This window comes from Janthinobacterium psychrotolerans (genome assembly GCF_001677885.1).
Lineage (GTDB): Bacteria > Pseudomonadota > Gammaproteobacteria > Burkholderiales > Burkholderiaceae_D > Janthinobacterium > Janthinobacterium psychrotolerans.
In genome coordinates this window covers 1-55,456 of record NZ_LOCQ01000048.1, presented here as the reverse complement: position 1 = coordinate 55,456, position 55,456 = coordinate 1, and the positions used below count along the sequence as shown (strand labels likewise).

General features: G+C 63.8%; 52 protein-coding genes (1 of these 52 cut by a window edge). 31 read left to right on the top strand and 21 right to left on the bottom strand.

Annotated features, from left to right (window positions below; translation table 11 throughout):
• A protein-coding gene (purB, locus tag ASR47_RS07090; RefSeq protein WP_065307056.1) for an adenylosuccinate lyase crosses the window boundary here: on the bottom strand, positions 1 to 959 show its 5' portion. 421 nt of this gene lie to the left of the window's left edge; the window shows 959 of its 1,380 coding nt (coding positions 1-959); its start codon is at positions 957 to 959; its stop codon lies beyond the left edge, outside the window.
• A gap of 264 nt (positions 960 to 1,223) precedes the next feature.
• Here purB and ASR47_RS07085 point away from each other — a divergent pair, with 264 nt between their 5' ends.
• The 5 genes from ASR47_RS07085 to ASR47_RS07065 all read left to right on the top strand — a co-directional run bounded on the left by ASR47_RS07085 (position 1,224) and on the right by ASR47_RS07065 (position 8,647).
• Positions 1,224 to 1,838: a glutathione S-transferase N-terminal domain-containing protein gene (locus ASR47_RS07085; RefSeq protein WP_065307055.1), complete on the top strand. Its 615-nt coding sequence runs from the start codon at positions 1,224 to 1,226 to the stop codon at positions 1,836 to 1,838.
• On the top strand, positions 1,835 to 2,863 hold the full coding sequence (locus ASR47_RS07080; RefSeq protein ID WP_065307054.1) for a LacI family DNA-binding transcriptional regulator: 1,029 nt from the start codon (positions 1,835 to 1,837) through the stop codon (positions 2,861 to 2,863). The genes ASR47_RS07085 and ASR47_RS07080 overlap by 4 nt, the downstream gene beginning before the upstream one ends.
• A gap of 264 nt (positions 2,864 to 3,127) precedes the next feature.
• Positions 3,128 to 5,434 carry a TonB-dependent receptor gene (locus ASR47_RS07075; RefSeq protein WP_065307053.1) on the top strand — a complete coding sequence of 769 codons (2,307 nt, stop codon included), beginning with the start codon at positions 3,128 to 3,130 and terminating at the stop codon, positions 5,432 to 5,434.
• 19 nt (positions 5,435 to 5,453) lie between these two features.
• A complete protein-coding gene (locus ASR47_RS07070) occupies positions 5,454 to 7,322 on the top strand; it encodes an alpha-amylase family glycosyl hydrolase (protein WP_065307052.1) in 1,869 nt (622 codons plus the stop codon).
• Entirely contained in the window at positions 7,319 to 8,647 is a 1,329-nt protein-coding gene (locus ASR47_RS07065; RefSeq protein WP_065307051.1) for an MFS transporter, read from the top strand. Before ASR47_RS07070 ends, ASR47_RS07065 begins: the two co-directional genes overlap by 4 nt.
• A gap of 53 nt (positions 8,648 to 8,700) precedes the next feature.
• On the opposite strand, the gene bfr is transcribed toward ASR47_RS07065, so the two are convergent.
• Positions 8,701 to 9,177, bottom strand: coding sequence for a bacterioferritin (bfr, locus tag ASR47_RS07060; RefSeq protein WP_065307050.1), 477 nt, complete (start codon positions 9,175 to 9,177; stop codon positions 8,701 to 8,703).
• A gap of 387 nt (positions 9,178 to 9,564) precedes the next feature.
• Between bfr and ASR47_RS07055 the strand changes: the two genes are divergently transcribed.
• Positions 9,565 to 10,245 (top strand): Fe2+-dependent dioxygenase, encoded by a 681-nt coding sequence (locus ASR47_RS07055; protein WP_065307049.1) that lies wholly within the window; start codon positions 9,565 to 9,567, stop codon positions 10,243 to 10,245.
• Between the two features lie 325 nt (positions 10,246 to 10,570).
• Here ASR47_RS07055 and ASR47_RS07050 read toward each other — a convergent pair whose 3' ends face one another.
• Both ASR47_RS07050 and ASR47_RS07045 read right to left on the bottom strand, forming a co-directional pair.
• On the bottom strand, positions 10,571 to 11,272 hold the full coding sequence (locus ASR47_RS07050; RefSeq protein WP_065307142.1) for an energy transducer TonB: 702 nt from the start codon (positions 11,270 to 11,272) through the stop codon (positions 10,571 to 10,573).
• Between the two features lie 21 nt (positions 11,273 to 11,293).
• Positions 11,294 to 11,518: a (2Fe-2S)-binding protein gene (locus tag ASR47_RS07045; protein ID WP_065307048.1), complete on the bottom strand. Its 225-nt coding sequence runs from the start codon at positions 11,516 to 11,518 to the stop codon at positions 11,294 to 11,296.
• A 341-nt stretch (positions 11,519 to 11,859) separates the two neighbouring features.
• Between ASR47_RS07045 and ASR47_RS07040 the strand changes: the two genes are divergently transcribed.
• The 4 genes from ASR47_RS07040 to ASR47_RS27385 all read left to right on the top strand — a co-directional run bounded on the left by ASR47_RS07040 (position 11,860) and on the right by ASR47_RS27385 (position 14,564).
• Positions 11,860 to 12,135, top strand: a complete 276-nt coding sequence (locus ASR47_RS07040; protein ID WP_065307047.1) for a FeoA family protein — start codon at positions 11,860 to 11,862, stop codon at positions 12,133 to 12,135.
• Between the two features lie 11 nt (positions 12,136 to 12,146).
• Entirely contained in the window at positions 12,147 to 14,048 is a 1,902-nt protein-coding gene (gene feoB, locus ASR47_RS07035) for a ferrous iron transporter B (protein ID WP_065307046.1), read from the top strand.
• A 10-nt stretch (positions 14,049 to 14,058) separates the two neighbouring features.
• A complete protein-coding gene (locus ASR47_RS07030; protein WP_065307045.1) occupies positions 14,059 to 14,334 on the top strand; it encodes a DUF6587 family protein in 276 nt (91 codons plus the stop codon).
• Between the two features lie 65 nt (positions 14,335 to 14,399).
• Positions 14,400 to 14,564 carry a hypothetical protein gene (locus tag ASR47_RS27385; RefSeq protein ID WP_171898908.1) on the top strand — a complete coding sequence of 55 codons (165 nt, stop codon included), beginning with the start codon at positions 14,400 to 14,402 and terminating at the stop codon, positions 14,562 to 14,564.
• A gap of 164 nt (positions 14,565 to 14,728) precedes the next feature.
• Here ASR47_RS27385 and nagZ read toward each other — a convergent pair whose 3' ends face one another.
• From nagZ to ASR47_RS07010, 4 genes are all read right to left on the bottom strand, one after another.
• Positions 14,729 to 16,291 (bottom strand): beta-N-acetylhexosaminidase, encoded by a 1,563-nt coding sequence (gene nagZ, locus ASR47_RS07025; RefSeq protein ID WP_245714282.1) that lies wholly within the window; start codon positions 16,289 to 16,291, stop codon positions 14,729 to 14,731.
• A 70-nt stretch (positions 16,292 to 16,361) separates the two neighbouring features.
• Entirely contained in the window at positions 16,362 to 17,972 is a 1,611-nt protein-coding gene (locus ASR47_RS07020) for an FMN-binding glutamate synthase family protein (RefSeq protein WP_065307043.1), read from the bottom strand.
• 90 nt (positions 17,973 to 18,062) lie between these two features.
• Complete coding sequence (locus ASR47_RS07015) at positions 18,063 to 19,049, bottom strand: M48 family metallopeptidase (RefSeq protein WP_065307042.1); 987 nt, start codon at positions 19,047 to 19,049, stop codon at positions 18,063 to 18,065.
• Between the two features lie 4 nt (positions 19,050 to 19,053).
• On the bottom strand, positions 19,054 to 20,106 hold the full coding sequence (locus tag ASR47_RS07010; protein WP_245714281.1) for a YjgN family protein: 1,053 nt from the start codon (positions 20,104 to 20,106) through the stop codon (positions 19,054 to 19,056).
• Between the two features lie 165 nt (positions 20,107 to 20,271).
• Between ASR47_RS07010 and ASR47_RS07005 the strand changes: the two genes are divergently transcribed.
• The 3 genes from ASR47_RS07005 to ASR47_RS06995 are packed head-to-tail and all read left to right on the top strand — an operon-like array spanning position 20,272 to position 22,222.
• Positions 20,272 to 20,943, top strand: a complete 672-nt coding sequence (locus ASR47_RS07005) for a glutathione S-transferase (RefSeq protein WP_065307041.1) — start codon at positions 20,272 to 20,274, stop codon at positions 20,941 to 20,943.
• 60 nt (positions 20,944 to 21,003) lie between these two features.
• Positions 21,004 to 21,777 carry a 5'-3' exonuclease gene (locus ASR47_RS07000; protein ID WP_065307040.1) on the top strand — a complete coding sequence of 258 codons (774 nt, stop codon included), beginning with the start codon at positions 21,004 to 21,006 and terminating at the stop codon, positions 21,775 to 21,777.
• 40 nt (positions 21,778 to 21,817) lie between these two features.
• Complete coding sequence (locus tag ASR47_RS06995) at positions 21,818 to 22,222, top strand: response regulator (RefSeq protein WP_065307139.1); 405 nt, start codon at positions 21,818 to 21,820, stop codon at positions 22,220 to 22,222.
• 150 nt (positions 22,223 to 22,372) lie between these two features.
• Here the strand turns inward: ASR47_RS06995 and mnmA are convergent, their stop codons facing one another.
• Together mnmA and ASR47_RS06985 are read right to left on the bottom strand one after the other, a co-directional pair.
• The gene (gene mnmA / locus ASR47_RS06990; protein WP_065307039.1) at positions 22,373 to 23,488 is read right to left on the bottom strand and encodes a tRNA 2-thiouridine(34) synthase MnmA; all 1,116 of its coding nucleotides are present in this window, start codon (positions 23,486 to 23,488) and stop codon (positions 22,373 to 22,375) included.
• A gap of 27 nt (positions 23,489 to 23,515) precedes the next feature.
• Positions 23,516 to 23,995: an NUDIX hydrolase gene (locus ASR47_RS06985; RefSeq protein ID WP_065307038.1), complete on the bottom strand. Its 480-nt coding sequence runs from the start codon at positions 23,993 to 23,995 to the stop codon at positions 23,516 to 23,518.
• A gap of 398 nt (positions 23,996 to 24,393) precedes the next feature.
• On the opposite strand from ASR47_RS06985, the gene ASR47_RS06980 reads away from it, so the two are divergent.
• Genes ASR47_RS06980 through ASR47_RS06970 form a run of 3 tightly spaced genes read left to right on the top strand, consistent with a single transcriptional unit; the run spans position 24,394 to position 27,333 of the window.
• Positions 24,394 to 25,506 (top strand): Re/Si-specific NAD(P)(+) transhydrogenase subunit alpha, encoded by a 1,113-nt coding sequence (locus ASR47_RS06980; protein ID WP_065307037.1) that lies wholly within the window; start codon positions 24,394 to 24,396, stop codon positions 25,504 to 25,506.
• Between the two features lie 37 nt (positions 25,507 to 25,543).
• Complete coding sequence (locus ASR47_RS06975; RefSeq protein ID WP_065307036.1) at positions 25,544 to 25,870, top strand: NAD(P) transhydrogenase subunit alpha part 2; 327 nt, start codon at positions 25,544 to 25,546, stop codon at positions 25,868 to 25,870.
• An 8-nt stretch (positions 25,871 to 25,878) separates the two neighbouring features.
• Entirely contained in the window at positions 25,879 to 27,333 is a 1,455-nt protein-coding gene (locus tag ASR47_RS06970) for an NAD(P)(+) transhydrogenase (Re/Si-specific) subunit beta (RefSeq protein WP_065307035.1), read from the top strand.
• 266 nt (positions 27,334 to 27,599) lie between these two features.
• On the opposite strand, the gene ASR47_RS06965 is transcribed toward ASR47_RS06970, so the two are convergent.
• From ASR47_RS06965 to ASR47_RS06945, 5 genes are all read right to left on the bottom strand, one after another.
• The gene (locus tag ASR47_RS06965) at positions 27,600 to 28,538 is read right to left on the bottom strand and encodes a GGDEF domain-containing protein (protein ID WP_171898907.1); all 939 of its coding nucleotides are present in this window, start codon (positions 28,536 to 28,538) and stop codon (positions 27,600 to 27,602) included.
• Between the two features lie 98 nt (positions 28,539 to 28,636).
• The gene (locus ASR47_RS06960) at positions 28,637 to 29,779 is read right to left on the bottom strand and encodes an FAD-dependent monooxygenase (RefSeq protein ID WP_065307033.1); all 1,143 of its coding nucleotides are present in this window, start codon (positions 29,777 to 29,779) and stop codon (positions 28,637 to 28,639) included.
• Between the two features lie 9 nt (positions 29,780 to 29,788).
• On the bottom strand, positions 29,789 to 31,111 hold the full coding sequence (locus ASR47_RS06955; protein WP_065307137.1) for an aminopeptidase P N-terminal domain-containing protein: 1,323 nt from the start codon (positions 31,109 to 31,111) through the stop codon (positions 29,789 to 29,791).
• Positions 31,111 to 31,827 carry an N-acetylmuramate alpha-1-phosphate uridylyltransferase MurU gene (murU, locus tag ASR47_RS06950; RefSeq protein WP_065307032.1) on the bottom strand — a complete coding sequence of 239 codons (717 nt, stop codon included), beginning with the start codon at positions 31,825 to 31,827 and terminating at the stop codon, positions 31,111 to 31,113. Before murU ends, ASR47_RS06955 begins: the two co-directional genes overlap by 1 nt.
• A gap of 38 nt (positions 31,828 to 31,865) precedes the next feature.
• Complete coding sequence (locus ASR47_RS06945) at positions 31,866 to 32,933, bottom strand: aminoglycoside phosphotransferase family protein (RefSeq protein WP_065307031.1); 1,068 nt, start codon at positions 32,931 to 32,933, stop codon at positions 31,866 to 31,868.
• A 99-nt stretch (positions 32,934 to 33,032) separates the two neighbouring features.
• Between ASR47_RS06945 and ASR47_RS06940 the strand changes: the two genes are divergently transcribed.
• From ASR47_RS06940 to rsmA, 4 genes are all read left to right on the top strand, one after another.
• Positions 33,033 to 35,282, top strand: coding sequence for an LPS-assembly protein LptD (locus tag ASR47_RS06940; RefSeq protein WP_065307030.1), 2,250 nt, complete (start codon positions 33,033 to 33,035; stop codon positions 35,280 to 35,282).
• Positions 35,283 to 35,386: 104 nt separating this feature from the next.
• Positions 35,387 to 36,775 carry a peptidylprolyl isomerase gene (locus ASR47_RS06935; RefSeq protein WP_245714280.1) on the top strand — a complete coding sequence of 463 codons (1,389 nt, stop codon included), beginning with the start codon at positions 35,387 to 35,389 and terminating at the stop codon, positions 36,773 to 36,775.
• Positions 36,775 to 37,821 carry a 4-hydroxythreonine-4-phosphate dehydrogenase PdxA gene (gene pdxA, locus ASR47_RS06930; protein WP_065307028.1) on the top strand — a complete coding sequence of 349 codons (1,047 nt, stop codon included), beginning with the start codon at positions 36,775 to 36,777 and terminating at the stop codon, positions 37,819 to 37,821. Before ASR47_RS06935 ends, pdxA begins: the two co-directional genes overlap by 1 nt.
• Before the next feature lie 105 nt (positions 37,822 to 37,926).
• Positions 37,927 to 38,706, top strand: a complete 780-nt coding sequence (gene rsmA / locus ASR47_RS06925) for a 16S rRNA (adenine(1518)-N(6)/adenine(1519)-N(6))-dimethyltransferase RsmA (protein WP_065307027.1) — start codon at positions 37,927 to 37,929, stop codon at positions 38,704 to 38,706.
• Positions 38,707 to 38,719: 13 nt separating this feature from the next.
• Here rsmA and ASR47_RS06920 read toward each other — a convergent pair whose 3' ends face one another.
• A complete protein-coding gene (locus tag ASR47_RS06920; RefSeq protein WP_065307026.1) occupies positions 38,720 to 40,123 on the bottom strand; it encodes a short-chain fatty acyl-CoA regulator family protein in 1,404 nt (467 codons plus the stop codon).
• Between the two features lie 145 nt (positions 40,124 to 40,268).
• Between ASR47_RS06920 and ASR47_RS06915 the strand changes: the two genes are divergently transcribed.
• The 5 genes from ASR47_RS06915 to mmsB are packed head-to-tail and all read left to right on the top strand — an operon-like array spanning position 40,269 to position 45,797.
• Positions 40,269 to 41,777 (top strand): CoA-acylating methylmalonate-semialdehyde dehydrogenase, encoded by a 1,509-nt coding sequence (locus tag ASR47_RS06915; protein ID WP_065307025.1) that lies wholly within the window; start codon positions 40,269 to 40,271, stop codon positions 41,775 to 41,777.
• 10 nt (positions 41,778 to 41,787) lie between these two features.
• Positions 41,788 to 42,948, top strand: coding sequence for an acyl-CoA dehydrogenase family protein (locus tag ASR47_RS06910; protein WP_065307024.1), 1,161 nt, complete (start codon positions 41,788 to 41,790; stop codon positions 42,946 to 42,948).
• 5 nt (positions 42,949 to 42,953) lie between these two features.
• Positions 42,954 to 43,742: an enoyl-CoA hydratase gene (locus ASR47_RS06905; protein ID WP_065307136.1), complete on the top strand. Its 789-nt coding sequence runs from the start codon at positions 42,954 to 42,956 to the stop codon at positions 43,740 to 43,742.
• Positions 43,735 to 44,865 carry an enoyl-CoA hydratase/isomerase family protein gene (locus tag ASR47_RS06900; protein WP_082988782.1) on the top strand — a complete coding sequence of 377 codons (1,131 nt, stop codon included), beginning with the start codon at positions 43,735 to 43,737 and terminating at the stop codon, positions 44,863 to 44,865. The genes ASR47_RS06905 and ASR47_RS06900 overlap by 8 nt, the downstream gene beginning before the upstream one ends.
• 26 nt (positions 44,866 to 44,891) lie before the next feature.
• Positions 44,892 to 45,797 carry a 3-hydroxyisobutyrate dehydrogenase gene (gene mmsB / locus ASR47_RS06895; protein WP_065307023.1) on the top strand — a complete coding sequence of 302 codons (906 nt, stop codon included), beginning with the start codon at positions 44,892 to 44,894 and terminating at the stop codon, positions 45,795 to 45,797.
• Positions 45,798 to 45,950: 153 nt separating this feature from the next.
• On the opposite strand, the gene ASR47_RS06890 is transcribed toward mmsB, so the two are convergent.
• Positions 45,951 to 46,568, bottom strand: a complete 618-nt coding sequence (locus ASR47_RS06890) for a hypothetical protein (RefSeq protein ID WP_065307022.1) — start codon at positions 46,566 to 46,568, stop codon at positions 45,951 to 45,953.
• Between the two features lie 36 nt (positions 46,569 to 46,604).
• On the bottom strand, positions 46,605 to 47,207 hold the full coding sequence (locus ASR47_RS06885) for a hypothetical protein (RefSeq protein WP_065307021.1): 603 nt from the start codon (positions 47,205 to 47,207) through the stop codon (positions 46,605 to 46,607).
• 232 nt (positions 47,208 to 47,439) lie between these two features.
• On the opposite strand from ASR47_RS06885, the gene ASR47_RS06880 reads away from it, so the two are divergent.
• Positions 47,440 to 48,165 carry an HAD family hydrolase gene (locus ASR47_RS06880; RefSeq protein WP_065307133.1) on the top strand — a complete coding sequence of 242 codons (726 nt, stop codon included), beginning with the start codon at positions 47,440 to 47,442 and terminating at the stop codon, positions 48,163 to 48,165.
• A gap of 94 nt (positions 48,166 to 48,259) precedes the next feature.
• On the top strand, positions 48,260 to 49,276 hold the full coding sequence (hrcA, locus tag ASR47_RS06875) for a heat-inducible transcriptional repressor HrcA (RefSeq protein WP_065307020.1): 1,017 nt from the start codon (positions 48,260 to 48,262) through the stop codon (positions 49,274 to 49,276).
• Between the two features lie 19 nt (positions 49,277 to 49,295).
• Here the strand turns inward: hrcA and fur are convergent, their stop codons facing one another.
• Entirely contained in the window at positions 49,296 to 49,727 is a 432-nt protein-coding gene (fur, locus tag ASR47_RS06870) for a ferric iron uptake transcriptional regulator (RefSeq protein WP_065307019.1), read from the bottom strand.
• 165 nt (positions 49,728 to 49,892) lie between these two features.
• On the opposite strand from fur, the gene ASR47_RS06865 reads away from it, so the two are divergent.
• From ASR47_RS06865 to ASR47_RS06855, 3 genes are read left to right on the top strand one after another with little or no spacing between them, the layout of a single operon-like run.
• Positions 49,893 to 50,549 carry an outer membrane protein assembly factor BamE domain-containing protein gene (locus tag ASR47_RS06865; RefSeq protein WP_065307018.1) on the top strand — a complete coding sequence of 219 codons (657 nt, stop codon included), beginning with the start codon at positions 49,893 to 49,895 and terminating at the stop codon, positions 50,547 to 50,549.
• A gap of 17 nt (positions 50,550 to 50,566) precedes the next feature.
• Positions 50,567 to 51,376 carry a 4-hydroxy-tetrahydrodipicolinate reductase gene (gene dapB / locus ASR47_RS06860; protein WP_065307017.1) on the top strand — a complete coding sequence of 270 codons (810 nt, stop codon included), beginning with the start codon at positions 50,567 to 50,569 and terminating at the stop codon, positions 51,374 to 51,376.
• A gap of 8 nt (positions 51,377 to 51,384) precedes the next feature.
• Positions 51,385 to 51,711, top strand: a complete 327-nt coding sequence (locus tag ASR47_RS06855; protein WP_065307016.1) for a barstar family protein — start codon at positions 51,385 to 51,387, stop codon at positions 51,709 to 51,711.
• A 128-nt stretch (positions 51,712 to 51,839) separates the two neighbouring features.
• Here ASR47_RS06855 and ASR47_RS06850 read toward each other — a convergent pair whose 3' ends face one another.
• Positions 51,840 to 53,087, bottom strand: a complete 1,248-nt coding sequence (locus ASR47_RS06850) for a CaiB/BaiF CoA transferase family protein (protein ID WP_065307015.1) — start codon at positions 53,085 to 53,087, stop codon at positions 51,840 to 51,842.
• Positions 53,087 to 54,268, bottom strand: a complete 1,182-nt coding sequence (locus tag ASR47_RS06845) for an acyl-CoA dehydrogenase (protein ID WP_065307014.1) — start codon at positions 54,266 to 54,268, stop codon at positions 53,087 to 53,089. Before ASR47_RS06845 ends, ASR47_RS06850 begins: the two co-directional genes overlap by 1 nt.
• A gap of 157 nt (positions 54,269 to 54,425) precedes the next feature.
• Here ASR47_RS06845 and ASR47_RS06840 point away from each other — a divergent pair, with 157 nt between their 5' ends.
• Positions 54,426 to 55,328, top strand: coding sequence for a LysR substrate-binding domain-containing protein (locus ASR47_RS06840; RefSeq protein ID WP_065307013.1), 903 nt, complete (start codon positions 54,426 to 54,428; stop codon positions 55,326 to 55,328).
• Positions 55,329 to 55,456 lie beyond the last annotated feature (128 nt).

Genomic DNA, 55,456 nt, shown 5'->3' with positions numbered 1-55,456 from the left:
AGGCCCAGGTTGCCTTCCGAATTTTCAAAATCGATCGGGTTGACCTTGTGCGGCATGGTCGAGGAACCGATTTCGCCGGCCTTCAGTTTCTGCTTGAAGTAGCCCAGCGATACATAGGTCCAGATATCGCGGTTCAGGTCCAGCAGGATGGTGTTGACGCGCGCAAAGGCGTCGAACAGTTCGGCCATGTAGTCATGCGGTTCGATCTGGATGGTGTACGGGTTGAACACCAGGCCCAGGCGCTGTTCGATGACGGCTTGTGAAAACGCCGGCCAGTCGAACGACGGGTAGGCGGACAAATGGGCGTTGTAGTTGCCGACCGCGCCATTCATCTTGCCCAGGATCTCGACCTGGGCGATGCGTTTGACGGCGCGCTGCAGGCGCGCCACGACGTTGGCAAATTCCTTGCCCAGGGTGGTCGGGCTGGCCGTCTGGCCATGGGTGCGCGACAGCATCGGCACATCGGCATTGTCATGCGCGATCTGCGTCAGTTTTGCCACCAGGCCGTTCAGGGCCGGCAGCATCACGCCGTCGCGCGCGGCTTTGAGCATCATGCCGTGCGAGGTGTTGTTGATGTCTTCCGAGGTGCAGGCAAAGTGGATGAATTCCGAGGCGGCCACCAGTTCCGGCACCTCGGCCACTTGCTCCTTGAGCCAGTATTCGACCGCTTTCACGTCATGGTTGGTGACCGCTTCGATGGCCTTGATGCGGGCCGCGTCGGCTTCCGAAAAATCCGCCGCCATCTTGTCGAGCAGGGCGTTCGCTTCGGCCGAGAACGGTTTGATTTCGGCAAAGCCCGCTTGCGACAGCGCTTGCAGCCAGGAAATCTCCACTTTCACGCGGTGGTGCATGAAACCGGCTTCGGACAGGATCGGGCGCAGCAGATCGGTCTTGCTGGCGTAGCGGCCATCGAGCGGAGACAGGGCCGACAGCGTGGAATACGGAGTAGTAGAGGTCATGAGAGCGGACGCAAGTTAATGAAACGGTGGGCGCGTGGCGCGCAGGCAAGCGTATGCGGGCGCGCGGGACACGCGCTGGCAGAGGGGAGGCGCCACGGGAAAACAGCGATTTTACCACTGCTGGCCGCGCTTTTGCCGCCGGCGGCCGGCCGGCGCGCCGAATGCGGCATGGCCACCACACTGGTCAACAGGCATGCCGCTTGCTGCCAAATGCCGGTGGCGCCGATGCTATACTGATAGCACCTCGTTTACTTTGAAGTGTCCATGAAACTGATCGGTTCCCTTGCCAGCCCGTATGTCCGCAAAGTCCGCATCGTGCTGGCCGAGAAAAAGCTCGACTATGCTTTCGAGCTGGAAAACGTCTGGGTGCCCGAAACGCGCATCGCCGAAGCCAATCCGCTGGGCAAGGTACCTTGCCTGGTGATGGAAGATGGCAGCACGCTGGTCGATTCGCGCGTGATCGTCGAATATCTCGACACGCTCACGCCCGTGTGCAAGCTGCTGCCGGCCGGCGGCAATGGCCGCGAGCGGGCCGATATCAAGAACTGGGAAGCGCTGGCTGACGGCATCCTCGACGCCGGCGTGCTGATGCGCCTGGAGCGGACCCAGCGTCCGCCGGAACAGCAAAGCGAAGCGTGGATCGCGCGCCAGCACGACAAGGTCACGCGTGGCCTGGCCGCGCTCGACGCGCGCCTGGGCGAGAGCGTCTATTGCGCCGGCAAGAGCTACACGCTGGCCGACGTGGCGGTCGGCTGCGCGCTGGGCTGGCTCAGCTTCCGCTTCCCCGAGATCGACTGGCGCGGCGCTCACCCGGCGCTGGCGCGCCTGTTCGACAAATTGTCCGAACGCCCCTCGTTCAAGGATACCGTGCCGCAATGAGCGGCGGCGACACCAAGGCCCAGCAGCGGCTGCAAATGGCCGATATCGCGCGCCTGGCCGGTGTCTCGACCTCGACCGTATCACGCGCCCTGAGCGGCAGTCCGCTGGTCAATGAGGAAACCCGCACGCGCGTGATCGAACTGGCGCGCTCGCTCAAGTATTCCATCAATATCGGCGCGCAGAACCTGCGCCTGAAACAGAACCGCACGGTGGGCGTGGTGGTGCCGTATGACGCGGCCACGCGCCAGCACCTGTCCGACCCGTTTTTTCTCGGCATGCTGGGCAGCCTGGCCGATGCGCTGACGGAGCAGGGCTTCGATATGCTCATTTCGCGCGTCGACGCCGAAACCCTGGACGCCGCCGCGCAGTCCTTCGACAGCGGCCGCGTGATCGGCATTATCCTGATCGGCCAGTGGCGCCACCACGAGCAGCTGAACCAGCTGGCCGCGCGCCAGGTGCCGATCGTGGTGTGGGGCGCGCAATTGCCGCAGCAGCTGTATTGCACCGTCGGCGGCGACAATATCGCCGGCGGCCGCCTGGCCACCGAACACCTGCTGGCGGCGGGGCGCCGGCGCATCGCCTTTTTTGGCGACGCCAGGCTGCCCGAAGTGGCGCAGCGCCAGCAAGGTTATGCCCAGGCGCTGGCCGCGCACGGCCTTGAGCCCGACCCGCAACTGTATGTGGCCGGCTCGTTTTTGCCGCAGGTGGGCGCGGCCGACGTCGAGGAATTGCTCGATCGCCACACATCTTTCGACGCCATCTTTGCCTGCAGCGACCTGCTGGCCATGAGCGCCATCAGCGCCTTGCGCGCGCGCGGCATCGCCGTGCCGCAACAGGTGGCCGTGGTCGGCTACGACGATATCGAACTGGCCTCGTATTTCCATCCGCCTTTGACCACCGTGCGCCAGCCGATCCGCGCCGCCGGCCGCGCCCTGGTGACCTCGCTGCTGGCGCTGGTCGATGGCGCGCCTTCGCCGTCACAGCAATTGCCGACCGAGCTGGTGGTGCGCGCCTCGGCCGCCTGATGGCCGCTTTTCTTTGCGTTGCAACCGATTGCAAAAAAGTCTGAAAACCACACACTTTTCATGTTGCGCCGCAATATGAAAATCCCCGCTGTACACCGCATGATTCGCCATTTCATTCTGTGGATTCCACGTTTTGTGCTGGGAAAACAACACAATTTCCATGTTGCAGCGCTCTATTGCAATCGATTGCAATAAATTCTTATCCGTTCAATAATGGCGTATCGGCCACCTCGACGTGGCGGTATAAAAATATTGGAGACAACGATGAACACACGTATTGCCCAACGTGGCCGCATGGCCGCGGCCGTCACCCTGGCGATGTTGCAACTGGGCGCCGCCCATGCGCAGCAAGACCCATCGGCCACCCCGTCCGCCGACACTTCCGCCGCCAGCGATGGCCTGAAACTCGAACGCATCGTGGTCACCGGCACCACCGGCGGCACGTCGAAAATGAAATCGAGCAACTCAGTCAGCAGCATGGAACTCGACACCATCCTCAACAACGCGCCCACCAGCGCCGCCGAACTGCTGCGCTCGGTGCCGGGCCTGCGCGCCGAATCGTCGGGCGGCGAGGGCAATGCCAACATCACCGTGCGCGGCTTGCCGATCTCGGCCGGCGGCGCGCGCTATGTGCAGATCCAGGAAGACGGCCTGCCGGTGCTGCAGTTTGGCGACTTCAACTTCACCACCCCCGACAGCTTCGTCAAGATCGATTCCACGCTCGACCACCTGGAGGTGGTGCGCGGCGGTTCGGCCTCGACCCTGGCCACCAACTCGCCGGGCGGCATCATCAATTTCATCAGCAAGAACGGCAAGGAAAAAGGCGGCAGCATCGCGCTCAGCCGTGGCCTGGGCTACGACCAGACGCGCGTCGATTTTGACTACGGCGCGCCGGTTTCCGCGCGCACGCGCTTCTTTATCGGCGGCTCGTATCGCAGCGGCGAAGGCATCCGCCACAGCGGCGTGAACAGCGAAAAAGGCGGCCAGATCCGCGGCAATCTCACGCATGAATTCGACAGCGGCTTCGTGCGCCTGTCGTTCAAGCACCTCGACGACCAGTCGCCGACGGCCTTGCCGGTGCCGGTGCAGGTCAACAATGGTTCGATTTCGGCGATCGCCGGCATCGACCCGCGCAAGGCCAGTTTTTATTCGCCGTACTGGGTGCGCGACGCGGTCTTGAACGGCAGCAACCAGCGCGTCGACACCCGCGTCAACGACGGCCTGCGCGTGAAAAGCGACACCGTCGGCCTGGAGGCGTCGTTCAAGCTGGGCCAGGGCTGGAGCGTGAGCGAAAACTTCCGCTATGCCGACAATGCGGGCCGCTTTATCGGCGTGTTTCCGTCGAATAACGGCAGCGTCGGCAACTATGTCTTCGCCACCGGTCCCAAGCAGGGCCAGCCGTATGCGGGGCGCGCGTTCTCCGCCGTGGTGTTCAACACCAATATCGACGACGCCAGCAATACCCTGAGCGACACCAAGCTGGCCAGGACCTTCATGCTCGACAGCGGCAAGCTGACCACCACCGCCGGCCTGTACCTGTCGCAGCAAAAGCTGGGCCTGACCTGGAACTTCAACGAATACCTGATGCAGGCCACGGGCGACCAGCCGGCGCTGCTGCAAACGGCCAGCGCCACGCCCGGCTTGATCGGTCCGGCGTTCGGCGCCTGCTGCTCGCGCCTGGTCGACATGGACTACCGCAGCACCTCGCCCTATCTGAACCTGGCCTGGGAAAGCGGCGCGCTGAACCTCGACGGCGGCGTGCGGCGCGACCGCCAGCATGCCAGCGGCAGCGCCAACCAGGCCACCGGCGCGCAACGCTACCTGCCATCGACGGTGCAGCAGGTCGACTACACCCTGGGCCACACCTCGTATTCGCTGGGCGCCAACTACAAGCTGCAGGCCAACCTGGCCGTGTTTGCGCGCGTCAGCGAAGGCGTGGCCTTCAACGCCGACCGCATCCTGTTCGGCACGCCCTTGGATGGCAGCGTGCCGGTGGCCCTCAACACCGTGCGCCAGCTCGAAGGCGGCGTGAAATGGCGCCAGGGTCCCTTGAGCACCTTTGTCACCGTGTTCCAGGCGAAGACGAAAGAAAGCAACTACGAGGCGACCACCCAGCTGCGCACGGCCAACAATTACGAAGCGAAGGGCGTGGAACTGGAAGCGGCCTGGAGCGCTGGCGACTTCCGCATCAACGGCGGCCTGACCTTGACCGACGCCGAGATCACCGGCACGGCGGCCGCCGACGTGGCGCTGATCGGCAATACGCCACGGCGCCAGGCGCGCTTTGTGTACCAGCTGGCGCCCACCTATGACTGGGGCCCGGCCAGCTTCGGCGCCAGCCTGGTCGGCACCGGCAAGTCCTGGGGCGACGATGCGCACACCATCACCTTGCCGGCCTACCACGTGGTCAACGCCTTTTTGAACTACCAGCTGACGGCGCAAGTGCAGCTGTCGCTGACGGCCAACAACCTGTTCAACAAGATCGGCTACACCGAAGTCGAAGGCGACGGCCATGCCGCGCGCTCGATCACGGGGCGCGCCGTCAAGGCCAGCCTGAAATACGCCTTTTAATCAGCAAGGATAGCAATTCATGAGTGTCACACCGAGTCCCCTGTCGCGCCTGCTGGCGCCCTTGCCTGCGCCGCTGCGCGACGATGCCGCGCGCCGCTATGCGCGGCAGGAAGCCGTTTTGCTCGACCGCCTGGGCGCCTTGTACGGCCAGCGCGCCGGTTTCACGGCCTGGCTGGGCGAGCTGATGGAAAGCATCGGCCGCCTGCATGCGGCGCGCTCGCCCGAGCTGCTGCGCCAGGATGCCGCGCGCGAAGCGCAGCCAGGCTGGTTTGCCAGCCAGTCCATGCTCGGCTACAGCACCTATGTGCAGCGCTTCGGCGGCAATTTGCGCGGCGTGGCGGCGCGCATAGCGCACCTGCGCGAACTGGGCGTGACCTATCTGCACCTGCTGCCGTTTTTACGGGCGCGCGCCGGCGAAAGCGATGGCGGCTTTGCCGTCGCCAGCTTCGAGCAGGTCGAGCCTCAGCTGGGCAGCAACGCCGACCTGCTGGACCTGACGGCGCAGCTGCGCGCGGCCGGCATCAGCCTGTGTTCGGACCTGATCCTCAACCACGTGGCCGACGACCATCCGTGGGCGCTGGGCGCCAAGGCCGGCGACGCGCAGCTGCGCGCGTTTTTCCATACCTTTCCCGACCGGGTGCAGCCGGACCGCTACGAGCGCACGGTGGGCCAGGTGTTCCCGCAGGCGGCGCCCGGCAATTTCACCTTCGTGCCCGAACTGCAGCGCTGGGTCTGGACCACGTTTTACCCGTATCAATGGGACCTGAACTACGCCAATCCGGCCGTGTTCGCCGCCATGGCCGGCGCCATGCTGGGTCTGGCCAACAAGGGCGTGGAGATATTCCGCCTCGACTCCACCGCCTTTTTGTGGAAGCGCGACGGCAGCGATTGCATGAACCAGCCCGAGGCCCATCACTTGCTGCAGGCGCTGCGCGCGATCGCCGCCATCGCCGCGCCCGGCGTGCTGCTCAAGGCCGAAGCCATCGTGCCCACGCCCAAGCTGCCCGCGTATTTCGGCAGCGATGCGGCGCCCGAATGCCATATCGCCTATCACAGCAGCCTGATGGCCGCCGGCTGGGGCGCGCTGGCCGAGCAGGACACCGACCTGCTGCGCCAGGTGGTCGCCGCCACGCCGCCGCTGCCGCCGGCCGCCTGCTGGCTCAGCTATGTGCGCTGCCACGACGATATCGGCTGGAACGTGCTGCTCCACGAAGCTGGTGTTGATGGCCCAGCGCGGCTGGCGCGCATCGCGCGCTTCTATTCCGGTGCGCCCGGCAGTTATGCGCGCGGCGCCGCCTTCCAGAGCAGCAGCGCCGACCAGGCCCATGGCAGCAACGGCATGGCCGCTTCGCTGGCCGGCCTGGAAAGCGCGGTGACGGTGGTGGAGCACGAATATGCGCTGCGCCGCCTGCTGCTGCTGCACGGCCTGGCGCTGAGCTTTGGCGCCTTGCCGGTGCTGTACATGGGCGATGAACTGGGCATGACCAACGACTACAGCTACACGCAGCGGGCCGACCGCGCGATGGACAGCCGCTGGCTGCAGCGCCCTGAGTTTGACGATAGCCTGCTGGACTGGCGCCACGACGGCGTAAGCGCCAGCGGCCGGCTGTACATGGCGCTGCGCCAGCTGGTCGAGGTGCGCGCGCGCCTGCCGGCGCTGGCGGCCGACGCGCCACGCCAGCTGCTGCCGGCGCAGTCGCCGGCCGTGCTGGCGCTGCTGCGCGGCGAGCGATTCCTGAGCTTGAGCAATTTCAGCGGCACCGGCCAGCAGTACCTGCTGCCCCCCGGCGAGTGGCGCAACTGCCTCGACGGCAGCACCGTGGCCGGCGGCATCGGCCTGCAGCCATGGCAGTTGCTGTGGCTGCAACAGGAACAGGAAGCGTCATGAGCCACGCCACAGGCTACCGTCCGCGCCTGTCGTTCTGGCAGATCATCAACATGAACGTGGGCTTTTTCGGCATCCAGTTCAGCTTTGGCCTGCAGCAAAGCAGCATGAGCCCGATCTATGCCTACCTGGGCGCCGACGAGGCCAGCCTGCCTTACCTGTGGCTGGCCGGCCCGATGACGGGCCTGATCGTCCAGCCGCTGATCGGCGCCATGAGCGACCGCACCGTCACGCGCTGGGGCCGGCGCACGCCGTACTTCCTGATCGGCGCCATCCTGTGCAGCCTGGGCCTCCTGGCCATGCCGTTCAGCCCCACCTTGTGGATGGCCGCCAGCCTGCTGTGGATACTCGACGCGGCCAACAACGTGACGATGGAGCCATACCGCGCCTTTGTCAGCGACAAGCTCGATCCGAAACAGCACTCGCTGGGTTTTCTCACGCAAAGCGCGTTCACCGGGCTGGGGCAGACCCTGGCCTACCTGACGCCGTCGCTGCTGGTCCTGTTCGGCATGAACAAGGATGCGGTCAACGCCAGCCATATTCCGCATATCGTCATCGTGGCGTTCCTGATCGGCGCCGTGTTTTCGCTCGCGTCGGTGCTGTGGACCCTGAAAACCACGCCCGAAAATCCGCTCACGGCCAGCGAGCTGGCGGCCATCCGCAGCCGCGCGCCGGGCTGGCGCCATACCTTGGGCGATATCGGCACGGCGCTGCGCGAGATGCCGCCGACCATGAAGCAGCTGGCCGTTGTCAAGCTGTTCCAGTGGTACGCCATGTTCTGCTACTGGCAGTATATTGCGCTGTCGCTGGCGGCCACCATCTTCCACACGTCCGACCCCGCTTCGCAAGGCTTTCGCGATGCGGGCCTCCTGAACGGGCAGGTCGGCGCCTTTTATAATTTTGTCGCCTTTATCGCCGCCTTTGCGCTGGTGCCGTTCACGCGCCGTTTCGGCCCCAGGCGCATGCACAGCCTGTGCCTGTGCGCGGCCGGCGTGGCCATGCTGTGCATCCCGCTGATCCACACGCCGGCGCTGCTGTTCATTCCGATGCTGGGCGTGGGCCTGGCCTGGGCCAGCATCATGGGCAATCCCTACGTCATGCTGGCCGGCTGCATCCCGCCCGAACGCACGGGGGTCTACATGGGCATTTTCAATATGTTCATCGTGATTCCGATGATTATCCAGATCTTCACCCTGCCGCTGTACTACCACAGCTGGCTGGGCGGGCGCCCGGAAAACGTGATCCGCCTGGCCGGCGCGCTGCTGCTGTGCGGCGCGGTGGCGGTCTTGTTCGTCAAGCTGCGCCCGCCGCAAGCGACCAAGGCTTGAGGACGGACGTAAAAAAACCGGCACATGTGCCGGTTTTTTGTTGAGCGCCGAGATTACTCTTCGACGGCCATTTGACTCTGCAGATAGTTCTGCAGGCCGATCTTGGCGATCAGGTCGATCTGTGTTTCCAGCCAGTCGATATGCTCTTCGGTGTCTTCCAGGATCATCAGGAACAGGTCGCGCGACACGTAATCGCCGGCCTTTTCGCTGATGGCGATGCCTTCCTTGACGGTGGCGTGCGCGGCGCGTTCCAGTTTCAGATCGCATTCCAGCATTTCCGGCGTGTTCTCGCCGATCAGCAGCTTGTGCAGCGCTTGCAGGTTGGGCAGGCCGTCGAGCATCAGGATGCGGTCGATCAGCTTGTCGGCGTGTTTCATTTCGCCGATCGATTCTTCGTATTCCTTCTTGCCCAGCTTTTCCAGGCCCCAGTGCTTGTACATGCGGGCATGCAGGAAGTACTGGTTGATGGCCGACAGTTCGTTGGTGAGCTGTGCGTTGAGCATGCGGATGACTTCTTTATCGCCCTTCATGGGATGTCCTTTGTTCTGTGTTGCGGTCAATGATGAAACCGGATGTCGGGGTGGTCACTGCCGGGTGGCGCTGGGCTGCCTGGTGACGCTTGCGATTGCTGCTCTGCCGGTCTCGCTATGCCCGCATGATAGCGCAAAATGTTGGCTATATTTGACCTGAAACAGGGTTTTTCCGTATTTTTAACGTAAATATCGCGCGAATAAAACCCATTCTCAACTGGATTGCCACAGTTGGCCAATTTTTATTTGTCAAGGCAAATGGAGGCCATTCGTATTCGCGTTTCGGTGACCATCGCTGACTTGTGTGCTTCTTGCCTTCAAGCCTGTTTTGGCACGCTGGCCGGTGCGATAATCGGGTAATGATTTTCATTCAAAAAGGAGTGCAAGATGATGCTGCATATACCTGGCGTGCTGACGCCGGAACAGGTGACGTATTTTCGCCAGCGCCTGGCGCAGACCGACTGGATCGATGGCCGCGCCAGCGTCGGCGAGCAGGGCGCCCAGGTCAAGCGCAACCGCCAGCTGGCCGAAGGCTCGCCGCTGTCCATCGAGCTGGGCGAGATCGTCAGCCGTGCGCTGATGGCCAATCCGCTGTTCTTCGCCGCCGCGCTGCCGCTGCGCATCCTGCCGCCGTTCTTCAACAGCTATGCCGGCGGCGAGCACTATGGCCTGCATGTCGACGGCGCCATCCGCACGCCGAAGGGCGGCCTGCAGTCGATGCGCGCCGATGTCTCGTCGACGGTGTTCCTGAGCGAACCGGAGGAATACGAAGGGGGCGAACTGGTGGTGGTCGATTCCTACGGCACCCATGAAGTCAAGCTGCCGGCCGGCGACGTCATCGTCTACCCGTCGACCAGCGTGCACCGCGTGCTGCCGGTCACAGGCGGCGAGCGAGTCTGCTCTTTCCTGTGGACCCAGAGCATGGTGCGCGACGACTGGAAGCGCAGCATGCTGTTCGAGCTGGATCAGAATATTCAGCAGGTGCGTGGCACGCATGGGGATTCGGAGGCCACCGTGGGGTTGACGGGGCATTATCACAACCTGTTGCGGATGTGGGCCGAGATCTAACGCTCGCCGTTAATTCAAGCTTGAAGACGCAAGGCGTAAACATGGCGGGCCGGAGACGCGAGCCTGAGAAAATGCCGATGGCGGCGTTGCAGCTCCTCGCCGTACATGCGTACTGTCTTCGTCGCCGCGCCTTGCCCTCGACATTTTTCAGGCTCGCTTGGCCCGGTGGGCCTGTGCTGAGGACTGGAGTTTCAATACGCTTTACTGGTGTTCTGGTGTTCTGGTGTTCTGGTCAAAAAAAAGTCTGCCGGGCCCGGGGATGTAGGCTGGCAGACTCTACAAGCAATTCGCTTGATATAAAAAGGTAGCGCAGGGCTGCGTCAGGCTAGCTCAGCTGGAACGTCAGGGGCACCAGCACATAGACTGGCACCGGCTTGCCGTTTTCGATCATCGGCTTGAACAGGGCGCGCATGGCGGCCTGGCGGCCCGCTTCATCGAGGTTGCTGTAGCCGGTCGACTTGTGCACCAGGATTTGCTCGGGCAGGCCTTTTTCGTTGATCAGGATGCGCAGCACCACGGTGCCGCTTTCGCCCAGGCGGCGCGACAGATTCGGGTAGACCAGTTGCGGCGCCTTGATGTATTCGACGCTGCTGACGGTGCGTGGCGTCGATGGCGCCGGTGGCGACGGGGCCGGGGTCGACGGCGTGGCCGGCGCGCTGGTGGCCGGCGGCGCCGCTTCGGCGCGGCTCGGCTGCGGTGGCGTGATGGTCGGCTCGCTTGGCGCCACGGCGATCAAAGGCAGTGGCGGAATTACGGCGCGCGGCATCGGTGCGCTCAGCTCCACCGTCTTGGGAACGGACGGCGTGGGCGGCTTGGGCGGCGCCGGCGGCGCGACGATGCTGACGGTGGTGATGGTCGGCATGGCGGCGGTGACCACGCGGCTGATCAAACCGCTCTGGATGGCGTAGAAAGCGGCCAGGTGCAGCACGAGGATGAGCGTCAGCGGCACGAACTTGCTGCGCTTCTTTTCGAAGCCGGCAAATTGTTCCACTGCCTGCACCGTAATGGGCGGGGGCATCATCGTCATGGCGTTCATCGCTTTCTTTTTTTAATTGGTAAAGACGGGGGCCTCTGTGCGCGAGATGACTGTTTCACGCAAGGCAGCAGTGGCATCAAGGTGCGTGCTCAGCACTTCGCGCGCGCAGGTATGGCATTTGCCGCAGCAGGTGGCCACGCCCAAGTCACGGCGCAGTTCGGCCATGGTGGACAGGCCCAGATCGACGGCTTGACGAATTTCACGATCAGATATGTTGTTGCAGACACATACAATCATTGATGCACCTTCTGGATAAAGTCACAGGAAACACAAGAAGAAAAACTGGTCTCACCCGATACTGTTGCCATCGTTTTAATGAGAATCATTATCATTACGTTTCAATTGTCTCGCAAAGACGCGCACTTTGCAAGCGATTTGATGTACGGACTTGATGGCGGCGGCAAGCTCAGGCCTGATCCAGGGCCATCCGTGGGGCTAAATAAAAACAATTCGCATTCATGTTTATAATGCTGGTATTGTCTCGGACGGTCGGCGCCTGCCGCTCTTTTTTGCAGGCCCGGTTGTCGGCATTTCACAACATAGTCGTGGAATGCCTTACTACTTGAACGGAATTGCTCATGACTCTAGTTCCAAATTTGATGACGCTCGACGCGCTGGCCGTGGGCCAGAGCGGTACGGTGTTGCATATCACGCCCTTGCCGGCGGACCAGATGGAAGACGGCGTCGACCTTGCGCGCCGGCTGATGGAGCTGGGATTCGTGCCCGGCGAACGTATCCGCATGCTCAAGCGCGGCCTGCCCGGTGGCGATCCGCTCGCCATTCGCGTGGGCAATGCCACGTTCGCCCTGCGCCGCTTCGAAGCGGCGCTGATCACGATTCAACCGCTGACCTGACCGGAACTGCCATGGGTGCCGTAGAAAATATCACCGGCGCCGGCTTGCACAAGCCGACGCACCAGCCACAAATCGCCCTGCTGGGCAATCCGAACTGCGGCAAGACCGCCCTGTTCAACCGCTTGACCGGTTCGCGCCAGAAAGTGGCCAACTATGCCGGCGTCACCATCGAGCGCAAGGAAGGCCATTTCATTTCGCCGGCCGGCACGCCGGTGCGCGTGCTCGATCTGCCGGGCGCCTACAGCCTGAAACCGACCACCCCCGATGAAGCCATCACGCGCGACGTGGTCGGCGGCCTGCGCCCGGGCGACCCGCGGCCGGACGCCATCATCTGCGTGGTCGACGCCACCAATTTGCGCCTGAACCTGCGCCTGGTGCTCGAAGTCAAGCGCCTGGGCCTGCCGATGCTGCTGTCGCTGAACATGACCGACGTGGCGAAAAAGCGCGGCATGCTGATCGACGTGGCCAGGCTGTCGCAGGAACTGGGCATGCCGGTGGTCGAGACCATCGCTGTGCAGCACGACGGCGAAAAAGCGCTGCTGGCCGCGATCGACGCCATGCTGCCGCTGCCGCCAGCGACGCCACAACCACTGTCGGCCATCGACAGCGTGTCGGTCGAAGAGACCCAGCGCGAAGTGCGCCGCATCCTGGCCGCCGTCAGCAATGACGCCGGCGACAGCGGCAACCTGACGGAAAAAATCGACAACGTGGTGCTGCACCCCGTGTTCGGCCCGGTCATCCTGGCCGTGCTGATGTTTTTGATCTTCCAGGCCGTGTTTACCTGGGCCGCCACGCCGATGGAAATGATCACCGGTGGCGTCGAGCACCTGGGCGCCCTGCTGACGGCGAACATGCCCGACGGCCATCTGAAAAGCCTGCTGGTCGAAGGCGTGATCGGCGGCGTCGGCAGCGTGCTGGTGTTTCTGCCGCAAATCCTGATCCTGTTCTTCTTCATCCTCAGCCTGGAAGACTGCGGCTACCTGCCGCGCGCGGCCTTCCTGCTCGACCGCATGATGGGCGGCGTGGGCCTGTCGGGCCGCGCCTTCATTCCGCTGCTGTCGAGCTTTGCCTGCGCGATTCCCGGCGTGATGGCGGCGCGCACCATCCAGAATCCGCGCGACCGCCTGGTCACCATCATGATCGCGCCGTTGATGACCTGCTCGGCGCGCCTGCCGGTGTACGCCCTGATCATCGCCGCCTTCATTCCCGAGCGGCAGGTGTGGGGCGTGCTCAGCCTGCAGGGCCTGGTGCTGTTCACCCTGTACTTTGCCGGCATCATCTCGGCCATGGCCGTGGCCTGGGTCATGAAGCGCAGCATGGGCAGCAAGACCAAGCAGGCGCTATTGCTGGAGCTGCCCAGCTATCACTGGCCGCACCTGCGCAACCTGGCCGTCAGCCTGTGGGAACGCGCCAAGATTTTTCTCACCCGCGTCGGTACCATCATCCTGACCCTGATGATCATCCTGTGGTTCCTCAGCACCTTTCCCGGCCCGCCGGACAACGCGATCCACCCGCCGATCTACTACAGCCTGGCCGGCATCCTGGGCCGCGGCCTGGAAGTGATCTTCGCGCCGATCGGCTTCAACTGGCAGATCTGCATCGCGCTGGTGCCGGGCATGGCCGCGCGCGAAGTGGCTGTCGGCGCCCTGGGCACTGTCTACGCGCTGTCGCAAAGCGGCGACGCGCTGGCCTCGACCCTGGAGCCGCTGATCGCCCATTCGTGGTCGATGGCCACCGCCCTGTCGCTGCTGGCCTGGTATGTGTTCGCGCCGCAGTGCCTGTCGACCCTGTCGGTGGTCAAGCGCGAAACGGGCGGCTGGCGCTATCCGCTGCTGATGGCCGGCTACATGTTTGCGCTCGCTTACGCGGCCTCGTTCATTACCTACCGCGTCGCGCTGCTGCTGGGCGCCTGAGGAGAGCTGTATGTGGCAAACCATGATCGTCGCCCTGATCGTCGCAGCCGCCTTGCTGCATTTCTCGACCCGCTACCTGCCGGCCGGCGCGCGGCGCGCCATCGTGCGTGGCCTGGTGCGCTGCGGCCTGAATGAAGAGAAGATGGCCAAGGTGTTCAAGGTCGCGCCGGGCTGCGGCAGCGGCTGCGGTTCCTGCGGTTCCTGCGACACGCCGGCGCCGCCTCCGGACGCGCCTGGCGGCGGCGACAGCAAGCAGCGCGTGATCCTGATGCAGGTGCGGCGTTAAGTCTTGCCCGATGCGGGCGCTGGCGCTACCATGGCTTTATCGACGCAGCGTAGGGGGAAGGACAAATGGCGATACTGTTGATGTTCATGTTCCTGTTTGCGCTGGCCACCTGCTTCCTGGCCAGCCGGCGCGGGCGCCACGGCGGCCTGTGGTTTGGCATCGGCCTGTTGCTGGGGCCGTTTGCCTTGCTGGCGGTGGCGGCCTTGCCGCCGGTGCCGCCGGCTGGCTGAAGACAAAGGCATTACGCACCTGCGGGTTGTTTACGCCAATCTGTGTCAACAATGATGTCGGATTGCGCGGCGTTGCGCCGCTAACCCGGCCTGCGTCGATGGCGTGATCGGTAGGTCGGGTTAGCCGGCACGGCGTAACCCGACATGCGGCGCCGGAGAAACCGTCACGCCTTGCCTGCCAGTTTCTCCACCACCGGCGCCAGCGCCGCCGGGCGGCAGCCAAACGCGGCCAGGCGGCCTTGCGCTTGCGGCGCCAGGTCCAGGTCGTAGGGCAGGCGGCCCGCCACCAGCCATAGCTGGCCGTGCGGCAGGGCGCCGGCCAGGCGGCGCTGGCCGTCGACGAACAGGGCGTTGTAGGTCTGCAGCACGATCTGCCGCGCGCCTTGCGCAAAGGCGAGGGCGGCGTCCACTTCTTCGGGCAGCGCCTGCGCCGACAGGGCAAATTCGCGCACCTCGAAGCCGGCATCGACCAGCGCCGGCAGCATCGAGCTGCGCGCTTCCTTGTTGCGGCCCAGCGCCACTTCGTCGATCTCGCTGCGCGAGCGCACTTCCACCGTGATCAGGGTGACGGGCAAGCTGGCGTCTAGCGGGCGATAGTCGCCTTGCACGCGCAGCGCCGCCTGCTGCACCTTGTGCGCCAGGGCCATCGCCTCGGGCCGCATCAATGCCGGCGGCGTGACGGTGCGTTCCTTCCAGTCGCGCACGGCGTGCACCTGCTTGAGTTGCCGCACGCGCGCGAGGGCCTCGTCGATGCGCGCGAGGGGAATGGCGCCGCTGTCCACCGCCGCCAGCACCGCCTCGATCGCCGCCTGCTGCTGCGCTTCGCGGTGCGAGATCAGCACGATGTCGGCGCCGGCCTGCAAGGTGGCGATGGCGCCGCCGCTGATGCCCACGCCGTCGGCGATCGCCGCCATTTCCAGGCAGTCGGAAATGACCACGCCCTCATACCCCATCTCGCCGCGCAGCAAATCGGTCAGCACGCCTTTCGACAGGGTGGCCGGCACGCTGGTGTCCATCTCGAAAGCGGGGAATACCACGTGCGCCGTCATGATGGCGTCGACGCCGGCGGCGATGGCGGCGCGGAATGGCGCCAGCTCCACCGCCTGCAGCCGTGCTTTATCGTGCGGCACCAGCGCCATCGCGTAGTGGGTGTCGGTGGCCGTGTCGCCATGGCCGGGGAAGTGCTTGGCGGTGACGGCCATGCCGGTCGACTGCTGGCCGCGCATGGCGGCCATGCCGTAGTCGATCACGGTGGCGGCGTCTTCGCCATAGGCGCGCACGCCGATCACCGGATTGCTGCGGTTGTTGTTCACGTCGAGCACGGGCGCGAGCAGCATATTGATGCCGACCTGGCGCATCTCGTCGCCGCTGACCTGGTTCAGCCGTTCGCAATCAAGCACCGAGCCGGCCGCCTGGAAGGCCATCGCGGCGGGAATTGGGGTGACGCCCTGTTCGATGCGCATCACCATGCCGCCTTCCTGGTCGATCGAGATCAAGAGGGGAATATCGGATACTTCCGCATTGATCTCCTGCAGTTCACGGCACAGCCTGGACACCTGCTGCGGCGTGTGCACATTGCGGCGAAACAGAATCACGCCGCCCACCCGCTGCTGCCGGATCAGGTTCCTGATATGGTCATTCGCTTCCAGGGCGTCGAAGCCCACCATGAACAGCTGTCCAATTTTTTCGCGCAAGCCCTGCTCCATTGCCATATCTCCGGTGTTCATGTGGGGACGATCCATCCTGGTTGGTATTGTATTGGATTCAAAAAAAACGGCAAGTGGTTTCTAATTGGTATTAATCCAATGATTTGAACGACTCGGCCTGCGCCTTGGGCCAGTACAGGGCGAACACCGGCGGCAATTTGGGCAACTGGTCCGGGTCGAGCAGCTGGCCCGGCTCCAGGAAGGGCAGCAGGGCCGATGCCAGGCGCACCTGGTTCGGTGAAATGCGCCGCACCAGGTGGTGTGGCCGCAGTTCCTGCGGATGATGCAAGCCGGCGGCGGCGATCAGCTCGGCCAGCGCCTTCAGGGTGTTCTGGTGGAAGTGGGCCACCCGCTCGATCTTGTCGGGCACCACCAGCGCGCGCTGGCGCTGCGGGTCCTGCGTGGCCACGCCGGTCGGGCAGCGGTCGGTATGGCAGCTTTGCGACTGGATGCAGCCCAGCGCGAACATGAAGCCGCGCGCCGAATTGCACCAGTCGGCGCCCAGCGCCAGCAGGCGCGCGATGTCGAACGCCGTGATGATCTTGCCCGAGCAGCCGATCTTGATCTTCTCGCGCAGGTTGGCGCCGACCAGGGTGTTATGCACCAGCACCAGCGCTTCCTGCAAGGGCGTACCGACATGGTCGGTAAATTCCAGCGGGGCGGCGCCCGTGCCGCCTTCGCTGCCGTCGACAACGATAAAGTCGGGCGTGATGCCGGTCGCCAGCATGGCTTTGACGATGCCGAAGAACTCCCACGGGTGGCCGATGGCCAGCTTGAAGCCGGTCGGCTTGCCGCCCGACAGGGTGCGCAGGCGGTCGATAAAGTGCAGCATCTCGATCGGCGTGGAAAAGGCGCTGTGGGCGGCCGGCGAAACGCAGTCCTGGCCCACCGCCACGCCGCGCGTGACGGCGATCTCGATCGTCACTTTCGGCCCCGGCAGCACGCCGCCATGGCCGGGCTTGGCGCCCTGCGACATTTTCAGTTCGATCATTTTCACCTGTTCCGCGCTGGCGTTGGCGACAAAGCGCTCTTCCGAAAAGGTGCCGTCGGGGTTGCGGCAGCCGAAGTAGCCGGAGCCGATTTCCCACACCAGGTCGCCGCCATTGGTGCGGTGATGGGGGCTGATGCTGCCTTCGCCCGTATCGTGCATGAAGCCGCCGCGCCGCGCGCCGCCATTGAGCGCCAGGATGGCGTTGGCCGACAGCGCGCCAAAGCTCATCGCCGAGATATTGAACACGCTGGCCGAATACGGCTGGGCGCGCGGGCAGTCGGGATGGTTGCCGATCTCGATACGGAAATCGTGGCCGGTGACGACGGCCGGCGCGATCGAATGGTTGATCCATTCATAGCCGGCTTCATACACGTCGAGCTGGGTGCCGAAGGGGCGCTTGTCGGTTTCCTGCTTGGCCCGCTGGTAGACGATGCTGCGCTGGTTGCGCGAAAACGGCGTCGCCTCGCTGTCGCTTTCCAGGAAATACTGGCGGATTTCGGGACGCACGCTTTCAAAGGTATAGCGGAAATGCGCGAGGATGGGGTAGTTGCGGCGCAGCGCATGCTTCGTTTGCAGCAGGTCGCTGATGCCCAGCAGGGTCAGCGCGCCGGCCAGCAGCGGCAGCCAGTAATGGTCGTAGAAAAACAGGGAAACAACAAACATGGCTGCCGACGCGATCAGGGTCAGGTAGCGGATGGAAACGAGGGGCATGGACACTCCGGTAAGGTCGCTCTAGCCGCAGAGTGTACCGGTGATTTGCAAACGCCGTGGCGCTCGCTGCCGCCACGGTTCATCCTGCGATTATTGCGCCGCCCGGATGCGTGCGACTCTTTCCGCGCTGGCCGGATGGCTCGACAGATACGGCGTGCCGTGATCGAGTTTGCCGAGCGCGACGAACACCTGCGCCAGGTGTTCCAGCGCGATGCCATTGTGGCGCAGCATGTCGATCGCATAATCGTCGGCGTCGCGCTCGACGTCACGCGAGTATTTCAGGTCCAGCAGCAGCGGCGGCAGGGTCGCCACCACCGCCGAGACGTCGCCGAACAGCAGCGCCGCGCCAGCGCCGACGGCCGAAGTCTGGATGATGCGCCGGGTCAGGTGGCGCCGCTGCAGGTGGCCCAGCTCATGCGCCAGCACGCCCATGACGGCCTGGTCGTCGGGCATCAGTTCCACCATCTCGTCGGTCAGCACGATGTCGCCCGAGGGCAGGGCGAAGGCGTTCGGGCCGATCTTGCTTTTGCGGAAAACGATGCGGTGCTCGAGCCGGCTGCCGTCCGGCGTGGCCAGCCGGGCGAACTGCGCGCGCAAGCCATCCTGGCGCGCTTGCCCGAGCGCGCTCGGCGCGAACACATGGCGGTCCAGCATGCCCAGCACGCCCTGGCCCAGCTGGCGCTCGACCGCCGGCGGCAGCGCGTAGGCCAGGCCCTTGGCCCCCAGCGGCAGCAGATACTGGTAGCACAGGAACAGCGCCAGCACGGTTGCCAGCAGGGCCAGCAGCGTGGCGCGCCAGCTTTGCTGCAGGCGCACCACCAGGCTGTCGCGGTGGCCGCTGGCGTGCAGCAGGTCGTTGAAGGCGGCCTGGTCGGTAATTTCCAGGTAGGCGCCGTCGGGAAAGCTGACCTTGCGCACGGCGTGGCTGGTGCGCTCGGAGACATGCAGCTGCGCCAGCGGGCAGCGCCGTTCGACATCGCCGGCCAGCACGGCCTGGTCCGCGTCCACGCCGAGCGTGACGTGGTACAGGCGCGAGGTCTGGCCGTCGAAGTAGCGCGCGGGGATCGGTGCGCTCATCGCCTCAGATCGACAGGTCGAAGTCCAGCAGGTCGACCATGCCTTCGCCGGTCGCCGATACCTGTTCGCCGGTGGCGGCGACAAATTGGTCCAGGCTGCCATGCGCCAGCAGCGTGGTCGCTTCGAGGCGGTATTTCAGCCAGCGCACCTGGGCGAACGGCGTGAACAGGCCCAGCGTGATGACGATGCCCAGCAGGTTGGTCAGCATGATGAAGGTGGTGCGGCCCCAGGTCAGCTGCGAGGCGAACTGGTGCTGCTGCAAGCGCGTGTGATTCCAGATCAGGTTCTGGATCATGGTCAGGAACAGCGGCAGCACCAGGAACATCCACAGATAGATGGCGCCAATGGCCAGCAGCAGGCTGCCGAACTTGGACGGGTCGCTGGCATTGGTGGCAAACGAGCCGATCACGCTGCCCACGCCCAGCACCAGCAGCGCCGCCAGGCCGGCGATAAAGATGGCGAAGAACAGCAGATAGGTTTTATAGAAGCTGCCGACGCTGGCGTCAAAGCCGAAATGGCTGTTGCCAAAACGGCTTTCCGTGTGCTGGAAGCGCTTCATGCGCTGGTGCAGGAACGGCGTCAGCAGGCCCAGGGTGAAGGCGTTCAGGACAGGCAGCAGCAGGAAGTACAGATAGGCCTGTTTGGCGCTGCCGCCAAAGCCGAAGCGGATGCCGCGGTAGCTGGTGTTGTACAGCTTGAACTGCAGGCTTTTCCAGACCAGCCAGGGCAGGATGGCGGCCATCAGCACGAACATGATGAAGCCGATGACAGGCGAGATCTGGAAAGCGATGTTGTAGCCGGCGATCAGCACCACGGCGGCGATGCGGCCTTTCAGGATGGCAATCGCGTTGCCATGGTATTCGAAGCTGCTGCCGGCCAGATGGGTGCTCGAATAGAAATAGCGGTTGCGGCGCACCTTGGCCCAGGCCGAATAAATGCCCAGGGTGACGATGCTGAGCAGCAGGTTGACGATCCAGATGCGAAAGTATTCGCTGCCGGTGGCGCTGAAGGTAATCGCTTCACGCTTGATGGTTGCTGCTTGGTTGTCGGTATCCACGCGGATGATCCTTGCAATTAGGGAATAGGCAAGATGCTGGATAGGCAAGATGTTGTCAATTGAAATATTGATCGTGCGCAATGTTTTTTGGTTCTGCCAAGGTGTGCGGCCTTGCCAGGCGCGCACGCTATACTGGCCCTTACTCATTTTGCTGACGGGAATCCCATGATCGTTGTCCACCACCTCAACAATTCGCGCTCGCAGCGCGTGCTGTGGCTGCTCGAAGAACTGGGCCTCGAATACGAGGTCAAGCGCTACCAGCGCGACCCGAAAACCATGCTGGCGCCAGCCGCGCTGCAGGCCGTGCACCCGCTGGGCAAGTCGCCCGTGATTACCGACGGCGCCAACACCGTCGCCGAATCGGGCGCCATCATCGACTACCTGGTCGAGCGCTACGGCAATGGCCGCCTGGCGCCGGCCGCCGGCACGCCCGAAAAGCTGCGCTATACCTACTGGCTGCACTTTGCCGAAGGCTCGGCCATGTCGCCGCTGCTGATGAAGCTGGTGTTCGACAAGGTGGAAACCAGTCCCATGCCGTTTTTCGCCAGGCCGATCGCGCGCGGCATCGCGCAAAAAGTGAAGTCCACCTTCGTGCAGCCCAATATCGACAGGCAGCTGGCGTATATGGAAGCGGAGCTGGAGAAGAACAAATGGTTCGCCGGCAACGAGTTTTCCGCCGCCGACATCCAGATGAGCTTTCCGCTCGAAGCGGCCGCCGCGCGCGCGGGGCTCGACGCGCGCCTGCCGAAACTGACGGCGTTCCTGCAGCGCATCCATGCGCGCCCGGCCTACCGGCGCGCGCTGGAACGTGGCGGGCCTTACGACTACGCCAAGTAATCGGTAGGCCAGGGCCACGCTACGGTAAAATGATCGATTCAACCAGCATCAACTTACCGCATGGCCCGACTCCTCGCTATCGACGGCTTGAATATCGTACGCCGCGTCTACGAAGCCAGTCCTGAACCCGATTCCGACCTGAAGGCGGAGATCGCGCTGCGCCATGCGCTGTCGTCGTTCCGCACCCTGATCAACGACCACGAGCCGACGCATATCCTGCCGGCCTTCGACTATGGCGGCCCGACCTGGCGCCACGCGCTGTATGCGGGCTACCGCGAAGGGCGCCAGCCGATGCCGCAGGTGCTGCGCGACGCCTTGCCCGGCTTTTACGCCACCCTGGCCGGCTTCGGCCTGCACGTGGTCAGCATTCCCGAAGTCGAGGCGGACGACGTGATCGGCACGGCTGTCATGCGCTGGCTCAAGGAAGGGCGCGGCGCGGCGGTGATCGCCACCACCGACAAGGACTTGCACGGCCTGATCGCGCACGGCGCGCTGGTGTGGGACCACTTCAAGTGCGCCTGGCACGACCATGCCTGGGTCGAGAAGAAATTCGGCGTGCCGCCCGAGTTGCTGCCCGACCTGCTGGCGCTGATGGGCGACGTCACCGATTCGATTCCCGGCGTGGCGAAAATCGGCCTGAAAACCGGCGCCAAACTGTTGCGTGCCTACGGCAATATCGACGCCGTGATGGCCGGCGCCGGCATTTTGCCCGGGGCGCTCGGTGAAAGCCTGCGAAAAGAGCGCGAAATACTGTATCTTTCAAGAAAGCTCGTTGAACTCAAGACGGATGTGAAACTGGGCGTGACGTGGAATATGCTGGCGTGGGAAAAATAAATTCTGCGCCAGGTAACAATCAAGCAAGGGATACATCATGATGTTAAAGGCAGTCCTGATCGATAGCAGCGCCGTGGCGCGCGGCCTGCTCAACACGGTCCTGACCGATGGCGGCTACGATGTGTGTGGCCAGGGCCATACCAGCGCGCTGGGCCTGGCGCTGCTGGTCAAGCACCGTCCGCATTTCGTGTGCATCGCGCGCGAACAGGTGGAAGACGGCACCGACGTGGTACGGTCCATCCGCGAACAGTTTCCGAAAACGCTGATTTTCATGATCTCCGGCGGCATCGACGCCGCCTCGCTGCAGCAGGCGCACGCGATGGGCGTGTCGGGCTTTATCGTGAAACCCTTCATGGCCGACACGGTGCTGAAAACCGTGCGCAATACCGTGATCGCGATGGTGCGCAAGCAGCAGGCGCTCGCCGTCGCTCAGAAGGACGCCTGATTAAATCTACTGCGCGTCGCGATTTGCGGCGGGCGATGCTCGCTGTACTAAAGTACAGCTGCGCTTCTCGGGCCAACGGGGGCGCCTGGCCTCACTGCCGCTCGCTACGATTTTCTCAGGCGTCGATACTGAACTTTATTCCTGCAATTGTCACAGCACCCTGGTTGAGCTGGCGATAATCCCGCCGCCGAGGCACACCTCGCCGTCGTACAGCACGGCCGACTGGCCGGGCGTGACCGCCCACTGGGCCTGGTCGAAGGCCAGGCCGAACAAGTCATCGCCATTTGGCAGCAGCTGGCAGGCCACGTCGGCCTGGCGGTAGCGCGTCTTGGCGGACAGCGCGCCCGCTTCGGGCGCGCTGCCGGCGATCCAGCTGGCCTGGTCGGCCGACAGCGCCGGCGACAGCAGCCACGGATGATCGTGGCCCTGCACCACGTACAGGGTGTTGCTGGCGATATCCTTGCGCGCCACATACCAGGCGTCGCTGCTGCCGTCGGCGTTCTGGTACGACTTCACGCCGCCGATGCCGATGCCCTTGCGCTGGCCCAGCGTATAAAAACTCAGGCCCACGTGTTCGCCCACGGTCTTGCCGTCGGCCGTCTTCATCGGGCCCGGCTTGTATGACAGGTAGCGGTTCAAAAATTCGCGGAACGGGCGCTCGCCGATAAAGCAGATGCCGGTCGAGTCCTTTTTCTGCGCGTTCGGCAGCGCCAGTTTTTCGGCTATCTTGCGCACTTCCGTTTTCGGGATTTCACCGAGCGGGAACAGGGTTTTGGACAACTGCGCCTGGTTCAGACGGTGCAGGAAATAGCTTTGGTCCTTGCTGGCGTCAACCGCTTTCATCAGCTCGTAGCGGCCGGCATCGAGCGGCGCCTGGCGCACGCGCGCATAGTGGCCGGTGGCGATCAGGTCGGCGCCGAGGGTCATCGCATGGTCGAGAAAGGCCTTGAACTTGATTTCGGCGTTGCACAGCACGTCCGGGTTCGGCGTGCGGCCGGCCTGGTATTCGCGCAGAAAATCGGCGAACACGCGGTCCTTGTATTCGGCGGCAAAATTGACGGCCTCGATATCGACGCCGATCACGTCGGCCACGCTGGCCGCGTCGATCCAGTCCTGGCGCGTCGAGCAGTATTGCGAATCGTCGTCGTCTTCCCAGTTTTTCATGAACAGGCCGATCACTTCATAGCCTTGCTCCTTCAGCATCCACGCGGCGACCGAGGAATCGACCCCGCCGGACATGCCGATCACGACTTTCTTCTTGCTCATCTTGCTTTCCAATGACTTAAATAATCGCTAGGCGCTGTTAAATACAGACGCATGCGTGTGCAGCAGCGCCAGCGGCGCGCGCCGGCCTTCCAGGTATTCGTCGACGCATTGCAGCACCAGCGGGCTGCGGTGGCGGTCCTGGCAGGCCGCCAGTTCATCGCGCGTCAGCCACATGGTGCGCAGGATGCCTTCGTCGAGCGGACGGTCATGCTCGGCGCCGGCCGTGCCGCAAAAGGTGAAGCGCAAATACGTCACGTCTTCGCCCGTGCGCACCGACTGGTAGCGCGACATGTACATGCCGACCAGGCCGGTGGGGATGAAATCGTAGGCCGCTTCTTCCAGCGTTTCGCGGATCACCGCCTGTTCGAGCGACTCGAACGGGTCGAGATGGCCGGCCGGTTGATTGATCTTGACGCCCTCGCTGGTCTCTTCTTCAATCAGTAAAAACAGGCCGTCGCGCTCGACGATGGCGGCAACGGTGACAGAGGGTTTCCAGATTCTCGGCATGATCCATCCTTGAAAGAGCCGACATTTTATCTTGTTCTGCGCGCACGGTCTGAACCCGGCTTGCTTTGCGCCGACATATTGATAAAAGACAACATTTTTGCAAATAACAGGGGGCGGCACTTACATCGTGCCGGGGGCGCGCACTAGCATGGGCGAGGTTGATGGCAAGGCGCCCGGTGCGCCCGTCAATATAGGCGCTCTGCGTGGTCAAAACAAGCGCGCACGCACGCTTTGATGTGGCGAAATTGTCACAAGTTCGCGCGGCGCGCCGTGTTGCGCGGCAGGCGGCGGTGCTGCGGAAATGAGTGCCAGGCCGCTATAAGTTGCTGCTTCACAAATGTTTGCGGCCGCAGTTTACGTGTTAGATTCTAGTCAGTTTAATAATTTCTGGAGGCATCATGAGGATAGGCATACCGGCCGAAACGCGGCCCGGCGAAACCCGGGTCGCGGCCACGCCCGAGACCGTCAAGAAGCTGGCGGCCAGGCACCAGATCGTCGTGCAGGCCGGGGCCGGCCTGCCTGCCTCGATTCCCGACGAAGCCTACGCCGCCGCGGGCGCGCAGATCGCCAGCGCCCAGGAAGCCTATGGCTGCGCCATCGTGCTCAAGGTGCGCGCCCCCGACGACGCCGAGCGTGCGCTGATGCCCACTGGCACGGTGCTGATCGGCATGCTCAATCCATTTGACGCCGGCAATATCGCCGCCATGGCCACGGCCGGCCTGTCCGCCTTTGCCCTGGAAGCGGTGCCACGCATTACGCGCGCGCAGTCGATGGACGTGCTGTCCTCGCAAGCCAATATCGCCGGCTACAAGGCGGTGCTGGTGGCGGCCAATACGTATCAACGCTTCATGCCGATGCTGATGACGGCGGCCGGCACCGTCAAGGCGGCGCGCGTGCTGATCATGGGCGTGGGCGTGGCCGGCCTGCAGGCGATCGCCACGGCCAAGCGCCTTGGCGCCGTGATCGAAGCGTCCGACGTGCGCCCGCCCGTCAAGGAGCAAGTGGAGTCGCTCGGCGCCAAGTTCCTCGACGTGCCTTTCCTTACCGATGAAGAAAAGGAAATCGCCAAGGGTTCGGGCGGCTACGCGCGCGCCATGCCGGCCGACTGGATGCGGCGCCAGGCCGAACTGGTGCACGAACGGGCGAAGCTGGCCGACATCATCATCACCACCGCGCTCATTCCCGGCCGTGCGGCGCCGGTGCTGATCTCCGAAGAAACCGTGAAGGCGATGAAACCCGGCTCCGTGATCGTCGACCTGGCGGTCGAGCAGGGCGGCAACTGTCCGCTGTCCGAACTGGGCAAGACGGTGGTCAAGCATGGCGTGTACATCGTCGGCGAGCCCAACCTGGCGACCCTGGTGGCGGCCGATGCGTCGGCCCTGTACGCGCGCAATGTGCTCGATTTCCTGAAGCTCATCATCGACAAGGACGACCTGCTCCTGATCGACCGCGAAGACGAGATCATCAAGGCCAGCCTGGTGTGTGCGGGCGGCGAAGTGTTACGCAAATAAACAAGAAAATAACCATCGACCTCGGGAGAGCGGCACCATGGATATCAGTCACACCATCACCAACCTTATCATCTTCGTGCTGGCCATTTACGTGGGCTACCACGTGGTCTGGACCGTCACGCCGGCGCTGCATACGCCGCTGATGGCCGTCACCAACGCCATTTCCGCCATCATCATCGTCGGCGCCATGCTGGCCGCGGGCCTGACGCAAGGACCGCTGGCGCAGGCGGCCGGCACCCTGGCCGTGGCGCTGGCGGCGGTCAATGTGTTCGGCGGCTTCATGGTCACCCAGCGCATGCTCGAAATGTTCCGCAAAAAAGAACCGAAGGCCAAGCCGGCGGACAAGCAGGGAGGCCAGCCATGAATCACGCCATGAGTTTCGTCACCATGAACCTGGTGACGATGATGTACCTGATCGCCTCGGTGTGCTTTATCCAGGCCTTGAAAGGCTTGTCGTCGCCGGCCACGGCGCGCCGCGGCAATGCCTTCGGCATTACCGGCATGGCGATCGCCGCCGTCACCACGGTGGCATTGATATTGAAACTGAAGGAGCAGCAGACCGGCGGCATGGGCCTGACCCTGGTCATTGTCGGCATCGTCACCGGTGGCGCGATCGGCGCCTATCTCGCCAAAACCGTGGAAATGACCAAGATGCCGGAACTGGTGGCGGCCATGCATTCGCTGATCGGCCTGGCGGCCGTCTGCATCGCGGTGGCGGCCGTGTCGGAACCATGGGCCTTCAATATCGCCGAACCGGGCCAGGCGCTGCCGATCGGTAACCGCTTCGAGCTGTTTATCGGCACCTTTGTCGGCGCCATTACTTTTTCCGGTTCCGTGATCGCGTTCGGCAAACTGTCGGGCAAATACAAGTTCCGCCTGTTCCAGGGCGCGCCCGTCAGCTTCAAGGGCCAGCACATGCTCAACCTGGTGCTGGCGCTGGTGATGGTGGGCCTGGGCCTGGTGTTCTGCTTTGCCGATGGCGTGCAGCCGGCCTGGACCCCGTTCGTCGTCATGGCCATCATCGCCTTTGCACTGGGCGTGCTGATCATCATCCCGATCGGCGGCGCCGACATGCCGGTGGTGGTCTCCATGCTCAACAGTTATTCCGGCTGGGCGGCGGCCGGCATCGGCTTTTCGCTCAATAACTCGATGCTGATCATCGCCGGCTCGCTGGTGGGCTCCAGTGGCGCGATCCTGTCCTATATCATGTGCAAGGCGATGAACCGCTCGTTCTTCAATGTGATCCTCGGCGGCTTCGGCGGCGATGCGCCGGCGGCGGGCGCCGCGGGCGCGCAGGAACAGCGGCCAGTGAAATCGGGTTCTGCCGACGACGCCGCCTTTATCATGGGCAACGCTGAAACCGTGATCATCGTGCCCGGCTACGGCCTGGCCGTGGCGCGTGCCCAGCATTCCCTGAAAGAGCTGGTGGAAAAGCTGACCCACAAGGGCGTCACCGTCAAGTATGCGATCCATCCGGTGGCCGGACGCATGCCGGGCCACATGAACGTGCTGCTGGCCGAAGCCGAAGTGCCGTACGACCAGGTATTCGAGATGGAGGACATCAACGGCGAATTCGGCCAGACCGACGTGGTGCTGGTGCTGGGCGCGAACGACGTCGTCAACCCGGCGGCGAAAGATCCGAAGTCGCCGATCGCCGGCATGCCGATCCTGGAAGCGTATAAAGCCAAGAGCATCATCGTCAACAAGCGTTCGATGGCCTCCGGCTATGCGGGCCTGGACAACGACCTGTTCTACCAGGCGAACACGATGATGGTGTTTGGCGACGCGAAAAAGGTCATTGAGGACATGCTCAAGGCGGTGGAGTAGGTCGAATTGGCGGGGCGCAGCCCCGCGTAATCCGACGCCACCGGTTACGCCAACAATGTTGTCGGGTTACGCGCTGCGGGCTAACCAGACCTGCCTGCTATTTACGCCAACAATGTTGTCGGGTTACGCGCTGCGGGCTAACCAGACCTGCCTGCTATTTACGCCAACAATGTTGTCGGGTTACGCCCTGCGGGCTAACCCGACCTACCTGCCAATCCGGCATAGGTGTGTTGCCAGCGTAGGTCGTCATCCGACGCCACCACCATTTATGCCGCCACCACCTGGTTGCGGCCCTGGTGCTTGGCCTGGTACAAGGCGCGGTCGGCCTCCGACATGGCCGCGTCCAGCGTCGCTCCCAAAGCCAGGCTGGCCACGCCTATGCTCATCGTCACATGCAGCGCCGTGCCGTCGGGCAGCGGGGTGGGGGTGGCGGCCACCGCCGCGCGGATGCGCTCGGCCACCTTGCTGGCCTGGGCCAGGGTGGTATCCGGGAACAGCAGGCCGAATTCCTCGCCACCCAGGCGTGCGCACACATCGGTCACGCGCCCCGTCTCGCGCAGTATGCGCGCCACCGTGCGCAGCACGGCGTCGCCGACGGCATGGCCATGGCGGTCGTTGATTTTCTTGAAGTAATCGAGGTCGGCCACGCCGACCGCCAGCAAGCTGCCGCTGGCGCTGTGACTGCGGGCTGCGCGCGCCATCGCCTGTTCCGCCTGCGCCTCATAGGCGCGCCGGTTCGGCAGCGAGGTCAGCGCGTCGCACAGCGCCTGCTGTTCCAGCTGCGCCAGCAGGCTGGCGTTTTTCGCGGCCAGCTCGCGCCGCTCGCGCACATCGAGCAGAAACGCGCCGAAGTAGCGCACGCCGTCGACCATGCCCAGGTCCAGCGCCTTCATTTCGATCGGGATCATCTCTGCATTGCGGTGGCGAATGGCGAACTCGCGGATCTTGCCGAGCACGCTGGAGGTGCTCGAGCTGCGGATATAGGCCATCACCATGTCGTCGTGCTGGGACGCCACCGCGTCGGGCAGCAGGCCGTTCAGGGCCTGGCCCAGCAGCTCGCCGCCGGCATAGCCCGACAGCGCCTGCATGGCGCCATTGATATAGCAGATGCGGCATTGCTCGTCGATGATGACGACGGCGTCGAGCGCGTCTTCCAGCAGGCGGGAATACAGCACTTCGGGAAGCGCGGGCAATGCATCTGTCATGGGGCTGGCCAGTATCCGGTCGATCCCCATTGTCGCATCGACCGGTGATTTACTCCATGCCGGTATTGTCCGCTGTGACTTTTTCGCCCGTACCGGACTCAGCGACGGCCGTACATCATCAGCTCGGCCAGGCCTCTTCTCGCCGGGCTGACAATATCGAGCAGGCCCAGGGACAGCCCCAGCATGGTCTGCGCCGGTGTCGATCCGGTAAATATCCTCGCCATGGTGTCGGTCACGCGCACGGTGGCGCCGCGATCAAACTGGCGCAGTGCCGCATAACGGGCCAGCCCGGCCGGGCCAGGGTCCTGCGCCAGCACGCGGGCCAGCACGGCCGCGTCGCGCAGGCCCAGGTTCAGGCCCTGGCCGGCCACCGGATGCAGGGTTTGCGCGGCATTGCCTATGGCCACCGTGCGCGCCGTACCCGCCGCCTGTGCATTGAGGCCCAGCGGATAGGCCAGGCGCGGCGTCGCCTGCGTAAAACGCCCGAGCCGGCCGCCAAAAGCCTCGCCCAGGCGTGCCAGGAAGGCGGCGTCGTCGAGCGCCAGCAAGTGTTCGGCGCGCGCCGGCGGCACGCACCACACCAGCGCATAGCCGTCGTCTTGCGGCAGCAGCGCCAACGGGCCGTCGTCGGTAAAGCGTTCATAGGCGCGGTGCGCGATCGGCGCATCGGCCCTGACCCAGGAAATGATGGCGCTCTGGCCATAATCGCGGCTCCTGGCGCGTTCCAGCTGCTGGCCGAACAGGCCGCCTTCGGCCTGCGCCAGCAAGCGGGCGCGGATGTCGGACACCACGCCATGCTGTTCCAGCGCCACCGTCACGCCGTCGGCGTCTTCCGTGCTGCCGGTCACCAGCGCCGGGCGCAAGGTGGTCACGCCCAGCTGTTCACATGCCGCCGCCAGCACCGCCACCACGTCGCCATAGCGGGCCACGTAGCCGAGCGCGTCAACGCCATGTTCGGCGCGGTCCATCAGGCTGCGTCCGAAACGCCCGCGGCGCGAGACATGGATTTCATGGATGGCGGTGGCCGCCACCGGCCAGGCGCCCGCTTCTTCGAGGATTTGCCGGCTGCCGTACGACAGGGCGATGGTGCGCGGATCGCGCCTGGCCTGGGCTATCGATTTGGCGTCGATCAGGGCGATGCCGGACGCGCTGGCGCCGCGCCGTACCAGCAGGGCGGCCAGCGCCATGCCGACCGGGCCGGCGCCGCAGATGGCAAGATCAAAGGAAGACGGTGTAGGCATGCGGCAGATTCAATCCTGTGACATCAGTTGTTCGATTTCAGCCACGCTTTTGGGCGCCGTGCTGAAGATTTCATGGCCTTGCGGCGTGACCAGCACGTCGTCCTCGATGCGGATGCCGGTGTGCCAGAAGTGCTCCGGCACGCCGGGGGCCGGGCGCACATAGATGCCCGGCTCTACTGTCAGCACCATGCCCGCTTCGAGCAGCCGCCAGGGCTTGCCTTCGGCCTGCGTGTCGCGGTAGGCGCCCACGTCGTGCACGTCCAGGCCCAGCCAGTGGCTGGTGCCGTGCATGTAGAACGGCATATAGGCCTTGTCGGCGATCACGTCCTGCACCCCGCCGCTGGTCTGGGCGTCCAGCAGTTTCAGGTCCAGCATGCCCTGCGCCAGCACCTTCAGGGCCGCCTCGTGGATCAGGCTTTGCGGCAGGCCGGGGCGCACCATGTCGAGCGCGGCCTGCTGCGCCGCCAGCACCAGTTCATACAGCTCGCGCTGCGGCGCGGAAAAGCGTCCGTTGACGGGCCAGGTGCGCGTGATGTCCGATGCATAGCCGTCGAGCTCGCAGCCGGCGTCAACCAGCAGCAGCGCGCCATCGTGCAATGGCGCGTCATTGGCGCTGTAATGCAGGATGCAGGCGTTGGCGCCGCCGGCGACGATGGACGAATACGCGGGGAACTGCGCGCCGCTGCGGCGAAATTCATACAGCAGCTCGGCTTCGATCGCGTATTCATGCAGTCCCGCGCGGGTGGCGCGCATGGCGCGCACATGGGCCGCGCTGGCAATCGCGGCGGCGCGCCGCATCACATTCTGCTCTTGCGGGTCCTTCAGCAGCCGCATCGCGTCGAGCATGGGGCTGATATCGACCGCGCTGGCCGGCGGCAGCACGCCGCTGCGCGCCTTTTGCCGCACCGCGTGGCGCCACAGTTTCACCTGCACGTCGAGGCTGCCGCCCATCGGGTAGTAAATGGCCGGCGCGTCGGTCAGCAGGCGCGCCATTTCCACGTCCAGCTCCTCGATGGCAAACGCGGCATCGAAGCCGAAGGCGGTGCGCGCCGCCTCGGGGCCATGGCGAAAGCCGTCCCAGATTTCGCGCTCGGTATTTTTAGCGCGGCAAAACAGGATGGCGCGCGCCGGCGCGGTGCCGCTCCCGGCCACCAGCGCCAGCGCGCTGTCCGGTTCCGTGAAGCCGCTCAGATAATAAAACGCGCTGTCGTGGCGATACGGGTAGTCGCAATCGCTGTTGCGGGCCACTTCCGGCGCGGTGGCGATAACGGCCACGCTGCCGGGAACCATTTGCGCCAGCACGGCCGCGCGCCGCGCCGCATGATTGGCCATCATGCCGCGGCGCCCGCCTTGACGCCGTTGAGCACGTCGAGCTGGGCCGGCGTGCCGACATTGGTCCACTCGCCCGGATAGATTTCGCCGCCGACGCGGCCCAGTTCCGCATACTTGCGCAGCAGGTCGCCCAGGCCCGCGTGTTCGCCGGGGTTGACGCCGTCGAACATTTCAGGGCGATACACGCCGATATTGGCAAACGTCCATTTCGGCTCGCCCGTATTGTTGATCGCATACAGGGTCAGGCCGAAGTCGCCGTTCGGATGAAAATCGGGATTGGGCACCAGGTAGGTCCAGGCGATATCGCGTTTGTCGGCCGGGTAGGGCGTGCCCAGCACGTCCTTGTCGGCCAGCACATCGAGTACCTGCGTGAAATCGAAATACGGGCAATAGATATCGCCGGAAATGGCCAGGAACGGTTCCTCGCCCAGCAGGTGGCGCGCCTGGGCGATGCCGCCGGCCGTTTCCAGCGGCGTCGTTTCGGGCGAATACGCGATGCGCGCGCCATACTGGCTGCCGTCGCCCAGGGTGTCCTCGATCAGATGGCCGAGGTGGGAATGGTTGATGACGATGTCGGTAATGCCGGCGCGCACCAGGTTGAGCACATGCCAGACGATCAGCGGACGGCCGCGCACTTTGAGCAGCGGTTTGGGGCAGGTATCGGTGAGCGGACGCATCCGTTCACCGCGGCCTGCGGCGAAAATCATGGCTTTCATGGGTCTGTCTTTTCAGTATTTCAGTATCGGTGTTCGGTTCAGAACGTGTAGCCGACTTGCGGCGTCTTGTTCTCTAAAGCATCGAGCAGGCGCACCAGCGGTTTCAATTCCGTGTAGCGGTTGGCCGTCTTGCGCACGTAGTCGAGCACGGTGGGCAGGTCGCCCATGTACAGCGGCTTGCCGTCGCGGTAGTTCAGGCGCGTAAACACGCCGAGGATTTTCAGGTGGCGCTGCAGGGCGGTGAATTCGAAGTCGCGGTAGAACGCGTCGATATCGGGATTGACCGGCAGGCCCAGCTGCTTGGCGCGCTGCCAGTAGCGGATCACCCAGTCCAGCACCAGCTCCTCATCCCATTGGATATAGGCGTCGCGCAGCAGCGAGGCGATATCGTAGGTGATGGGGCCGAACACGGCGTCCTGGAAGTCGAGGATGCCGGGGTTGGGCAGCGAGCCGTCGTTCACATGCATCAGATTGCGCGAATGGTAGTCGCGGTGCATGAACACTTGTTGTTGCGACAGGATATTGGCCGTGATCGCCTCGAACACTTTATGGAGCTGGGTTTCCTGCACATCGGTCAGGGTGGCGCCCAGGTGCTTGCCGATAAACCATTCCGGGAACAAATTCATTTCGCGCAGGATAAAGGCGCGGTCGAATTCGGGCAGCACGCCCGGTTCGCTGGCCTGCTGGATTTTCATCAGCGACTCCAGCGCTTCGGCGTACAGCACGGCCGCGTTGTCGTGGTTGAGCGCATCGAGATAAGTGGTGGTGCCGAGGTCGGACAGCAGCAAAAAGCCGTTGTCGAGGTCTTGCGCCACGATCTCGGGCACCGACACGCCGGCGCTTTTCAGCAGGTGCGCCACCTTGACAAAGGCCGGCACGTTTTCGCGCTCGGGTGGCGCATCCATGGCGATCAGGGTGCTGCCTGCCACGCTGGCGGTACCAGGCAGGACGTCGAGCCGGTAGTAGCGGCGGAAGCTGGCGTCGCTGGAAGCAGGGCGGGCGGAATCGGGCGCGACGAGGTCCAGCGTGGTCAACCAGGCTTTCAACAGGGTCAGGCGCGCATCAGCCGTTGCCGGCGCGTTGGGGGAATTGGGGGAGAATGACATTAAGCGGCCTGTGGAATCGGGTTGATGGTGCGTATTCCCATATAATAAGGGATTCAAATCAAAAAATCGCCTGTCAATGGTGCTTGCCCCTTCGAATTCATGAGCTGGTTTTCGGCCTCCCCCCCTTCACAGCGCTGGGCTTTTGCCATCAGCGCGCTCGTCACCGCTGCGGCGGTGCCTGCCCACGCCCAAAAAGCGCCCCGCCCGGCGCATGTGGAAGATGTGGACGCGCCCACCGTCATGACGGCGGACAGCATGAGCGGCCGACCGGAACGCGAGCTCAATCTGAACAGCAATGTGGTGATCGAGCGCGGGAAAACCACAAAAATGACGGCCGATACAGCTTGTTACAAACAAGTTGAAGATGAGTTCGATGCGGAAGGCCGCATCAGGATGTGGCGTTTCGGCGACTATTACACGGGCGACGTGATGAAGCTGAACATGGAGACCGGCAAGGGTTTCCTGCTCAATCCGACTTACCAGTTTGAAGTGGGCGGCGGGCGCGGCAAGGCCGAGCGCATCGACTTCATCAACCAGGACGAAGCGACCGTCATCGACGGTACCTACACCACCTGCGAGGGCCCGAACCCCGACTGGTACCTGAAGTCGAGCACCCTGAACCTCGACAGCGGCCGCGATGTGGGCACCGGCAGCAAGACTGTCATCTATTTCAAGGACGTGCCGATCCTGGGCACGCCCGGCATCTCGTTTTCGCTGTCGGGCGCGCGCCGCTCGGGCTGGCTGGCGCCAACGCCGGGCTTCAATTCGAAAAACGGCTTCGAGCTGCTGGTGCCCTACTATCTGAATATCGCGCCGAACCGCGACCTGACCCTGTACCCGAAATACATACAGCGGCGCGGCATCCAGCTGGGCGCCGTCGGACGCTACCTGGGCGAGACGGACGCCGGCCTGTACAGCGGCGAGACCGCGGTCGAGTATTTGCCCAACGACAAGCAGACCAAGACCAACCGCTACATGATCAAGTCCAAGCATGAGCAGGCGCTGGCCAAGGGCTGGACCTATGGCTGGGATGTGCGCGAAGCGTCGGACAATAACTACCCGAACGATTTTTCGAAGAACGTGGCCAGCGCCACCGAGCGCCAGTTGCTGCGCGAATTGCGCACCGATTACCGTACCGAAGACTGGAGCCTGACGGCGCGCGTGCAGAATTACCAGGTGCTGCAGGACCCGGCCGCCGCGACCGACCCCAACCTGACCGTCACGCGGCCGTATGACCGTTTGCCGTCGGTTAATTTCCACGCCGGCAAATACGATGTCTGGGGCGGTTTCGACTGGACCTTCGACGCGGAGGCGACGCGTTTCTCGCATCCGACCAAGGTCGAGGGTTCGCGCGTGGTGGCCGTGCCGCAAGTGAGTTTCCCCATCATCCGTCCCGGCTACTTTGTCACGCCCAAGCTGATGCTGAACGCCAGCGCCTACGAGCTCGACAATAACGCCGCGACCCGCGCGCAGTTCCCGAAGACCTCGCTGACGCGCGCCGTACCGACCTTTTCGGTCGACAGCGGGCTGGTGTTCGAACGCGACACCAAGCTGTTTGGCGACAAGGGCGGCACGCAAACGCTGGAGCCGCGCCTGTTCTACGTCTACACGCCTTACCGCGACCAGTCGCAGTTCCCGACCTTCGACACCGACAACGGCACGTTCAACCTGACGCAGATCTTCACGGAAAACCGTTTTGTCGGCAGCGACCGCATCGGTGACGCCAACCAGGTCACGGCAGCTGTCGTATCGCGCTTCCTGCAGCCCGATGGCGCCGAGCGCCTGCGTTTGACCTTCGGCCAGCGTTTCTATTTTGCCGACCAGCGCGTGCAACTGAACTCGGCCACGCCGGTCAACCAGTCGCGTTCGGATATCCTGCTGGCGGCAACCGGCCGCGTGTCCGACACTTGGACCGTCGACAGCCTGGTGCAGTACAATCCCAGCGAAGGCCAGCTGATGAGCTACAACTACACCTTGCAATATCAGCCGGGCGCGAAGAAGGTATTAAATGTCAGCAATCGTTTCCAGCGCGGCAGCATGCGCAACGCGGAAGTATCGGGCCAGTGGCCGCTGACCGATCGCCTGTACGGCGTGGGCCGCATCAGTTACTCGCTGCTGGACCGGCGCATGGTCGACAGTCTGGTCGGCCTGGAATACAAGGGTGACTGCTGGGTGTTCCGCATGGGCGCGCAGCGTTTCGTGACGTCCGCCAAGGATGCCTCGACGCCGATCTTCTTCCAGCTGGAACTGACGGGCCTGTCAAATGGCCTGGGCCTGGGCGCGAATGGCCTGGAAACATTTACAAAAACGGTCCCTGGCTATCAGGCATTGAACCCGCCGATCCGTTAAGATGGGCGCCTGCGGCCGCCGCCGGTGTTCCCGGCGCTGGCGCAAACCGGTTATTTTATTCACTTGAACTCATGAGCGCTCTACACATTATGCGTAATGCCAGTATGCACCAACTCAAAATTGCCGCGGTCTTGTTGTGCGCCATCTCCGGCGCCACGACCAGTAGTGTCTGGGCGCAACAGGCCGCTCCTGCCGCCAAGCCTGCCGCCGCCAAGCCCGCCCCGGCCAAGGGATTTACCCCGCCGGCGTCGAGCAGCGGCCAGACCATCGATGCCATCGCCGTTGTCGTCAATGACGATGTGATTACCCGCAATGAAGTGGCGGCCCGCATCAAGAGTGTGGAGCAGCGCATGAAGGCGCAGAACGTGCCCCTGCCCGACCCTGCCGACCTGCGCCGTCAATTGCTCGAACGCATGATCGTCGAGCGCGCACAGATGCAGCTGGCCAAGGAAATGGGCGTGCGCGTCGATGACCAGACGCTGGACCGCGCGATTGGCCGCATCGCCGAGCAGCAGAAAATGACCATCCAGGACCTGCGCAACCAGATGGAAAAGGAAGGCACGCCGTTTGCCACCTTCCGCGAGGAAATCCGTGACGAGATCATCATGCAGCGCCTGCGCGAACATGAGGTCGACGCCAAGATCCAGATTTCGGACTCCGAAGTGGACAACTTCCTGGCCGCCGAAAAAGCCGCCGCCAGCGAACAGGCCGAACTGAACCTGTCGCAGATCCTGGTGCGCATCCCGGAAAACTCCACCCCGGAACAGATCGCCGCGCGCCGCGCGCGCGCCGAAGAAGTGAGCCGCCAGCTGCGCACGGGCGCCGACTTTGCCAAGATGGCCGGCACCTATTCCGACGCCAGCGATGCGCTGAGCGGCGGCGAGATCGGCTGGCGCAATAGCGACCGCCTGCCGCCGCTGTTCACCGAACAATTGCTCAAACTGAAACCCGGCCAGATCACGCCCATTATCAAGAGCAATACCGGTTTCCATATCCTGAAACTGGTGGACCGCCGCAGCGCCGCCGAAGCGCAGGCCGTGGCCGCCGTGCAGCAAACCCATGCGCGCCATATCCTGCTGAAAGTCACGCCGACCATGTCGGCCGCCGACGCCAAGCGCAAGCTGCTGGAACTGAAGGAGCGCCTCGACAACAAGGCCGCCAAGTTCGAAGACCTGGCCCGCTTGTTTTCCAACGATGGTTCGGCTGCCAAGGGCGGCGACCTGGGCTGGCTGTATCCCGGCGACACGGTGCCGGAATTCGAAACGGCCATGAATGCGCTGAAACCGGGCGAAGTGAGCCAGCCGATCGAGTCGAGCTTCGGTTTCCATCTGATCGAAGTGCTGGAACGCAAGAGCGACGACGTCTCGAAAGAGAAGCAGCGCAATGCCGCCCGCAACGCCCTGCGCGAGCGCAAGCTGGAAGAAGCGACGGAAAACTGGGCGCGCGAAGTGCGCGACCGCGCCTACGTCGAATTCCGTCCTGACGACCAGTAATGGCGACAGTCACAGCAGCGCGCCCGGTGATCGCCATCACCTGTGGCGAACCGGCCGGCGTGGGCCCGGAAATTTCGATCCGCGCCGCCTGGGCCATGCGCCATGAAGCGAACTGCGTGCTGCTCGGCGACGCGGCCTACCTGGCGCTGACGGCCAGCCTGATCGATCCCGAAATCCGCCTGGCGGCGCTGTCGCTGCAGGCCGTGCGCAACAGCGGTTTGCCGCAGTTCGGCGCCGGCCGCCTGGCCGTGATCGACATTCCCAACGTCAACAATGTGATAGCTGGCGTGCTCGACAAGGACAACGGCCGCTCGGTGCTGGCCACTCTCGACGCCGCCATCGAGGGCATACAAGCCGGCTGGTTCGGCGCCATGGTCACCGCGCCCTTGCAAAAGAGCACCATCAACGACGCCGGCATCGCGTTTTCCGGCCATACCGAATACCTGGCCGACAAGACCGGCACCGGACAGGTGGTGATGATGCTGGCCGGCGACCCCGGCCACGGCCAGCCGCTGCTGCGCGTGGCCCTGGCCACTACCCATCTGCCGCTGAAAGACGTGCCGGCCGCCATCACCATGGACGGCCTGGCCACCACCCTGGACATCATCCACGCCGACCTGAAACAGAAATTCGGCATCGCCGCGCCGCGCATCCTGGTCACCGGCCTGAACCCGCATGCGGGCGAGGGGGGGTATCTGGGGCGCGAGGAAATCGACGTGATCGCGCCGGCGATTGCCGCCGCACAAGCGCGCGGCATCGATGCGCGCGGCCCGTATCCGGCCGACACCCTGTTCCAGCAAAAATACCTGAAGGACGCCGACTGCGTGCTGGCCATGTACCACGACCAGGGCTTGCCGGTGCTGAAATACGCCACCTTTGGCCGCGGCATCAATGTCACCCTCGGCTTGCCGCTGATCCGCACCTCGGTCGACCATGGCACGGCGCTCGACGTGGCCGCGCAAGGCCTGGGCCTGGCCGACTGCGGCAGCATGCAGCAGGCCTTGCGCACGGCGCGCGAGATGCTGCTGGCCAGCAAACAGACCTGACATGGAGCGTAGGTCGGGTTAGCCGGCACGGCGTAACCCGACACAGCCTGCTCAACCAATCCCGCCGGCCTGTGCCGGCTTTACCGCATTGATAGAAAACATATTATGAAACACGTTGCCCGCAAACGCTTTGGCCAGAACTTCCTGCATGACCGCTTCGTCCTCGACGACATCACGGCCGCCATTGCGCCGCAGCCGGACGACGCCATGGTCGAGATCGGCCCCGGCCTGGGCGCGATGACGGAGCAGCTGCTGCGCCACCTCAAGCAGATGCATGTGGTGGAACTGGACCGCGACCTGATCGTGCGCCTGGAAAAAACCTTTAATCCGGCCAAGCTGACGATCCACTCGGGCGACGCGCTGAAATTCGATTTTGCGCAGATTCCCGTGCCTGCAGGACAAAAGCTGCGCATCGTCGGCAACCTGCCGTACAACATTTCCAGTCCGCTGCTGTTCCACCTGGCGGACTTTGCACCGCTGGTGCTGGACCAGCATTTCATGCTGCAAAAGGAAGTGGTCGAACGCATGGTGGCCGAACCGGGCAGCAAGGCCTATGGCCGCCTGTCGGTGATGCTGCAATGGCGCTATAAAATGTCGCTGCTGTTTATCGTGCCGCCGACCGCCTTCGATCCGCCGCCGAAAGTCGAGTCCGCCATCGTGCGCATGATCCCTGTCGAACAGCGTTTGCCCTGCGACCAGGAAACCCTGGAAGCGGTGGTGATGAAGGCGTTCTCGCAGCGCCGCAAGGTGATCCGCAACTGCCTGGCCGGCATGTTTACGGAAGAGCAAATCATCGCCGCCGGCATCGACCCGACCAAGCGCCCGGAAACCGTGGGCCTGGAGCAATATGTGGCGCTGGCCAATTTGCTCAAAGCGCCGGCCTGATCAGAACGGGCAGCTAAGGGGTTGCCTGGTTGGGCGGCACGGGCCGCGCTGCCAGCAAGGACGGAAACGCCCGCTGCGGACACGCCTGGCGCTCGCACACCTTGCAGCCGGTGCCGATCGGCGTGGCTCCTTGCGGGTCGTGCAGGTCCAGCCCTTTTGAATAGATCAGCCGGTGCGCCTGCGAGATATCGCAGCCCAGCGCCACGGCAAAGGTCTTGCCGGGCGCCCGGTAGCCCGGCGCGCCGGTGCTGACCTGGCGCGCGATCCACAGATAGGTGCAGCCGTCGGGCATGCTGGCCACTTGCGTGAGGATCTGGCCCGGATGGCTGAAGGCATCATAGACGATCCACAGCGGACAGGTGCCGCCGACCCGCGAAAAGTGAAAATCGGTGGCCGACTGGCGCTTCGAGACATTGCCGGCACGGTCGACGCGCACAAAGAAGAACGGCAGCCCCGCCGCCTCCGGGCGCTGCAAGGTGCTGAGGCGATGGCAGACGGCCTCGAAACCGACGCCGAACTGCTGCGCCAGGCGCTCGATATCGTAGGCGCGGCTCTCCGCCGCCTGCAAAAAGCGCTGGTAGGGCATCAGCAGGGCACCGGCAAAATAATTCGATAATGCCAGCCGTGCGCTGCTCTGCGCGCCGGCGCCGGAAAACTGCGCCGCCAGCACCAGCGCGTCGATCAGGGCGCTGTGTTCGAGCAGGCTGATTTGCGCCGCCATCTGGAACGCGCGCTGGCCGCCGGTCAGGGTATCGGGCAGCCAGAGGATTTTCTGCTGGGCGTCGTAGCGGTGCTTGCGCACCATGCCGGCGTCGCCATCGGACAGCTGCACCCGGATGCCGTGCCGTTCCAGCAAGCGCGCCTGCAGCGCGTCGCGCGTGCGCAATTGCCCATCGAGTTCACCGGCCACCAGTTCGGCGGCACGGTCCAGTTCGTCGATATAGTTCTGGCGCCGGTTCAGGTACTCGCGCACTTCTTCATCGGTCGACGGCGCCAGCGCCTGCGTGCTGTCGCCACGGCTGCCGTCGTCCAGGCGCGCGGCCAGGGTGTCGGCCCGTTCGGCCATCACGCGGTAGCGCCGCTGCAACAGCAGAATCGAGCGCGCCAGGTCCGGCATGTTCTCCACCAGCATTTTCAGTTCCGCCATCGAGGTCGGCGGCGCGTCAGGCAGTTCGCCGAACACATCGCGGACATCAGCCACCAGGCTGGCGCTGTCGTGCTCGGAGAATATCTGCGGATCGACATTCAGCACGCTGCCGATGCGCAGCAGGATCGGCACCGTCAGCGGACGCTGGTTGCGCTCCATCTGGTTCAGATAGCTCGGCGAGATGCCCAGCGCCTTGGCCAGCGCCGCCTGCGTCATGCGCCGTTCCTCGCGCAGGCGCTGCAGTCGCACGCCCATGAATACCTTGGCCACGTTGTTCTCCTGTGGAGTCTGCGAATTTGCAATCTTCGCAGATTAACAGAACTGGCTTGGCAGATGCTCGCATTTTCACGCCTTGTACGGCGCCGCCGTTGTGCGAATAATGCACACACCCTATTTATAAAACCCAGGAGACCGCGTGACCAATCAAACTGCCATTCCAACCGTCCCCCTGCTGATCAACGGCGAGTGGGTCGAGTCGACCACCACCGTCTGGCGCGACGTCGTCAACCCGGCCACCCAGGAAGTGCTGGCACGCGTCCCGTTCGCCACGCCCGACGAAGTCAACGCGGCCATCGCCTCGGCCCAGCGCGCCTTCAAAACCTGGCGCAAGACGCCGATCGGCGCGCGCGCCCGTATCTTCTTGAAACTGCAGCAGCTGATCCGCGAGAACATGGCCGACCTGGCCGCGACCTTGACGATGGAACAGGGCAAGACCCTGCTCGACGCGGAGGGCGATGTGTTTCGCGGCCTGGAAGTGGTGGAACACGCGGCCAATATCGGCACCCTGCAGATGGGGGAGTATGCGCAAAACGTGGCCGGCGGCGTGGACACCTACAGCGTGATGCAGCCGCTGGGCGTATGCGCCGGCATCACCCCCTTCAACTTCCCCGCCATGATTCCGCTGTGGATGTTCCCGATGGCGATTGCCTGCGGCAATACCTTTGTGCTGAAACCATCCGAACAGGACCCGCTGGTGACGGAAAAACTGGTGCGCCTGGCGCTGCAGGCCGGCATCCCGGCGGGGGTATTGAACGTGATCCATGGCGGCGAAGACGTCGTCAACGCGCTATGCGACCATCCGCATATCAAGGCGATTTCGTTTGTCGGTTCCAGCAAGGTCGGCACCCATGTGTACCAGCGCGCCAGCCTCAATGGCAAGCGCGCGCAGTGCATGATGGGCGCCAAGAACCACGCGGTGGTGCTGCCGGACGCCAACAAGGAACAGACCCTGAACCAGCTGCTGGGCGCGGGCTTCGGCGCGGCCGGCCAGCGCTGCATGGCGGCCTCCGTCGCGGTGCTGGTAGGCGAGGCGCGCGACTGGCTGCCGGAGCTCTCCGCCAAGGCGCAGACCCTGACGGTGGGCGCCGGCAAGGACAATCCCGATCTGGGTCCCGTGATCTCGTGCGCGGCAAAAGAGCGCGTCTTCGGCCTGATCGCCAAGGGTGTCGAACAGGGCGCCACATTGACCCTCGACGGGCGCGACGTGCAGGTCGATGGCTATCCGAACGGTAACTTCGTCGGCCCGACGATTTTGTCGGGCGTCAAGCCCGGCATGATCGTGTATGACCAGGAAATCTTTGGCCCGGTGCTGATCGTGGTCGAGGTCGATACCCTGGACGAAGCGATCGCACTGGTCAACGCCAATCCGAACGGCAATGGCACGGCCTTGTTTACGCAAAGTGGCGCGGCCGCGCGTTACTTCCAGGAAGAAATCGACGTGGGACAGGTCGGCATCAATGTGCCGATTCCCGTGCCGGTGCCGCTGTTCAGCTTTACCGGTTCGCGCGGCTCCAAGCTGGGCGACCTGGGCCCGTTCGGCAAGCAAGTGGTGCTGTTCTATACGCAGACGCAGACGATTACCCAGCGCTGGTTCACGGATTCGGCCTCGGTGGGCAAGGTCAACACCACCATCAGCCTCAAGTAAGGAGCGCTCCATGGACTTTGAACTGAGCGACGAGCAGCGCGAGTTCCAGGATGCCGCGCGCGCGTTTGCCGCCGGCGAACTGGCGCCGCATGCGGCGCACTGGGATGCGGAAGCGATTTTTCCGGTCGAGACCATCGCCAGGGCCGGCGAAATGGGCTTTTGCGGCCTGTATACGCCACAGCGCTGGGGCGGCCTGGGCCTGTCGCGCCAGGATGCGGCCATCGTCTTCGAGGAACTGGCCGGCGGCTGCACCTCGACCACGGCCTATATCACCATCCACAATATGGCCACCTGGATGCTGTCGCGCTGGGGCCAGGAGGCCTTGTGCGACGAGTGGGTGCCTGCCCTGGCGGCCGGCCAGAAACTGGCCAGCTATTGCCTGACGGAGCCGCAGTCGGGCTCGGACGCGGCGTCCCTGCGCACCAAAGCCGTCAGCGATGGCGACCATTACGTACTGAACGGCACGAAAGCGTTTATCTCCGGCGCCGGCCAGACGCAGATGCTGATCGTCATGGCGAGGACGGGCGGCGAGGGCGCGGGCGGCATTTCCGCGTTTGCCGTGCCGGCCGATTTGCCCGGCATCGTGTATGGCAAGAAGGAAGAAAAAATGGGCTGGAACAGCCAGCCCACCCGCATCATCAGTTTTGACAACGTGCGCGTGCCGGCCGCCAATCTGCTCGGTAGCGAAGGCGAAGGTTTTGCCATCGCCATGAAGGGCATCGATGGCGGGCGCATCAATATCGCAGTGTGCTCGGTCGGTACGGCGCAGGCTGCCTTGAGCCGCGCGCAAGTGTATCTGCAGGAGCGCAAGCAGTTCGGCCGCGAACTGGCGCAGTTCCAGGCCTTGCAGTTCAAGCTGGCCGACATGCTGACCGAACTGGTGGCGGCGCGCCAGATGGTGCGCCTGGCCGCCTGGAAACTCGACCAGCAAAGTCCCGACGCGAGCGCGTATTGCGCCATGGCCAAGCGCTTTGCCACCGACGTCGGTTTCAATGTCTGCAACGAAGCGCTGCAATTGCACGGCGGCTACGGCTATATCCGCGAGTATCCGCTCGAGCGCCATGTGCGCGACACGCGGGTACACCAGATCCTGGAAGGGACCAATGAAATCATGCGCCTGATTATCGCGCGAGCGATCTTGAAGGATGGCGCCACGGAGACCTTACGATGACGAATATGACAAACAAGATTTATAGCAATTTAGTCGTGGAACGCCACGACCATACGGTGCAAGTCACCCTCGACAATCCACCGGCCCATACCTGGACCCTGGCCAGCCTGGCTGCGCTCAAGGAACTGGTGGCCGACCTGAACGCGGACAACGACGTGTACGCACTGGTGATCACCGGCGGCGGCGCCAAGTTCTTTTCAGCCGGTGCCGATTTGAAACTGTTTGCCGACGGCGACAAGGGCATGGCCTTCAAGATGGCGGCCGCGTTTGGCGAGGCCTTCGAGGCGCTGTCCGCGTTTCGCGGCGTCAGCATCGCCGCCATCAATGGCTACGCCATGGGCGGCGGGCTCGAATGCGCGCTGGCCTGCGATATCCGCATTGCCGAAGAACATGCGCAAATGGCCTTGCCGGAAGCGTCGGTGGGCTTGCTGCCGTGCGCGGGCGGCACCCAGCTCCTGCCATGGCTGGTCGGTGAAGGCTGGGCCAAGCGCATGATTTTATGTGGCGAGCGCATCGATGCGGCCAGGGCCTTGTCCATCGGCCTGGTCGAGGAAGTCGTGCCTGCTGGCCAGGCGCTGGCCACTGCGCTGGCGCTCGCTGGCAAGGTGGCGCGCCAGAGCCCTGGCAGCGTGGCCGCCTGCAAGAGCCTGGTGCAGGGCGCGCGTGGCAAACCGCTGGTGCAATCGCTGCCCGACGAACGCACCTTGTTCCTGGGCCTGTTCGACACGCACGACCAGAAAGAGGGCGTGCAGGCCTTCCTGGAAAAACGCACGGCGGAGTGGCGCAATGCATGACTCCACCTTGCTTGAAACCGTCAAGATCGAAGAGCGCGATTGCCCCGGCGGCATGAAGCTGGGCGTCATCACCCTGGACGCGCCAAAATCCCTGCATGCCCTGACCCTGGAGATGATACGCGCCATCGACGGTGCGCTGCTGGCCTGGGCCGATGATGGGCAGATTGCCTGCGTGGTGCTGCAGTCGTCGACCGACAAGGCATTCTGTGCCGGCGGCGACGTGCGCAGCCTGCGCACGGCCGTGTTTGATGCGCCTGGGGTGGTGCCGAACCCGCAGGCGCTGGCCTTTTTTGCCGATGAATACCGGCTCGACCATCGCATCCATACCTATGTCAAACCGCTGCTGGTGTGGGGCGGCGGCATCGTCATGGGCGGCGGCCTGGGGCTGATGGCCGGCGCCAGCCACAAGGTGGTCACGGAAAGCACGCGCATCGCCATGCCCGAAATCACCATCGGCCTGTTCCCGGACGTGGGCGGCAGCTGGTTCCTGGGCCGCATGCCGGGTCGTACCGGCCTGTTCCTGGGGCTGACGGGTGCGGCGATGAATGCGGCCGACGCGCTGTTTGTCGGCCTGGGCGACTATTTCCTGCAGCAGGAGGCGCGCGCCATGGTGCTCGACGCGCTGGCGCTGGCGCAATGGCAAGCTGATCCCCAAGCGAACCACCAGCAGCTGGACCGCCTGCTGCGCGGCCTGTCCTCGCCATCGTCGCTGTTGCCCGAGTCGCCGGTGCGCGCCAATTACGACGCGATCGCCACGTTGACGCAGGCGCCGACCTTGTCCGAAGTGGTGGCGGCGATCGCCGCCTACGACGGCGAATCGGCCTGGCTGCAAAAGGCGGCTCACTCGCTGGCCAGGGGCGCGCCGAGCTCGGCCGCGCTGGTGTGGGCCATGCGCGCGCGCACCCGTCACCTGAGCCTGGCGCAAGTATTTCAGCTGGAACTGATCGTGGCGGTGCAGTGCTGCGCCCATCCCGACTTTGCCGAAGGCGTGCGCGCCTTGCTGATCGACAAGGACAATGCGCCGCAATGGCGCCCGAGCAGCTTGAGCGAACTGGACGACACTTACCTGAACGAATATTTCCAGGCGCCGTGGGCACAACATCCGCTGGCCGACCTGGCATAAGACAAGAATAAACAAGAGGAGACACCATGCAACATATCGCATTTATTGGCCTGGGCAACATGGGGGCGCCGATGGCGCGCAACCTGGTTGCGGCCGGCTTTCATGTATCGGTATTCGACCTGGCGCCGGAAGCGGTCGCCGCGCTGGTCGAGGCGGGCGCCACGGCGGCGCAGTCCGCCAGCGCCGCCGTGCAGGCGGCCGACGCCGTCATCACCATGCTGCCGGCCAACAAGCATGTGCAGGAGCTGTACCTGGGCCAAGGCGGCGTGCTCGATTCGGCCAAGGCGGGCGCCTTGCTGATCGACTGCAGCACCATTGCCGCCGAGGTGGCGCGCCAGGTGGCGCAGGCGGCCACAGAGCGCGGCTTTGCCATGCTCGACGCACCCGTCTCCGGCGGCACGGCTGGGGCGCAAGCCGGCACGCTGACCTTTATCGTCGGTGGCGAAGCTGAGGCCTTGCTGCGCGCGCGCCCGCTGCTGGAAAAAATGGGCAAGAATATTTTCCATGCCGGTGCGGCCGGTGCGGGCCAGGTGGCGAAGATCTGCAACAACATGCTGCTGGGCATTTTGATGGCCGGCACGGCCGAAGCCTTGAACCTGGGCGTGGCGCACGGGCTCGATCCGGCCGTGCTGTCCGACATCATGGCCAAGAGTTCGGGCCGCAACTGGACCCTGGAAGTGTATAACCCGTGGCCGGGCGTGATGGACACCGCGCCCGCATCGCGCAATTACAGCGGCGGCTTCGGCACGGCCCTGATGCTGAAAGACCTGGGCCTGGCGCAGCAGGCCAGCCTGTCGGTCAACGCGGCCACGCCTTTGGGCGGCCTGGTGCGCCAGTTGTACCAGCTGCATGCGCAGGCCGGCCATGCCGGCCAGGATTTTTCCAGCATCGTGCAGCTGTTCAATGGCGAGCCGGACAAGCCTGCCGCTTGATGATTTTTGGACAAAAAAAAGCCCGCTGGTAAAAGCGGGCTAAATCCAATTCTTGGAAGAGTTGGAGGAGACAGATGCAGTATGCTGCATCGCCACATATAACTCCAATTTATCTTTCAAATACCAATTATTCGATTTGGTGATAGCTTGCTGCTAGCTGGCTGTGCCATTCGTGACGCAGACAATCCTGACGGTCTCGACCTTGGCTTCGCCCATGATGCCGACACCGGTCGACAGGCCGGTCGCCGGGTTGGTCGCTACCGTGCAAGTCTGTCCGGCCGGATTGGTAATCACGCTGATGCCGTAGGAATTCCCATCGGCGACCGGATTGGGCATGACAAAGGTGGCCGTGGCCTTGGCCACCGTCAGCGGCGTGGCGGTGCTGCCATTGCCCAGCACCAGGCCGTCGACGGTCTGGCCGGTGATGGTGCCGCCTACCGTATAGGTGTTTTGCTGGCAGCTGACAAAGGCCTGGATGCTGACAAAACGGCCGGCCGAGCCGGTGCCGCCCGAGACGCTGCAATTCATGTGCGCCGGCGGTGTTTTCACCGTGATGTTGTAGTCGGTGCCGTAATCGACGCGCTTGGGAAAGGTGAACGCGGTCGCGCCGACGGCGGGCGAGACGGTATCACCGCCGTTGGCCAGTACCAGGCCAGCATTGTTCAGGCCGGAAATGGTGCCGGACACATCGTACGAGGCCTTGCCGCCGCAGGCCGCCAGGCCGACGGTCAGCAGCAGCGCGGCCAGAGGGCGCAGGCAGGATGACTTCATGTAGTTCTCCAAAAGAGTGTTCACGGATCGCACGGTTTAATTGCGTGCGCAGGCAAGTGCCAGCGAATTGACGGGGCCGGAGCCCATGGTGCCGACGATATCGTGGCCGTCGGGGCTGATCGAGCCCTGGAATCGGCAGGTCAGGCCAGCTGGATTGCTGGAAACGGAAATGTTATAGGTGGAACCGTCGGCGACCGCCGGGAAGGTAAAGCTGGTCGCGCCTTGCAGCGGGCTGATGCTGCCGCTGGCGCCGTTGATCAGGGTCAGGCCACCAGCGCTCAAGCCGGTAATCGAACCGCCCAGGGCATACGTATCGGTAACGCAGGAAACCACGGTGCTCGACACGGATAAGCTGTTCGCCTTGCCGCTGCCATTGTTGATGGTGCAAGTGGCGCCCTTCGGTTGCTGCTTGATCTTGATATCGTAGCGGTCGTCGGACTTGATCAGGTTGACAAACACAAAGCTGCCGGCGCCAGCGGCCACGGGCAGGTCTTCGCCACCATTTTGCAAGATCAGGCCGGTCTTGGCCAGGCCGACCACCGAGCCACTCAGGAACATATTGCCGCCGCTGCCGCCGCAGGCTGCCAGTGTGGCAGCACAAGCCGCCGCCAGCATCGAGCGCAGGTATACATTTTTCATACATTCTCCAAAACGAATTAGGTAGGGTAGCGCAATACGGACGCTGGCGCCGCATTGGAATGGCGCCTATTTTAGTCTATCTGGCAAGCCGATTGACCTTGCCTTGTATCACCCTGTAACAATTTTTGCCGCGCCAGCCCTGCTGCGCCCTCATATGGCGGTGCCGCTGGCGCCTTGCGGCAGGCGATCAGTGCGACAATACGGCTTGCCTTTCTCCATCCTGATTGCCGCCATGTCCCATACCGCCGCCAACACCGCCGTGCCGCCGAAGGCCATCCTGTTTGATCTCGACGATACCCTGTGGCCGATCGCGCCCGTGATCGCCGCCGCCGAAACCTTGCTGCACGACTGGCTATCCACCCATGCGCCGCGGGTGGCCCGGCAGTTTTCCATCGAGGCGCTGCGCCGGCACCGGCTCGACTTGCTCAATGAACAACCGCACTACCACGGCAACCTGATCGAATTGCGGCGCGCCGGCCTGCTGACGGCGTTCGCCGAGGCTGGCGAGGACCCGGCGCTGGTCGATGAAGCCGTCAGGCAATTCCTGACCGCGCGCAACCGGGTCACGCCGTATGACGGCGTGCTGCCGGGCCTGGCCTGGATGCAACAGCGGCTGCTGGTCGGATCGATTTCCAACGGCAACGCCGACCTTGAAATTATTGGCCTGGCACAGCACTTTAAGGTATCGATCGCCGCCAGCGAGTTTGGCGCGGCCAAGCCCGATACGTCGATTTTCCTGGCCGGCTGCGAGGCGCTGGGGGTGGCCCCGCATGAGGCCGTGTATGTGGGCGACGATCTGTATTTCGATGTGACGGGGGCACAGGATGCGGGCATGCGCGCCGTCTGGATGAACCGGCGCGGCAGCGACGCCCATCTGGCGGCCGGGGTGCGGCCGGACGCCATCTGTGCCAACTTTGATGAATTGCTGCTGTGGCTGCGGGCGCAACTGGAAGATTGATCGCCGTTGCGCAGGCGAACGTGCATAATAGCTGCTGTTGATGCGGATCCTGTGCGCGTCCGGCCGCCGGCACCCTTGTATAACTGAAAACACCATGCAACTCGAACTCCGTGCCCAAACCCTGCTGAAAGCCCTGGTCGAGCGATATATCGCCGACGGCCTGCCGGTCGGTTCGCGCGCCTTGTCGAAAATTTCCGGTCTCGACCTGTCGCCGGCCACCATCCGCAACATCATGGCCGACCTCGAAGAACAGGGTTATGTGTCCAGCCCGCATACCTCGGCCGGCCGCATTCCCACGCCGCGCGGCTACCGCATCTTTGTCGATACCTTGCTGACAGTGAAACATCTAGACGAGCATATGGTCGATGCGCGTTTGCGCCTGCAGACCCAGCAGCCGCAAAAGACCATCGCCAATGCGGCGCAGATGCTGTCTTCGCTGTCGCAGTTTGCCGGCGTGGTATTGAGTCCGCGCCGCGAATCGGTGTTCCAGCAGATCGAATTTCTGCGCCTGTCGGAAAAACGCATCCTGCTGGTGATCGTCGGCCCCGCTGGCGACGTGCAGAACCGTTTATTGCTGACAGAGGCCGACTATACGCCGGCGCAACTGATCCAGTCGGCCAATTACATCAACCAGAATTATGGCGGCCTGTCGTTCGACGCCGTGCGCGTGCGGCTGCAGGGCGAGCTGCGCCAGTTGCGCGACGATATGGGCAGCCTGATGCAGGCGGCGGTCGAGGCCGGCAGTGAAGTGATGAGCGATCACAGCGATGACATGGTCATTTCGGGCGAGCGCAACCTGCTCAGCGTGAGCGATCTGTCCTCGAACATGAGTTCCTTGCGCCAGCTGTTCGACATGTTCGAACAGAAGACGGGGCTGATGCAGTTGCTCGATGTGTCGAGCAAGGCGACCGGCGTGCAGATATTTATCGGCGGCGAATCGAACCTGGTGCCGATGGACGAGATGAGCGTGGTGACGGCGCCGTATGAAGTCAACGGCAAGATCGTGGGCACCCTGGGCGTGATCGGACCGACCCGCATGGCCTACGAGCGGGTCATTCCGATAGTCGATATTACGGCCAAATTGCTGTCAAACGCCTTGAGCCACCATTAAGTAGTGGCAGCTAGTGGCCTTATGCCGGCTTGTGCGGGCAGGCCGGCTTGATGCAGTTGCCGTAGATGGCCAGCGCGTGTTCGGCGATCTTGAAGCCGCGCTCTTCCGCCACTTTCTGCTGGCGTATTTCGATCGACTCGTCGAAGAATTCCTCGACCCGGCCGCAATCGAGACACACCAGGTGATCGTGGTGCGAGCCTTCGTTGAGCTCGAAAATCGCCTTGCCTGTTTCAAAATGGTTGCGATTAAGCAAGCCAGCTTGTTCGAACTGGGTCAATACACGGTAGACAGTTGCCAGGCCGACATCCATATTATCGGCCAACAGAATTTTATAGACGTCTTCCGCCGTCAGGTGGCGTACCGGGCTACTCTGGAAGATATCGAGTATCTTCAGCCGTGGCAGGGTGGCTTTCAGGCCGCTTGCCTTGAGATCACTAGGATTGTTACTCATGTTTGTTGCTCGTATGTGGGTCAGGTGCTTTATCATATAGCGTTTTGTCGGCGAGTGCCAAAATAAGCATTTTTGGGTGGGCCAGTCACTCCTGGCGTTTTGTTCATCAAATTGAGGTCATTTATGCGCGTCACACCGGCTGTATTGCCATCCTTGCGTCACCGTATGTCATTCCGCTTACCAGGCGTGGCAGCCCTGGTCTGCGTTGCGTTGATGGCGACCGGCTGTGCCAGCCGCGGCATCCTCGGTGAAAAACCGGCGGCCTCCCAGAAAGAAGGCAAGGAACTCGTGCCCGAACAGGGGGCCCAGACCACCACCGTGACGCCGCTGCAGAAATTCATGTGGTTTTTCTCGCCGTATCGCCCGGACATTCAGCAAGGCAACTTCGTCTCCGAAGAGATGGTGTCGCAGCTGAAAGAAGGCATGACGCGCGACCAGGTCCGCTTTGTCCTTGGCACACCCTTGCTGACCGATCTCTTCCACGCCGACCGCTGGGACTACCCGTTCCGCCTGGCACGCGGCAATGGCGAAACCACCAGCAGCCGCGTGGTCGTGTATTTTGATAAAGAAGGCAAGGTCGCCCGTTTCGAGGGCGGCAACCTGCCGACCGAGAAAGAATATATCGACCGCATCGCCGGCCCGTCGCCGTTCGCCAAGCTGGCCAAGGCCGGCGCCCCCGCCGCCGGGACGCCGGCCGCCGTGGTCCCCTCGCCGGTCGCGCCGTCGGCCGTGCCGTCCAACCCGGACAATACGCCGGCGATGATCCCGGTCACCAAGCCTGCCGTAACGCCGGCCGAACCGGCGCCCGCCCCCACCAAATAAGTTGCTGTAAACATTCTATGACTGAACTGAAAATTGCAATCGCCGGCGCCAGTGGCCGCATGGGCCATATCCTGATCGAAGCGGTCGGCAACGCCCCTGACGCCGTGCTCGCTGGCGCGCTCGACCGCGCTGGTTCGCCATCGGTCGGCCAGGATGCCGCCGCTTTCCTCGGCAAGCCGGCCGGCGTGGCGATCGAGTCAAGCCTGGCCCAAGGCCTGGCGAACGCCGACTACCTGATCGACTTCACCCGTCCCGAAGGCACCTTGCAGCATCTTGAATATTGCGCCGAGCACGGCATCAAGATGATCATCGGCACCACCGGTTTCGATGACGCCGGCAAGGCGGCGATTGCCGCCGCCGCCGAAAAAACCGCCATCATGTTCGCGCCGAACATGAGTGTGGGCGTCAACGTGACCATGAAGCTGCTGGAGCTGGCCGCGAAAAGCTTGTCCGAAGGCTACGATATCGAGATCATCGAAGCCCATCACCGCCACAAGGTCGACGCGCCGTCCGGCACCGCCCTGCAAATGGGCGAAGTGGTGGCCGGCGCCCTGGGCCGCGACCTGAAGCAATGCGCCGTGTATGGCCGCGAAGGCGTGACGGGCGAACGCGATCCGTCGACCATCGGCTTTGCCACCATCCGCGGCGGCGATATCGTTGGCGACCATACGGTGCTGTTTGCCGGCATCGGCGAGCGCATCGAGATCAGCCACAAGTCCAGCAGCCGCGTCACCTACGCCCACGGCGCCCTGCGCGCCGCGCGTTTCCTGGCCGACAAGCCGACCGGCCTGTACGACATGCAGGACGTGCTGTCGCTGAAGAGCTGAGGATCGATATGGCCACTGCCATCCTGAATGGAAAAGACATCACCGACGAAGCGAGCTTTCACGCGCAATGCGTGCAGGCCTTCGGTTTTCCCGCGTTTTACGGCAACAGCATGGACGCCTGGGTCGATTGCCTCAGCTACCTGCGCGACGAAGACGGCATGAGCAAATTTCGCTTGAAACCGAACGAAGTGCTGGAAATCGTGGTGCAGGATGCCGACGCGCTCAAGGCGCAGGCGCCGGAGCTGCTCGAAGAAGTGACGTTCTGTATCGCTGGCATCAACGAGCGCTATGAGGATTATGGCGAGAAGCCGGCGTTGAAGTTGACTCTGAAATAATTTCAGAGTCAACTGTAGGTCGGATTAGGCCCTGGGGGCCGTAATCCGACAACACCACCGGCGCCAACAATGTTGTCGGATTACGGCGCTTTGTGCCTAATCCGACCTACGTCCGCTGCCATCCATCTTTACACGATCTTGCGTTCGCGCAAGCCAGTGATTTCTGCATCACCCAACCCCAGCCACTGCCCCAGCACTTCGTCCGTGTGCTGCCCCAGCAAGGGTGGCGGCAAGCGGTATTGCACTGGCGAAGCTGACAGCCGTACCGGGTTGGCCACCAGCGCCACCGTGCCCGCCGTCGGGTGCGCCATCTCCACCTTCAGGCCGCGCGCCACTACTTGCGGGTCGGCAAACACCTGGTCGATGCGGTTGACCGGGCCGCAAGGCACGGCCGCCAGTTCGAAGGCCGTGATCCATTCGTCGGTGGTGCGCATGACCGTCGCCTGGCGCAGCAGCGGGATCAACACCGCCCGGTGCGCCACGCGTTGCGGATTGGTGGCGAAACGCTCGTCCTGCGCCCATTCCGGGTGGCCGGCAATCGTGCAAAAGCGCGCGAACTGGCCGTCGTTGCCGATCGCCAAAATCATGTCGCCGTCGGCGGTGGGAAAATCCTGGTAGGGCACGATGTTCGGATGGGCGTTGCCCATGCGCTGGGGCACCTTGCCGCCGCACAGGTAGTTGGCCGCCTGGTTGCCCAGCGCCGCCACCTGCACGTCGAGCAGGGCCAGGTCGATATGCTGGCCCAGGCCCGAACGGGTCCGTTCCGCAAGTGCCGCCTGCACGGCGATGGTGGCGTACAAGCCGGTCATGATGTCGGTTTGCGCTACGCCCACTTTTTGCGGCCCGCCGCCCGGCTCGCCATCGGGCACGCCCGTGATGCTCATCAGGCCGCCCATGCCCTGGATCAGAAAGTCATAGCCGGCGCGCGCCGCATATGGCCCGTCCTGGCCAAAACCCGTGATCGAGCAATACACCAGGCGCGGATTGAGTGCCAGCAGGCTGGCCGCATCGAGCCCATATTGCTTCAGGCCACCGAGCTTGAAATTTTCCAGCAGCACATCGGCCTCCAGCGCCAGCCGGCGCACCAAAGCTTGCCCTTCGGGCGCGGCCAGGTCGATGCACAGCGAACGCTTGTTGCGGTTGGCGCACTGGAAATAGGCAGCCTCTGCCGTATCGCGCCCATCTTCGTCTTTCACATACGGCGGGCCCCAGGAGCGCGTATCGTCGCCGCGCCCCGGCTGCTCGACCTTGACCACGTCGGCGCCCAGGTCGGCCAGCAGCTGCCCGGCCCACGGCCCGGCCAGCACGCGCGACAGGTCCAGCACGCGCAAGCCCGTCAAGGGCGCCGGCCGCAGGGTGGAAGCGAAGGCGGCCATCAGTTGCTGAAGGCGGCGATGCCGGTAATCGCGCGGCCGATGATCAAGGCGTGCACATCGTGCGTGCCTTCATAGGTGTTGACCACTTCCAGGTTGACCAGGTGGCGGATCACGCCGAACTCGTCCGAAATACCATTGCCGCCCATCATGTCGCGCGCCATGCGGGCAATATCGAGCGCCTTACCGCAGCTGTTGCGTTTCATGATGGAGGTGATTTCCACGGCGGCCGAGCCTTCGTCCTTCATGCGGCCCAGGCGCAAGCAGCCCTGCAGGCCCATGGTGATTTCGGTCAGCATGTCGGCCAGTTTCTTTTGCACCAGCTGATTGGCGGCCAATGGGCGGCCGAATTGCTGGCGGTCCATGGTGTACTGGCGGGCTTTCAGGTAGCAGTCCTCGGCCGCGCCCAGCGCGCCCCAGGCGATGCCGTAGCGCGCGCTGTTGAGGCAGGTGAACGGGCCTTTCAGGCCGCGCACGTCCGGAAACGCGTTTTCGTCGGGGCAGAACACTTCGTCCATGACGATTTCGCCGGTGATGCTGGTGCGCAGGCCGACCTTGCCGTGGATCTCGGGCGCCGACAGGCCTTTCCAGCCTTTTTCCAGCACGAAACCACGGATCGCGCCTTCGTCGTCCTTGGCCCATACCACGAACACGTCGGCGATCGGGCTGTTGGTGATCCACATCTTGGCGCCCGACAGGCTGTAGCCGCCCGGCACTTTACGGGCGCGTGTGACCATGCTGCCAGGGTCGGAGCCATGGTTCGGCTCGGTCAGGCCGAAGCAGCCGATGAATTCGCCGGTGGCCAGTTTCGGCAGGTATTTCTGTTTCGTTTCCTCATTGCCGAAGGCGTGGATCGGCACCATCACCAAGGAGGACTGCACACTCATCATCGAGCGGTAGCCCGAATCGATGCGCTCGACTTCACGCGCGGCCAGGCCGTAGCACACATAGTTCAGGCCGGCGCCGCCGTATTCTTCGGGAATGGTCGAGCCCAGCAGGCCCAGTTCGCCCATTTCGCGGAAGATGGCGGCATCGGTGCGGCCATGGCGGAACGATTCGAGCACGCGCGGCGCCAGGCTGCCCTGGCAATAGTCGCGCGCCGCTTCCAGCACGGCGCGTTCGTCGCCCGTCAGTTGTTCGTCCAGCAGCAGGGGGGAATGGAAGTCAAATACGGTTTTGCTCATCACGTGCCTCGCAAGGTGAGCGCCGGTGAGGGCGCAAGATTGAATGGGACTGATGGTAGGTTTTAGTCCAGCCTTGCGCAAACGATTTTTATGCACCCACATATGCATGGGGCGCATATCTTGCGGCATACTGTGTTTTTTACGTCCAGGCCGTTCCATGTCCCGCAAGATACCGATGCTGCAAGCGCTCAATTGTTTCGAGGCGGCCGCCCGCCACCAGAGCTATACCCATGCGGCGCGCGAACTGTCGCTGACGCAAAGCGCCGTGTCGCGCCAGATTGCGTCGCTTGAAAGCTTTCTTGGCGTGCAACTGTTCCAGCGCACGCGCCATGGTGTGCTGCTCACCAGCGCCGGCGCGTCCTACGCGCGCCAGATCGCCAGCCGTCTCGACGGCCTCGAGCGCGATACCCTCGACACCATGGCGCGCCAGGGCGGCGGCGCCTTGCAGCTGGCCTCGGTGCCGACCTTTGCCACGCGCTGGCTGATGCCGCGCCTGGCCGGCCTGGCCGCGCGGCAGCCCGAAATCGTGGTGCATATCGATGCCTACACAAAACCGTTCATGTTTGCCGATACGGAATACGACGGCGCCCTGTATGCGGGCACGCCCGAGCAGCTGGCGCGCTGGCCCGGCACGCGCGCCACCTTGCTGATGCATGAGGAGATTGTGCCCATCGCCAGTCCGCGCCTGCTGCAAGCGCGCGGCAGCTGGCAGCCGCGCGATTTGCTGGAACTGACCTTGCTGCAACCGAGCACGCGCCCCGGCGCCTGGCGCCAGTGGTTTGACGCGATGCAGGTCGACGGCGAGGCCTTCGATGGCGCCCGCTTCGGCGCGCGCTATGAACTGTTTTCCATGCTGGCCATGGCGGCCGTGCAGGGGCAGGGCGTGGTGCTGCTGCCGCGCATGCTGGTCGAAGCGGAGCTGGCGCGCGGCGAATTGCAGATCGCTTGCGAGCGCCCACTGCGCGGCCAGCGCGCGTATTACCTGATCACGCCCGAAGCGGCGCACGAAAAGCTGGCAATGCAGCAATTTCGTGCCTGGCTGCAGGCCGAGGCGGCCTAGGTGTGATGTTTCAATAGGTTGTTGTGGTTCATTCGGATTGGATTTGAGACACTGGAAATCGCCAAACCCCCAGTTCTCAAGGAAACCAACCGAATGAACATCCATAAGAATGCCCGATTAACGCTGAT

What these genes read in the sequence shown, in the direction of transcription:
- pdxA (WP_065307028.1), top strand. Translation starts at nt 36,775, where the DNA reads ATGGCGACAGTCACAGCAGCGCGCCCGGTGATCGCCATCACCTGTGGC.
- mmsB (WP_065307023.1), top strand. Translation starts at nt 44,892, where the DNA reads ATGCAACATATCGCATTTATTGGCCTGGGCAACATGGGGGCGCCGATG.
- ASR47_RS06940 (WP_065307030.1), top strand. Translation starts at nt 33,033, where the DNA reads ATGAGCTGGTTTTCGGCCTCCCCCCCTTCACAGCGCTGGGCTTTTGCC.
- ASR47_RS07050 (WP_065307142.1), bottom strand. Translation starts at nt 11,272, where the DNA reads ATGACGATGATGCCCCCGCCCATTACGGTGCAGGCAGTGGAACAATTT.
- ASR47_RS06995 (WP_065307139.1), top strand. Translation starts at nt 21,818, where the DNA reads ATGTTAAAGGCAGTCCTGATCGATAGCAGCGCCGTGGCGCGCGGCCTG.
- ASR47_RS06840 (WP_065307013.1), top strand. Translation starts at nt 54,426, where the DNA reads ATGTCCCGCAAGATACCGATGCTGCAAGCGCTCAATTGTTTCGAGGCG.
- mnmA (WP_065307039.1), bottom strand. Translation starts at nt 23,488, where the DNA reads ATGAGCAAGAAGAAAGTCGTGATCGGCATGTCCGGCGGGGTCGATTCC.
- ASR47_RS07015 (WP_065307042.1), bottom strand. Translation starts at nt 19,049, where the DNA reads ATGAGCGCACCGATCCCCGCGCGCTACTTCGACGGCCAGACCTCGCGC.
- ASR47_RS06985 (WP_065307038.1), bottom strand. Translation starts at nt 23,995, where the DNA reads ATGCCGAGAATCTGGAAACCCTCTGTCACCGTTGCCGCCATCGTCGAG.
- bfr (WP_065307050.1), bottom strand. Translation starts at nt 9,177, where the DNA reads ATGAAGGGCGATAAAGAAGTCATCCGCATGCTCAACGCACAGCTCACC.
- ASR47_RS06850 (WP_065307015.1), bottom strand. Translation starts at nt 53,087, where the DNA reads ATGGCCGCCTTCGCTTCCACCCTGCGGCCGGCGCCCTTGACGGGCTTG.
- ASR47_RS06905 (WP_065307136.1), top strand. Translation starts at nt 42,954, where the DNA reads ATGACAAACAAGATTTATAGCAATTTAGTCGTGGAACGCCACGACCAT.
- ASR47_RS06855 (WP_065307016.1), top strand. Translation starts at nt 51,385, where the DNA reads ATGGCCACTGCCATCCTGAATGGAAAAGACATCACCGACGAAGCGAGC.
- ASR47_RS06910 (WP_065307024.1), top strand. Translation starts at nt 41,788, where the DNA reads ATGGACTTTGAACTGAGCGACGAGCAGCGCGAGTTCCAGGATGCCGCG.
- ASR47_RS06975 (WP_065307036.1), top strand. Translation starts at nt 25,544, where the DNA reads ATGGATATCAGTCACACCATCACCAACCTTATCATCTTCGTGCTGGCC.
- ASR47_RS27385 (WP_171898908.1), top strand. Translation starts at nt 14,400, where the DNA reads ATGGCGATACTGTTGATGTTCATGTTCCTGTTTGCGCTGGCCACCTGC.
- dapB (WP_065307017.1), top strand. Translation starts at nt 50,567, where the DNA reads ATGACTGAACTGAAAATTGCAATCGCCGGCGCCAGTGGCCGCATGGGC.
- hrcA (WP_065307020.1), top strand. Translation starts at nt 48,260, where the DNA reads ATGCAACTCGAACTCCGTGCCCAAACCCTGCTGAAAGCCCTGGTCGAG.
- ASR47_RS06965 (WP_171898907.1), bottom strand. Translation starts at nt 28,538, where the DNA reads ATGACAGATGCATTGCCCGCGCTTCCCGAAGTGCTGTATTCCCGCCTG.
- ASR47_RS06935 (WP_245714280.1), top strand. Translation starts at nt 35,387, where the DNA reads ATGCACCAACTCAAAATTGCCGCGGTCTTGTTGTGCGCCATCTCCGGC.
- ASR47_RS07005 (WP_065307041.1), top strand. Translation starts at nt 20,272, where the DNA reads ATGATCGTTGTCCACCACCTCAACAATTCGCGCTCGCAGCGCGTGCTG.
- ASR47_RS07065 (WP_065307051.1), top strand. Translation starts at nt 7,319, where the DNA reads ATGAGCCACGCCACAGGCTACCGTCCGCGCCTGTCGTTCTGGCAGATC.
- ASR47_RS06900 (WP_082988782.1), top strand. Translation starts at nt 43,735, where the DNA reads ATGCATGACTCCACCTTGCTTGAAACCGTCAAGATCGAAGAGCGCGAT.
- feoB (WP_065307046.1), top strand. Translation starts at nt 12,147, where the DNA reads ATGGGTGCCGTAGAAAATATCACCGGCGCCGGCTTGCACAAGCCGACG.
- ASR47_RS07055 (WP_065307049.1), top strand. Translation starts at nt 9,565, where the DNA reads ATGATGCTGCATATACCTGGCGTGCTGACGCCGGAACAGGTGACGTAT.
- ASR47_RS07045 (WP_065307048.1), bottom strand. Translation starts at nt 11,518, where the DNA reads ATGATTGTATGTGTCTGCAACAACATATCTGATCGTGAAATTCGTCAA.
- ASR47_RS07040 (WP_065307047.1), top strand. Translation starts at nt 11,860, where the DNA reads ATGACTCTAGTTCCAAATTTGATGACGCTCGACGCGCTGGCCGTGGGC.
- ASR47_RS06865 (WP_065307018.1), top strand. Translation starts at nt 49,893, where the DNA reads ATGTCATTCCGCTTACCAGGCGTGGCAGCCCTGGTCTGCGTTGCGTTG.
- ASR47_RS07000 (WP_065307040.1), top strand. Translation starts at nt 21,004, where the DNA reads ATGGCCCGACTCCTCGCTATCGACGGCTTGAATATCGTACGCCGCGTC.
- ASR47_RS07020 (WP_065307043.1), bottom strand. Translation starts at nt 17,972, where the DNA reads ATGCCCCTCGTTTCCATCCGCTACCTGACCCTGATCGCGTCGGCAGCC.
- ASR47_RS06945 (WP_065307031.1), bottom strand. Translation starts at nt 32,933, where the DNA reads ATGTCATTCTCCCCCAATTCCCCCAACGCGCCGGCAACGGCTGATGCG.
- ASR47_RS06955 (WP_065307137.1), bottom strand. Translation starts at nt 31,111, where the DNA reads ATGGCCAATCATGCGGCGCGGCGCGCGGCCGTGCTGGCGCAAATGGTT.
- rsmA (WP_065307027.1), top strand. Translation starts at nt 37,927, where the DNA reads ATGAAACACGTTGCCCGCAAACGCTTTGGCCAGAACTTCCTGCATGAC.
- ASR47_RS07030 (WP_065307045.1), top strand. Translation starts at nt 14,059, where the DNA reads ATGTGGCAAACCATGATCGTCGCCCTGATCGTCGCAGCCGCCTTGCTG.
- ASR47_RS06890 (WP_065307022.1), bottom strand. Translation starts at nt 46,568, where the DNA reads ATGAAGTCATCCTGCCTGCGCCCTCTGGCCGCGCTGCTGCTGACCGTC.
- ASR47_RS07070 (WP_065307052.1), top strand. Translation starts at nt 5,454, where the DNA reads ATGAGTGTCACACCGAGTCCCCTGTCGCGCCTGCTGGCGCCCTTGCCT.
- ASR47_RS06885 (WP_065307021.1), bottom strand. Translation starts at nt 47,207, where the DNA reads ATGAAAAATGTATACCTGCGCTCGATGCTGGCGGCGGCTTGTGCTGCC.
- ASR47_RS07085 (WP_065307055.1), top strand. Translation starts at nt 1,224, where the DNA reads ATGAAACTGATCGGTTCCCTTGCCAGCCCGTATGTCCGCAAAGTCCGC.
- murU (WP_065307032.1), bottom strand. Translation starts at nt 31,827, where the DNA reads ATGAAAGCCATGATTTTCGCCGCAGGCCGCGGTGAACGGATGCGTCCG.
- ASR47_RS06880 (WP_065307133.1), top strand. Translation starts at nt 47,440, where the DNA reads ATGTCCCATACCGCCGCCAACACCGCCGTGCCGCCGAAGGCCATCCTG.
- ASR47_RS07080 (WP_065307054.1), top strand. Translation starts at nt 1,835, where the DNA reads ATGAGCGGCGGCGACACCAAGGCCCAGCAGCGGCTGCAAATGGCCGAT.
- fur (WP_065307019.1), bottom strand. Translation starts at nt 49,727, where the DNA reads ATGAGTAACAATCCTAGTGATCTCAAGGCAAGCGGCCTGAAAGCCACC.
- ASR47_RS06970 (WP_065307035.1), top strand. Translation starts at nt 25,879, where the DNA reads ATGAGTTTCGTCACCATGAACCTGGTGACGATGATGTACCTGATCGCC.
- nagZ (WP_245714282.1), bottom strand. Translation starts at nt 16,291, where the DNA reads ATGAACACCGGAGATATGGCAATGGAGCAGGGCTTGCGCGAAAAAATT.
- ASR47_RS06980 (WP_065307037.1), top strand. Translation starts at nt 24,394, where the DNA reads ATGAGGATAGGCATACCGGCCGAAACGCGGCCCGGCGAAACCCGGGTC.
- ASR47_RS07075 (WP_065307053.1), top strand. Translation starts at nt 3,128, where the DNA reads ATGAACACACGTATTGCCCAACGTGGCCGCATGGCCGCGGCCGTCACC.
- ASR47_RS06960 (WP_065307033.1), bottom strand. Translation starts at nt 29,779, where the DNA reads ATGCCTACACCGTCTTCCTTTGATCTTGCCATCTGCGGCGCCGGCCCG.
- ASR47_RS06845 (WP_065307014.1), bottom strand. Translation starts at nt 54,268, where the DNA reads ATGAGCAAAACCGTATTTGACTTCCATTCCCCCCTGCTGCTGGACGAA.